54 protein-coding genes (1 of these 54 cut by a window edge) are annotated in these 56,533 nt (G+C 68.2%); 14 read left to right on the plus strand and 40 right to left on the minus strand.

All coding sequences use genetic code 11. From position 1 onward, the window contains the following. Positions 1-244: the 5' portion of a GuaB3 family IMP dehydrogenase-related protein gene (locus tag ACO0LV_RS16250; protein WP_424788965.1), read on the minus strand. The gene continues 881 nt to the left of window position 1, outside the view; only the first 244 of its 1,125 coding nucleotides appear in the window; it begins with the start codon at positions 242-244; the stop codon falls past the left edge of the window. Between the two features lie 3 nt (positions 245-247). Beyond that, positions 248-397, minus strand: coding sequence for a hypothetical protein (locus tag ACO0LV_RS16255; protein ID WP_424788966.1), 150 nt, complete (start codon positions 395-397; stop codon positions 248-250). Here ACO0LV_RS16255 and ACO0LV_RS16260 point away from each other — a divergent pair. Then, positions 396-1,154 carry an exonuclease domain-containing protein gene (locus ACO0LV_RS16260; RefSeq protein ID WP_424788967.1) on the plus strand — a complete coding sequence of 253 codons (759 nt, stop codon included), beginning with the start codon at positions 396-398 and terminating at the stop codon, positions 1,152-1,154. The two genes, ACO0LV_RS16255 and ACO0LV_RS16260, sit on opposite strands and share 2 nt — an antisense overlap. 48 nt (positions 1,155-1,202) lie before the next feature. On the opposite strand, the gene guaB is transcribed toward ACO0LV_RS16260, so the two are convergent. Continuing rightward, on the minus strand, positions 1,203-2,729 hold the full coding sequence (guaB, locus tag ACO0LV_RS16265) for an IMP dehydrogenase (RefSeq protein ID WP_424788968.1): 1,527 nt from the start codon (positions 2,727-2,729) through the stop codon (positions 1,203-1,205). Positions 2,730-2,756: 27 nt separating this feature from the next. Then, the gene (locus tag ACO0LV_RS16270) at positions 2,757-3,869 is read right to left on the minus strand and encodes a MerR family transcriptional regulator (RefSeq protein WP_424788969.1); all 1,113 of its coding nucleotides are present in this window, start codon (positions 3,867-3,869) and stop codon (positions 2,757-2,759) included. 301 nt (positions 3,870-4,170) lie between these two features. Here ACO0LV_RS16270 and ACO0LV_RS16275 point away from each other — a divergent pair, with 301 nt between their 5' ends. Then, the gene (locus ACO0LV_RS16275; RefSeq protein ID WP_424789016.1) at positions 4,171-4,461 is read left to right on the plus strand and encodes a WhiB family transcriptional regulator; all 291 of its coding nucleotides are present in this window, start codon (positions 4,171-4,173) and stop codon (positions 4,459-4,461) included. 97 nt (positions 4,462-4,558) lie between these two features. Here the strand turns inward: ACO0LV_RS16275 and groES are convergent, their stop codons facing one another. Continuing rightward, the gene (groES, locus tag ACO0LV_RS16280; protein ID WP_424788970.1) at positions 4,559-4,855 is read right to left on the minus strand and encodes a co-chaperone GroES; all 297 of its coding nucleotides are present in this window, start codon (positions 4,853-4,855) and stop codon (positions 4,559-4,561) included. Between the two features lie 229 nt (positions 4,856-5,084). Here groES and ACO0LV_RS16285 point away from each other — a divergent pair, with 229 nt between their 5' ends. From ACO0LV_RS16285 to ACO0LV_RS16300, 4 genes are all read left to right on the plus strand, one after another. Next, complete coding sequence (locus tag ACO0LV_RS16285) at positions 5,085-6,299, plus strand: class I SAM-dependent methyltransferase (protein ID WP_424788971.1); 1,215 nt, start codon at positions 5,085-5,087, stop codon at positions 6,297-6,299. A gap of 4 nt (positions 6,300-6,303) precedes the next feature. Continuing rightward, positions 6,304-7,446 carry a glutamate--cysteine ligase gene (locus ACO0LV_RS16290; RefSeq protein WP_424788972.1) on the plus strand — a complete coding sequence of 381 codons (1,143 nt, stop codon included), beginning with the start codon at positions 6,304-6,306 and terminating at the stop codon, positions 7,444-7,446. Positions 7,447-7,523: 77 nt separating this feature from the next. Continuing rightward, the gene (locus tag ACO0LV_RS16295; protein WP_424788973.1) at positions 7,524-7,919 is read left to right on the plus strand and encodes a PadR family transcriptional regulator; all 396 of its coding nucleotides are present in this window, start codon (positions 7,524-7,526) and stop codon (positions 7,917-7,919) included. Continuing rightward, the gene (locus tag ACO0LV_RS16300) at positions 7,916-8,473 is read left to right on the plus strand and encodes a hypothetical protein (RefSeq protein WP_424788974.1); all 558 of its coding nucleotides are present in this window, start codon (positions 7,916-7,918) and stop codon (positions 8,471-8,473) included. The genes ACO0LV_RS16295 and ACO0LV_RS16300 overlap by 4 nt, the downstream gene beginning before the upstream one ends. A 123-nt stretch (positions 8,474-8,596) precedes the next feature. On the opposite strand, the gene ACO0LV_RS16305 is transcribed toward ACO0LV_RS16300, so the two are convergent. Continuing rightward, on the minus strand, positions 8,597-10,288 hold the full coding sequence (locus ACO0LV_RS16305) for a glycoside hydrolase family 3 N-terminal domain-containing protein (RefSeq protein ID WP_424788975.1): 1,692 nt from the start codon (positions 10,286-10,288) through the stop codon (positions 8,597-8,599). 153 nt (positions 10,289-10,441) lie between these two features. Between ACO0LV_RS16305 and ACO0LV_RS16310 the strand changes: the two genes are divergently transcribed. Next, positions 10,442-11,926: a glucosamine inositolphosphorylceramide transferase family protein gene (locus ACO0LV_RS16310; protein WP_424788976.1), complete on the plus strand. Its 1,485-nt coding sequence runs from the start codon at positions 10,442-10,444 to the stop codon at positions 11,924-11,926. 64 nt (positions 11,927-11,990) lie between these two features. Here ACO0LV_RS16310 and tsaD read toward each other — a convergent pair whose 3' ends face one another. The 4 genes from tsaD to ACO0LV_RS16330 all read right to left on the minus strand — a co-directional run bounded on the left by tsaD (position 11,991) and on the right by ACO0LV_RS16330 (position 15,221). Next, the gene (tsaD, locus tag ACO0LV_RS16315) at positions 11,991-13,040 is read right to left on the minus strand and encodes a tRNA (adenosine(37)-N6)-threonylcarbamoyltransferase complex transferase subunit TsaD (protein WP_424788977.1); all 1,050 of its coding nucleotides are present in this window, start codon (positions 13,038-13,040) and stop codon (positions 11,991-11,993) included. Positions 13,041-13,135: 95 nt separating this feature from the next. Further along, positions 13,136-14,005, minus strand: coding sequence for a sulfurtransferase (locus tag ACO0LV_RS16320; RefSeq protein WP_424788978.1), 870 nt, complete (start codon positions 14,003-14,005; stop codon positions 13,136-13,138). Next, positions 14,002-14,481, minus strand: a complete 480-nt coding sequence (rimI, locus tag ACO0LV_RS16325; protein WP_424788979.1) for a ribosomal protein S18-alanine N-acetyltransferase — start codon at positions 14,479-14,481, stop codon at positions 14,002-14,004. Before rimI ends, ACO0LV_RS16320 begins: the two co-directional genes overlap by 4 nt. A 26-nt stretch (positions 14,482-14,507) precedes the next feature. Further along, positions 14,508-15,221 (minus strand): SgcJ/EcaC family oxidoreductase, encoded by a 714-nt coding sequence (locus tag ACO0LV_RS16330; protein WP_424788980.1) that lies wholly within the window; start codon positions 15,219-15,221, stop codon positions 14,508-14,510. A 35-nt stretch (positions 15,222-15,256) separates the two neighbouring features. Here ACO0LV_RS16330 and ACO0LV_RS16335 point away from each other — a divergent pair, with 35 nt between their 5' ends. Beyond that, positions 15,257-15,697 (plus strand): MarR family winged helix-turn-helix transcriptional regulator, encoded by a 441-nt coding sequence (locus ACO0LV_RS16335; RefSeq protein WP_424788981.1) that lies wholly within the window; start codon positions 15,257-15,259, stop codon positions 15,695-15,697. 8 nt (positions 15,698-15,705) lie between these two features. Here ACO0LV_RS16335 and tsaB read toward each other — a convergent pair whose 3' ends face one another. Genes tsaB through glmS form a run of 6 tightly spaced genes read right to left on the minus strand, consistent with a single transcriptional unit; the run spans position 15,706 to position 22,135 of the window. After that, on the minus strand, positions 15,706-16,545 hold the full coding sequence (gene tsaB, locus ACO0LV_RS16340) for a tRNA (adenosine(37)-N6)-threonylcarbamoyltransferase complex dimerization subunit type 1 TsaB (protein ID WP_424788982.1): 840 nt from the start codon (positions 16,543-16,545) through the stop codon (positions 15,706-15,708). After that, the gene (gene tsaE, locus ACO0LV_RS16345) at positions 16,520-17,083 is read right to left on the minus strand and encodes a tRNA (adenosine(37)-N6)-threonylcarbamoyltransferase complex ATPase subunit type 1 TsaE (protein ID WP_424788983.1); all 564 of its coding nucleotides are present in this window, start codon (positions 17,081-17,083) and stop codon (positions 16,520-16,522) included. Before tsaE ends, tsaB begins: the two co-directional genes overlap by 26 nt. Continuing rightward, positions 17,076-18,284: an alanine racemase gene (alr, locus tag ACO0LV_RS16350; protein WP_424788984.1), complete on the minus strand. Its 1,209-nt coding sequence runs from the start codon at positions 18,282-18,284 to the stop codon at positions 17,076-17,078. Before alr ends, tsaE begins: the two co-directional genes overlap by 8 nt. Then, a complete protein-coding gene (locus ACO0LV_RS16355) occupies positions 18,281-19,894 on the minus strand; it encodes a bifunctional ADP-dependent NAD(P)H-hydrate dehydratase/NAD(P)H-hydrate epimerase (protein ID WP_424788985.1) in 1,614 nt (537 codons plus the stop codon). Before ACO0LV_RS16355 ends, alr begins: the two co-directional genes overlap by 4 nt. After that, positions 19,891-20,241, minus strand: a complete 351-nt coding sequence (locus ACO0LV_RS16360) for a holo-ACP synthase (protein ID WP_424788986.1) — start codon at positions 20,239-20,241, stop codon at positions 19,891-19,893. The genes ACO0LV_RS16355 and ACO0LV_RS16360 overlap by 4 nt, the downstream gene beginning before the upstream one ends. Positions 20,242-20,275: 34 nt before the next feature. Beyond that, on the minus strand, positions 20,276-22,135 hold the full coding sequence (gene glmS / locus ACO0LV_RS16365; RefSeq protein ID WP_424788987.1) for a glutamine--fructose-6-phosphate transaminase (isomerizing): 1,860 nt from the start codon (positions 22,133-22,135) through the stop codon (positions 20,276-20,278). 130 nt (positions 22,136-22,265) lie between these two features. Here glmS and coaA point away from each other — a divergent pair, with 130 nt between their 5' ends. Both coaA and ACO0LV_RS16375 read left to right on the plus strand, forming a co-directional pair. Then, the gene (gene coaA, locus ACO0LV_RS16370) at positions 22,266-23,237 is read left to right on the plus strand and encodes a type I pantothenate kinase (RefSeq protein WP_424788988.1); all 972 of its coding nucleotides are present in this window, start codon (positions 22,266-22,268) and stop codon (positions 23,235-23,237) included. Positions 23,238-23,244: 7 nt separating this feature from the next. Next, positions 23,245-24,777 carry a carboxylesterase/lipase family protein gene (locus ACO0LV_RS16375; RefSeq protein ID WP_424788989.1) on the plus strand — a complete coding sequence of 511 codons (1,533 nt, stop codon included), beginning with the start codon at positions 23,245-23,247 and terminating at the stop codon, positions 24,775-24,777. A 54-nt stretch (positions 24,778-24,831) separates the two neighbouring features. Here ACO0LV_RS16375 and ACO0LV_RS16380 read toward each other — a convergent pair whose 3' ends face one another. From ACO0LV_RS16380 to ACO0LV_RS16400, 5 genes are all read right to left on the minus strand, one after another. Beyond that, positions 24,832-25,479, minus strand: coding sequence for a DedA family protein (locus ACO0LV_RS16380; RefSeq protein WP_424788990.1), 648 nt, complete (start codon positions 25,477-25,479; stop codon positions 24,832-24,834). A gap of 168 nt (positions 25,480-25,647) precedes the next feature. Then, positions 25,648-27,000 carry a phosphoglucosamine mutase gene (glmM, locus tag ACO0LV_RS16385; protein ID WP_424788991.1) on the minus strand — a complete coding sequence of 451 codons (1,353 nt, stop codon included), beginning with the start codon at positions 26,998-27,000 and terminating at the stop codon, positions 25,648-25,650. A gap of 145 nt (positions 27,001-27,145) precedes the next feature. Then, a complete protein-coding gene (rpsI, locus tag ACO0LV_RS16390; RefSeq protein ID WP_424788992.1) occupies positions 27,146-27,628 on the minus strand; it encodes a 30S ribosomal protein S9 in 483 nt (160 codons plus the stop codon). Between the two features lie 39 nt (positions 27,629-27,667). Beyond that, positions 27,668-28,111, minus strand: a complete 444-nt coding sequence (gene rplM, locus ACO0LV_RS16395) for a 50S ribosomal protein L13 (protein ID WP_424788993.1) — start codon at positions 28,109-28,111, stop codon at positions 27,668-27,670. 261 nt (positions 28,112-28,372) lie between these two features. Further along, on the minus strand, positions 28,373-30,181 hold the full coding sequence (locus ACO0LV_RS16400) for an ATP-binding cassette domain-containing protein (RefSeq protein ID WP_424788994.1): 1,809 nt from the start codon (positions 30,179-30,181) through the stop codon (positions 28,373-28,375). Positions 30,182-30,289: 108 nt separating this feature from the next. On the opposite strand from ACO0LV_RS16400, the gene ACO0LV_RS16405 reads away from it, so the two are divergent. Further along, positions 30,290-30,691, plus strand: coding sequence for a hypothetical protein (locus tag ACO0LV_RS16405; protein ID WP_424788995.1), 402 nt, complete (start codon positions 30,290-30,292; stop codon positions 30,689-30,691). Positions 30,692-30,749: 58 nt separating this feature from the next. Here the strand turns inward: ACO0LV_RS16405 and truA are convergent, their stop codons facing one another. Further along, positions 30,750-31,631, minus strand: coding sequence for a tRNA pseudouridine(38-40) synthase TruA (truA, locus tag ACO0LV_RS16410; protein WP_424788996.1), 882 nt, complete (start codon positions 31,629-31,631; stop codon positions 30,750-30,752). A gap of 78 nt (positions 31,632-31,709) precedes the next feature. Between truA and ACO0LV_RS16415 the strand changes: the two genes are divergently transcribed. Next, the gene (locus ACO0LV_RS16415) at positions 31,710-32,468 is read left to right on the plus strand and encodes an ROK family protein (protein ID WP_424788997.1); all 759 of its coding nucleotides are present in this window, start codon (positions 31,710-31,712) and stop codon (positions 32,466-32,468) included. On the opposite strand, the gene ACO0LV_RS16420 is transcribed toward ACO0LV_RS16415, so the two are convergent. From ACO0LV_RS16420 to ACO0LV_RS16465, 10 genes are all read right to left on the minus strand, one after another. Then, positions 32,454-33,323, minus strand: a complete 870-nt coding sequence (locus tag ACO0LV_RS16420; RefSeq protein WP_424788998.1) for an alpha/beta fold hydrolase — start codon at positions 33,321-33,323, stop codon at positions 32,454-32,456. The genes ACO0LV_RS16415 and ACO0LV_RS16420 overlap by 15 nt on opposite strands. A 142-nt stretch (positions 33,324-33,465) precedes the next feature. Then, the gene (gene rplQ / locus ACO0LV_RS16425) at positions 33,466-34,071 is read right to left on the minus strand and encodes a 50S ribosomal protein L17 (RefSeq protein ID WP_424788999.1); all 606 of its coding nucleotides are present in this window, start codon (positions 34,069-34,071) and stop codon (positions 33,466-33,468) included. A 27-nt stretch (positions 34,072-34,098) separates the two neighbouring features. Beyond that, positions 34,099-35,094, minus strand: a complete 996-nt coding sequence (locus tag ACO0LV_RS16430) for a DNA-directed RNA polymerase subunit alpha (protein ID WP_424789000.1) — start codon at positions 35,092-35,094, stop codon at positions 34,099-34,101. A 152-nt stretch (positions 35,095-35,246) separates the two neighbouring features. After that, on the minus strand, positions 35,247-35,654 hold the full coding sequence (gene rpsK, locus ACO0LV_RS16435; protein WP_424789001.1) for a 30S ribosomal protein S11: 408 nt from the start codon (positions 35,652-35,654) through the stop codon (positions 35,247-35,249). A gap of 63 nt (positions 35,655-35,717) precedes the next feature. After that, entirely contained in the window at positions 35,718-36,095 is a 378-nt protein-coding gene (gene rpsM / locus ACO0LV_RS16440; protein WP_424789002.1) for a 30S ribosomal protein S13, read from the minus strand. A 153-nt stretch (positions 36,096-36,248) separates the two neighbouring features. Next, positions 36,249-36,362, minus strand: coding sequence for a 50S ribosomal protein L36 (rpmJ, locus tag ACO0LV_RS16445; protein WP_424789003.1), 114 nt, complete (start codon positions 36,360-36,362; stop codon positions 36,249-36,251). A gap of 77 nt (positions 36,363-36,439) precedes the next feature. Continuing rightward, positions 36,440-36,661, minus strand: coding sequence for a translation initiation factor IF-1 (infA, locus tag ACO0LV_RS16450; protein ID WP_022917277.1), 222 nt, complete (start codon positions 36,659-36,661; stop codon positions 36,440-36,442). Positions 36,662-36,916: 255 nt separating this feature from the next. Next, positions 36,917-40,183: a hypothetical protein gene (locus ACO0LV_RS16455; RefSeq protein WP_424789004.1), complete on the minus strand. Its 3,267-nt coding sequence runs from the start codon at positions 40,181-40,183 to the stop codon at positions 36,917-36,919. 259 nt (positions 40,184-40,442) lie between these two features. Next, positions 40,443-43,064, minus strand: a complete 2,622-nt coding sequence (locus tag ACO0LV_RS16460) for a LuxR C-terminal-related transcriptional regulator (protein WP_424789005.1) — start codon at positions 43,062-43,064, stop codon at positions 40,443-40,445. Between the two features lie 6 nt (positions 43,065-43,070). Next, positions 43,071-45,551 carry a LuxR C-terminal-related transcriptional regulator gene (locus ACO0LV_RS16465; protein ID WP_424789006.1) on the minus strand — a complete coding sequence of 827 codons (2,481 nt, stop codon included), beginning with the start codon at positions 45,549-45,551 and terminating at the stop codon, positions 43,071-43,073. Between the two features lie 743 nt (positions 45,552-46,294). On the opposite strand from ACO0LV_RS16465, the gene rfbA reads away from it, so the two are divergent. Continuing rightward, complete coding sequence (rfbA, locus tag ACO0LV_RS16470) at positions 46,295-47,182, plus strand: glucose-1-phosphate thymidylyltransferase RfbA (RefSeq protein WP_424789007.1); 888 nt, start codon at positions 46,295-46,297, stop codon at positions 47,180-47,182. Further along, a complete protein-coding gene (locus ACO0LV_RS16475; RefSeq protein ID WP_424789008.1) occupies positions 47,175-47,987 on the plus strand; it encodes a CDP-alcohol phosphatidyltransferase family protein in 813 nt (270 codons plus the stop codon). The genes rfbA and ACO0LV_RS16475 overlap by 8 nt, the downstream gene beginning before the upstream one ends. Here the strand turns inward: ACO0LV_RS16475 and ACO0LV_RS16480 are convergent. From ACO0LV_RS16480 to ACO0LV_RS16515, 8 genes are all read right to left on the minus strand, one after another. Then, positions 47,961-49,040, minus strand: coding sequence for a glycosyltransferase (locus tag ACO0LV_RS16480; protein ID WP_424789009.1), 1,080 nt, complete (start codon positions 49,038-49,040; stop codon positions 47,961-47,963). The genes ACO0LV_RS16475 and ACO0LV_RS16480 overlap by 27 nt on opposite strands. A gap of 65 nt (positions 49,041-49,105) precedes the next feature. After that, entirely contained in the window at positions 49,106-49,972 is an 867-nt protein-coding gene (locus tag ACO0LV_RS16485) for a hypothetical protein (RefSeq protein WP_424789010.1), read from the minus strand. A gap of 11 nt (positions 49,973-49,983) precedes the next feature. Then, positions 49,984-51,087 carry a Gfo/Idh/MocA family protein gene (locus ACO0LV_RS16490; RefSeq protein ID WP_424789011.1) on the minus strand — a complete coding sequence of 368 codons (1,104 nt, stop codon included), beginning with the start codon at positions 51,085-51,087 and terminating at the stop codon, positions 49,984-49,986. An 11-nt stretch (positions 51,088-51,098) separates the two neighbouring features. After that, positions 51,099-52,268: a DUF1972 domain-containing protein gene (locus ACO0LV_RS16495; RefSeq protein WP_424789017.1), complete on the minus strand. Its 1,170-nt coding sequence runs from the start codon at positions 52,266-52,268 to the stop codon at positions 51,099-51,101. Between the two features lie 287 nt (positions 52,269-52,555). Next, positions 52,556-53,164 (minus strand): hypothetical protein, encoded by a 609-nt coding sequence (locus tag ACO0LV_RS16500; protein ID WP_424789012.1) that lies wholly within the window; start codon positions 53,162-53,164, stop codon positions 52,556-52,558. Positions 53,165-53,238: 74 nt separating this feature from the next. Beyond that, the gene (locus tag ACO0LV_RS16505) at positions 53,239-54,606 is read right to left on the minus strand and encodes a polysaccharide biosynthesis tyrosine autokinase (protein ID WP_424789013.1); all 1,368 of its coding nucleotides are present in this window, start codon (positions 54,604-54,606) and stop codon (positions 53,239-53,241) included. A gap of 217 nt (positions 54,607-54,823) precedes the next feature. Further along, positions 54,824-56,047 carry an O-antigen ligase family protein gene (locus ACO0LV_RS16510; RefSeq protein WP_424789014.1) on the minus strand — a complete coding sequence of 408 codons (1,224 nt, stop codon included), beginning with the start codon at positions 56,045-56,047 and terminating at the stop codon, positions 54,824-54,826. 107 nt (positions 56,048-56,154) lie between these two features. Then, a partial coding sequence (locus tag ACO0LV_RS16515; RefSeq protein ID WP_424787810.1) for an ISL3 family transposase occupies positions 56,155-56,533 on the minus strand: 379 nt, incomplete at its 5' end.

Raw genomic sequence — 56,533 nt, forward strand, 5'->3', positions numbered from 1 at the left:
ATCCCTCCAGATCCAGCACACCGATGCCACCGAGGTTGCCGAGCTGGATCGCGGTGGTCGGGCTCATCACCGAGTCCATCGGGGCGGCCAGCACCGGCAGGTCCACGTAGTAGGCGTCGATCTGCCAGCCCACCGAGACCTCCTCGGGGTCCCGGGTGCGCCGGGAGGGCACCACGGCCACGTCGTCGAAGGAGTAGGCCCGCCGGCCCCGTTTTCCGCGTCCGATCTCGATCTCGATACTCACGGGTCAAAGGCTACTCGGTCCCGGTGCGGGCGGGTGGGAGTGCGCAGGGGCGTGGGCGATCCGGGCACCCGCCGGGCGCGGCTCAGCGGCGATGTCGGTGCCCTGTGCCATGGTCGGGGCATACCGATCCACCGGCACCAGCGAGGTTGACATGACCGCCCTCACCCAAGGCCCCCTCCTCGGGTTCGACACCGAGACCACCGGCGTGAATCCGTTCCGGGACCGAATCGTCACCGCAGCGTTGGTGGGACGGGGTCCGCACGGCACCGAGCAGCGCACCTGGCTGATCAACCCCGGGGTGGAGATCCCCGAGCAGGCGGCCGCGATCCACGGGATCAGCACCGCACACGCACGCGCCAACGGGATGGACCCGAAGCGGGCCCTGGCCGAGATCTCCGCCGAACTGACCGCCGCCTTCTCCCGGGACGTGCCGGTGGTGGCCTTCAACGCCACCTTCGACCTGACCATCATCGAGGCCGAACTGGAACGCCACCGGCTGCCCACGATCGGTGAACGGCTGGGCCGCCCGCTGTCGCCGGTGATCGATCCGCTGGTGCTGGACCGGGCACTGGACCGCTACCGCCGGGGCAAGCGCAAACTGGTGGACCTGTGCCAGGAGTACGGGGTGGAGGACGCCGGCAACCTGCACACCGCCGACGTCGACGTCGCCGCCACCCTGGACGTCCTGGCCGCGCAGGCCGACCGCCACCCCGAACTACTCACCCAGGACCTGGACCAGCTCCACCAGTGGCAGGCCGGGCAGCACCGGGCCTGGGCGCAGAACTTCAACTCCTGGCGCGCCTCCAACGGGTTCGAGGGTCCCGGCGCCAGCCTGCACTGGCCCCTGGGCAGGGAGGACGACGACGCGCCGGCCGTGCCCATGGCCTCCCGCGACCGTTCGGTCGCCTGAGCAAGTCCGACGGGGCCGGCGCCGGGAGTACCGCTCGAGCAGTCTGCGTCAGCGACGCCCGCCGTAGTTGGGTGCCTCGGCGATCATCTGCACGTCGTGCGGGTGGGATTCCTTCAAGCCCGCCGGAGTGATCCGCACGAACGATCCGCGCTCCTTCAACTCCGGAACCGTGCGGGCCCCGACGTAGAACATCGACTGGCGCAACCCGCCGATCAACTGGTGCACCACCTGGCTCAGCGGTCCCCGGTAGGGCACCTGGCCCTCGATCCCCTCGGTGATGATGTCGTCATCGGAGACATCGCCCTGGAAGTAGCGGTCCTTGGAGTAGGAGCGGCGCTCCCCCCGGGTCTGCATCGCCCCCAGGGAGGCCATGCCCCGGTAGCGCTTGTACTGCTTACCGTTGACCAGCACCAGGTCACCGGGGGACTCGTCGGACCCGGCGAACAGACCACCGAGCATCACCGAGTCCGCACCCGCCACCAGTGCCTTGGCAATGTCACCGGAATACTGCAGTCCGCCGTCGGCGATCACCGGCACCCCGGCCGGACGGGCAGCCAGCGCCGCCTGATGGATCGCGGAGATCTGCGGCACCCCCACCCCGGCGACCACCCGGGTGGTGCAGATCGATCCGGGGCCCACCCCCACCTTGACCGCGTCGACGCCGGCGTCCACCAGCGCCTGGGCTCCCTCACGGGTGGCGATGTTGCCGCCGACCACCTGCACGTCCTTGGTGGCCGGATCCGACTTCAGCCTGCGCACCATGTCCAGCATCAGCCGGGCGTGGCCGTTGGCGGTATCGACCACCAGCACGTCCACACCGGCTTCGGCCAGCGCGGTGGCCCGCTCCCAGGCGTCACCGTAGAAGCCCACCGCCGCTCCCACGCGCAGACGGCCCTCCTCGTCCTTGGTGGACAACGGGTACTGCTGGGACTTCACGAAGTCCTTGACCGTGATCAGACCGCGCAGCACGTTGCGGGCATCGACCAGCGGGAGTTTCTCGACCTTGTGCTTACCCAGCAGCGCCGCGGCCTCGGCCCGGGTGATGCCCACTCCCCCGGTGACCAGCGGCATCGGCGTCATCGCCTCATGGACCTTCGTGGTCTCGAAACTCTCGCCGGGCACGAACCGCAGATCACGGTTGGTGATGATGCCCAGCAGCACGCCCTCGGGATCGACCACCGGCAGACCCGAGATCCGGAATTGCGCGCACAGCGCGTCCATCTCCGCCAGGGTGGCGTCGGGGCCGATCGTGAGCGGGTTGGTGACCATCCCGGATTCGGACCGCTTCACCAGGTCGACCTGGGCGGCCTGGTCCTCGATGGCCAGGTTGCGGTGCAGCACACCCAGCCCACCCTGCCGGGCCACCGCGATGGCCATTCGCGCCTCGGTGACGGTGTCCATCGCTGCCGAGATCAACGGCATCGACAGCGGGATCCGACGCGTCAGGATGGTGGAGGTGTCGGCCTCACTCGGGATGACGTCGGTCTCCCCGGGAAGCAGCAGCACATCGTCGTAGGTCAGTCCGACGAACGCGAAGGGATCAGGGGCGGTGGCGGCGGGCTGAGGTTCGGTCACACCCCAAGTCTACGTGGCCGTCGCGATCTAGGATCGAGCGGTCTGGGTGAGGAGGCTCATGATCTCATGCAGCGCCCCGCTGAGGGTGCGGGCGCGGTGCAGGCCGTCCCGGGGGGCGATGGTGTCGGTGAGGGCGATCAGGAAGACCTCATCGCCCCGCTCGCACAGCACCCGCACCAGGTTCTCTGCGATCTCGGACTCCCCCAGGATGACTGTCAACACTCCCTGCTGGCGGGCTACCAGGTCCAGCAGCGCCTGCCCGCCATCGGCCTCCAGACGCTGATGCGCCACCCGAACGTGCGCTCCACGCAGCGTCATCTCGGTGGCGAGCACGTGGGCGTCGGTGCTCATCGACGGCACGCACTGCACCAACGCCTGGATCCGATCCGGCTCCGGCTCGGAGGTGGCCTCGGCGAGCACGGTCAGCATCTGGGCACGCAACAGCCGTTCCGGGTCGCGCCCCGGGCGATCCGGCTGCGGGCGCTGGGCGACCATCTCGATCGCGGGGCGCACCGCCATCAGCCAACCGTCCAGCAGACCGTGCTCACGTCCGGCTCGCCTGATCAGTCGCGCCAGCCGCCGATGATCCCCGTCGACCGCAGCCGCGGCCACGGTGAGCGGGTCGGCCACCATGGGCTCCTCGTCCTCCGGCCCGGCCCCGTCCGGCGCATGACCCTTTCGGCCGTTCTGCGCAGGCGGACCAGCAGCGGGCGTGGTGTCTTCGGCCGAGCCAGGACCGCCGGCTGGTGCGGCACCGTTCCTCGCGTCCGGTTCCCCGGCTGGTGCGGCACCGTTCCCGGCGTCCGGTTCCCCGGCTGGTGCGGCACCGTTCCCGGCGTCCGGTTCGCCGGCCTTCGCCGCACCGTCGGACACATCGGTGCCCCGCAGCGCAATTTCGGCGGCATCTGCCGGTGCCACACCCTCCAAGGTGAGGCGACGCATCGTCTCCAGCCTGGCCAGGTCGGATGCCTCGTACCGGCGGTGACTGCCGGCCACGTGACCGGATGGTCCCAGTCCGTACCGCCGGGCCCAGGTACGCAGCGTGGGAGCGGCCACTCCCAGGCGGGCCGCGACCCCGGCAACCGTCAACCGGATGCCGTCGCCAAGATCCTCCGGGGGCCCCGGCGACGTTGATGACACCGCGCACCTCCCCTTCCTGTCAGGGCCCCCACGGGCGACTTGTCCGGACCCACCCCACACGGGCGTCCTGTCCGAGCCCACGCGGGCGACCTGTACGAGCCCGCACGGGCCATTCCTGCCCTAGAGACTAGGCGGCGGATCAGCTTTGAACAAGTTGGCTCGCACGCATGAACAAGCGTCGAGCGCAACTGAACAATCTACGAAATGCTTCGAATAGTTTGCGCATCACCCTTGAATAACTTCTGGCGCGGTTGTAGCGTGTGTCTCGTTGAACTCATCCACCACCGATGGAAGGACTGAGATGGCCGAACTATCTAGACTCCCCGGACCCGTCATGGAACGTTGGGAGTGGCAGTACGAAGGCGCGTGCCGGGCAACCGGCTCCGAGCAGTTCTTCCACCCCGAAGGCGAGCGCGGCGCATCGAGGCGTCGCCGCGACGCCAACGCCAAGGCGATCTGCGCCGAGTGCCCGGTGATCCAGCAGTGCCGTGAGCACGCCCTGAAGGTGCGCGAACCCTACGGCGTCTGGGGCGGACTCACCGAGGACGAGCGCACCGACATCCTGGCCGCCCGGATGCCCGCCGCCAGCTGAGTTCCTCCCGGACCCCCGAACGCGACCGAGCCCCGGTTCCCACTGAAGGGAACCGGGGCTCGGTGTTTGCTCAGCAGCCGTAGCCGCTAGCGGCGGGTCACTTCTCGACGATCGCCAGAACGTCGCGTGCCGAGAGGATCAGCAGATCCTCACCGCCGTACTTGACCTCGGTGCCGCCGTACTTGCTGTAGACGACCTTGTCGCCAACCGTGACGTCCAACGGGACGCGGTTGCCGTTGTCATCGATCCGGCCCGGGCCCACCGCCAGGACTTCGCCCTCCTGGGGCTTCTCCTTGGCGGTGTCCGGGATAACCAGACCGGACGCGGTGGTCTGCTCGGCCTCGAGCGTCTTGACGACGATCCGATCCTCGAGCGGCTTGATGGAGACCGACACTACGGACCTCCCCTTCGCATGTGATGGGAACCAGGACAATGGACCGCTACCAACTACGCACCTCCGCCGTCGCGGGGGTCGGACATGCACCGCTGGTGAACGGTCGGGACCCCGGGTGGGGCCCCTCGGGGTCCAATCTAGATCGCCGTTAGCACTCGGTCAAGGTGAGTGCTAATCATGTGGTCCACGTCGCTCCACCGAACCGCTGCACCCTGGCAGAATCGTGAGTATGGATCCTGCCGCGCTCGCGCGCCTGCTCACCCCGGAGGGTTGGGCGCTGCTCGGCCAACTCCCCCCGTACTCCGAGGACGCAGCCCTGCGCATCTCCGAGGGCTTGCGCGCCCGGGGCCTGGACCCGGACCTGGTGGCGGCCGCCCTGACCCAGTCCAGGCTACGCGCCAAGGCGGTCGAGAAGTTCGGCGAGTTCGCCTCCGGCATGCTACTCACCGCCGAAGGGCTGGAGCAGGCCACCCGGCTCGAGGTGGCCGCGCTGCATGCGCGCCGTTACGCCGGGGCCGGGGCCAGCCTCGTGGCCGATCTGGGCTGCGGTCTGGGCGCGGACTCCCTGGCGATGGCGGGCCTGGGCCTGCGGGTGCTGGCGATCGAGAAGGATGAGGCCACCGCCGCCTGCGCCCAGATGAATCTGCGGGCCTTCCCCGAGGCTCAGGTGCGCCACGCCGATGGCCTGGAACTGGACCTGGTGGCCGAAGGCGTGGACGCGATCTTCGCCGACCCTGCCCGGCGCACCCGGCGCGGCAACCGCGTGTTCGATCCCAAGTCCTACTCCCCCGACCTGGACACGGTGCTCGCCCTGGCCGACACGACTCCCGACCTGGGCATCAAGGTCGCGCCCGGGATCCCCTACACCGCGCTGCCCAGCCTCACCCACGCCCAATGGGTCTCGGTGAACGGAGCGGTGGTGGAGGCCGGCCTGTGGTTCGGTCGCCTCGCCACCGAGGGTGCCGGCCGCAGCGCGATCCTGCTCACCGACGCCGGTACGCACCACCTCGGGTGGTCCGGAGATGCCGATGCCCGCGCGACCCAGGCGCCCGACGGCCGGCTCGCCGCCTACCTGCACGAACCCGACGGGGCGATCATCCGCGCCGGACTGGTCGCCGACGTCGCCGACCAGCTGGGCGGCCACCTGGTGGATCCCTCGATCGCTTACATCACGACCGCCCAGCCGGTAACCACTCCCTTCGCCCGCAGTTACCGCGTGCTGGACTATTTCGGCTTCGGCTTGAAACGCCTCCGGGCCTACCTGCGCGACCGGAACGTGGGGCGGGTGACCATCAAGAAGCGCGGCACCGCCGTCGTCCCCGAGCAGTTGCGTCAGCAACTGCAACTCTCCGGGGACGCCTCCGCCACGATCGTGCTGACCCGTCTACAGGGTGAGCAATCGGTGCTCGTGGTGGACCCGCTCGAGCCGGCGGGACGAGAATGAGGGCGTGACGCTTGAGTTCGCCCCCTCGTCCCGGTCCAGCCTGGGGGTTGAGTGGGAACTGGCGATGGTCGACGCCGACTCCGGAGACCTGCGCCAAGTGGCCCAGACGGTGCTCGACGCGGTCGCCCCGGACGACGGCTCCCAGCACCCGACCATCCGTCAGGAACTACTCCTGAACACGGTCGAGGTGGTCACCGGGGTGTGCCGGACCACCCCGGAGGCGATGGCCGATCTGTCCGGCTCGGTGGACCTGGTGCGTTCGATCACCGATCCGCTGCGGGTGGACCTGATGTGCGCGGGCACCCACCCGTTCGCCGACTGGGGCGGCCAGAAGGTCACCGACAAGGAGCGCTACGCCACCCTGATCGATCGCACCCAGTGGTGGGGCCGCCAGATGCTCATCTACGGGGTGCACGTGCACGTCGGCATCGAGGACCGGGACAAGGTGCTGCCGATCCTGGGGGCACTGCTCACCTTCTACCCGCATCTGCTGGCGCTGTCGGCCTCCTCGCCGTACTGGTCCGGCCGCGACACCGGATACGCCTCGAACCGGTCTCTCCTGTTCCAACAGTTGCCGACGGCGGGGCTCCCGTTCACCGAGATCCGCACCTGGGCGCAACTGGAGCGGTACGTGGCCGACATGCTGCACACCGGCGTGATCGAGGACTTCACCGAGGTGCGCTGGGACCTGCGGCCGGCGCCGCAGTTCGGCACCATCGAGATGCGCATCTGCGACGGGCTGTCCAACGCCACCGAACTGGCCGCGATCACAGCGCTGACGCACTGCCTGGTGGAGTACTTCTCCCGGATGATCGATGCCGGTGAGGCACTGCCGGCGATCACCCCATGGTTCCTGGCCGAGAATAAGTGGCGTGCGGCTCGCTACGGCCTGGAGGCGATCATCATCCTGGACGCCGACGGCCGCGAGGAACTGGTGACCGATCACCTGCAGCACGTGCTGGAGGTGCTGGATCCGATCGCGGCGGACCTGGGTTGCGCGAGCGAACTGGCCAGAGTGCGCCGGATCATCGACACAGGTGGCGGCGCGGCCCGCCAGCGCCGGGTGGCTCGGCGCAATGGCGGACGACTCGACGCGGTTGTGGCCCACCTGGTGGCGGAGTTCAAGGCTGGCCACCCGATCGACTGAGACACTCTGGACGCAGGCGGGCTAATCGGACCTCTTAGTAGTTGACATTACCTACTAGTGGCTTTAGCCTCCTAGCCATGCAGGAGGACGTCACCCGCGACCCGCAGTTACTCAAAGGCGTGCTGCCGATGCTGGTGCTGGCCCTGTTGCACCGGCAGGAGTCCTACGGCTACGAACTGGTGACCCGGCTGCGCGCGGCCGGTCTGGAATCCATCGCCCCCGGCACGGTCTATCCAGTGCTCACCCGGTTGGAACGCGAGGGCAGGTTGGCCTCCCGCCTGGAAGCCTCCAGTTCGGGGCCCGCGAGGAAGTACTACCTGCCCTCCGACGCCGGTAGCCAGGCATTGGCTGCCGGCCGGGCATCTTGGGGCTATCTCTGCGACGTGGTGACGAGGATCCTGTCCGAGACCCCTTCGCCAGGTCGGACCGACCGCCCAACCACAGCCATCCCCCATCTGGAGCGTGAGGTATGAACACCGAACCAGACGACCCGGCGGCACTGTCCCTGACCGACCGTTGGCAACGCTTCTGGTACCTGCAGACCGTGGCGCTGTGGCTGGACCCGATACCGCGTAGGCGGCGCAAGGACGTGCTGCGCGAACTCAAGGCCAACCTGGGGGTGGCTGCTGGTCGCGGCGGGATGTCCGCGGCGATCAGCGACCACGGCAGACCCCGCGCGCTTGCTCGCCAGTACCTGGACGCCGAGCCTCACGGCCGGCCCACCTGGCACCACGGGGCCGCGGCCGTATCCGTGGCCCTGGTGGCGTGGTTCTTCGCCTGCGCGATCTACGTGTTCGGGAGCCTGAACACCCTGCTCGGTGCCGGTCTGGCCGAGCCGGTGCGGATCTCCTTCCTCGGCCTCCAGATCACCACCGAGGCCCACGACGCCTACCTCGGGGCTACCTTCACCGGTATCTCCTGGGGCAGCCTGATCGCGTTCGCTCTCATCTTCGTCCTCGCTTCCCGCCTCTGGCGCCACCTCCCCCGCCACCAGCACCGCCGCACCACCGCACCAGTCTCCCGCTGAGACCGGTCAGGCGCGGTGAGAGGCGGCCTCGCGACCGACCGGTGTGGCGGGCGTTCGACCAGGCTGGCGCGGCCACCTCCCGCCCGGGGCGGAGGGGCGCCCAACCGGTCTCGCACGCTCATCTCACGCACAGGCACTGGCGGGTAGGCCCTCGACGGCGAACGCGAGCCGTCCCGGGGCATCGGCCGCACCGGTGAGGACCTCCACCAGCGCCTCCAAGCTTCCGGCGGTGCGCCCGTGGGTGGCGATCAAGGTGGGGGCGTCGGCGCCGGCCAACTGCCAGGGGCCGTCGAGGGCGATCGCCACGTCACCACCGGCCGCCGACGTACCCGCGCTGATCAACCTGATCGAGGTATCGGCGGGCTCCTCCAGCGGCACCACGTCCAGGCCGGCCCGCTCGGCGGCCTCGGCGAACGCGGTCCAGTCCGCACTCGTGCCGCCGCGTACGTGCAATCGTTGGCCCACCAGTTCCCCCGAGCACTCCCCCGCCGCCACGGTGATCGCCGCGGCGCTCAGATCCCGTGCCGCCTGCGCGGCCGAGCCCACGTCGCCGTCGTCGACCTCCCCGGCCTCCTCAGCAAGCCCGGCCTGCCAACGTTGCAGCGCGATCACCCGCCCCGCGGCCTCCCGCACCCGATCGCGGTCCAGCGAGCCGTCCTCGAGCGCGGCCATGATCGCCGCGTGGGCACCGGCGGTGTCGGCCGGGGTCAACAGCAGGTCCGCACCCGCGTCCAGTGCTTCCACCGCGATCTGCCCGGAGGTGCGAGTAGCGGTGAGGGCACCCATGTCCAGTCCGTCGGTGATCGCCACACCGGTGAAGCCCAGGTCCTCCCGCAGCACGTCATAGGCGCGCGGCGACAAGGTAGCCGGCACCCCCTCGTCCCAGGCCTGCGCCGCGATGTGACCGAGCATCACCATCGGCGCCCCCGCCTCGATCGCATCGGCGAACGGGACCAGGTCGCGCTCGGCCAGGTGTTGCTCGCCCGCATCCAGTACCGGTAGGTCGTAGTGGGAGTCCACGGTCAGGGCCCCATGGCCGGGAAAGTGCTTCACCGAGGTGAGCACGCCGCCGGCGGCGAACCCGGTCAGCGCCGCTCGCACAGTCTCGGAGACCCGTTCGGGGTCATCACCGGCGGCGCGCATGTTGATCGTCGGGTCCGCAGCACCGATGGAGACGTCAGCGACCGGGGCGAAGTTCATCGTCACCCCACTGGCACGCAGTTCGGTGGCCATCGCCGCCATCGCCGTGGAGACCGCATCGGGATCGGCGGCCCCGGCGGCGGCGAACGGCGGGAACGTCGTCCAGTCCCCGCTCTCAGCCGACATCCGCTGAACCGGCCCACCCTCGTTGTCCACCGAGATCACCGCCGGCCAGTCCCGGCTCATCTCGGCCTGCCCCTCCTGGACGGCAGCGGCGGTGTCCCGGACCTGGTCGGTGGAGGTGATGTTCTCGGCGAACAGGATCACCCCGGCCAGGTGGTAGGTCTGCACCAGCGCCGCGGCATCGCCCGGGTGTGTTCCGGAGTACCGGGCGATGATCACCTGACCGGCCAGCTCGTCGTCGTCCATCTGCTCGGCCACCTCGGTCGCCGACGCCAGGTCGGACTCCGCAGGCCCCCAGGCCAGCGTCGGTTCCGGGTCCGGCTCGGGCGACGGCGTGGGGGTGGGTGTGGGCTGTGCGGTTTGCTCGGGCGCGGGGTCGCTCGCGCCGGTGTCGGGTTGGTCGCCGGGCGCGGTGCACCCGGCGGCCAGGATGAGCGCGGCGAGGCCGAGGGCCACCGGGCTGCGCCGTGAACGGGATCGACCGTGGTGCATGCCCCTACTCTCGCACCTGGTGCGCAGACCCGGCTGGTGTGACGAACGACGTCGCCGCGCGCCCTTGTCCACCGACGCGCACCACCGCCTGCTAGCCTCCCTCTCAGCTGCCCCGGCCCCACTGCCGGCAGCCGGGCCGACCTGGGAGGGCGCATGCAACTCGAGGTCATCCTGGACGAGGGTGCCCAGCGACGCTGGCACCATGGGCTGCTACGCCGGCTGGATGACCTGCCCGGGGTCACGGTGACGGTGCGCCTGCGGCCCGTGACGCCCGCGCCCGACGCCCGGCGGTTGGGGCACCTGATGCGGTTGGAGACGCTGCTGCACCGCCTCGAACCTGGCGGCTTCGCGCTCGAGGCCGTCCATGAGGCCGGCTTCCCCGAACGCGTCCGCACCGACCCGGCCGCTGCCGTCCTGGACCTCACCGAGGAACCCGCGCAGAACTCCTGGACCGTCCGCTACGACGGCAAGCCCGGTGAGCAGGCCCTGGTCGACGCGGTGCGCTCCGGCCGGCTGCCGCAGGTCAGCGTGACCGACGGCGCGGGGGCTGTGCGCGCATCGGGCCGGCCCGGGAGTGAGCAACCGGGTCTGCTGACCACCGCCCTGGCCGATGTGACGACGGGCGTGGTCACCTTGGTTGAAGGGGCGGTGATCGGGAGGCCGTTCACCGCACCCACCTCGGACGGGACGGAGGCGACCTCACCCGCACCCTTCGGCACCCTTGCACGACGGCGCATCGCGGGTGCCGCGATCCGCCAGGCTTACCGGCGCCTCTACCGTGCCCCGCACTGGCGGGTCGGCTGGCGGCGCGTGCACGGACCGGGCGTCGTCGACCTCGGGGAACTGCCCAGCGGCTGGCGAGAGGTGCCCGACGACGGCTACCACTTCTACGCCGACCCGTTCCTGTTCGAGCACGAGGGCACCACCTTCATGTTCGTGGAGGACTTCGACCACCGGGTCGGCAAGGGTGTGATCTCGGTGTCCGAGTGGGGCGAGGACGGCCCGGTCGGAACCCCGCGCCCGGTGCTGCGCCACGAGGTACACCTGTCCTACCCGTTCGTGCTCGACCACGACGGGAAGGTCTGGATGATCCCGGAGACCTCGGGCGCCGGCACCGTCGAGCTTTACCGGGCGACTCGCTTCCCCGATGAGTGGGAACTGGAGAAGGTTCTCATCGAGGGCCTCGAGGTCAGCGATGCCACCCCGTTCCGTCGGGACGGCAGATGGTGGCTGGCGGGGACGGTACGCACCGGCGGCTCCTTCTCCGACAGCCTGCATCTGTGGTCCGCACCCGACCTGCTCGGCCCGTGGACCCCCCACCGAGCCAACCCCGTCCTGATCGACATCGCCAGCGCCCGTCCCGCCGGACGCGTCGTCGAACGGGATGGGCGGCTGCTGCGCCCGGTGCAGGACGGCCGGGACGGCTACGGGGCGGCATTGGCGATCGCCGAGGTGACCCGGCTCGACGACGACGGTTTCGACCAGCGCGTCATCGCCCATCTCACCCCGGGCACCGCTTGGCCCGGACGGTACCTGCACACGCTCAACTCCTGCGGTGACCTGGAGATCCTGGACGGCTCTCGGTTCTCCCCCCGGTTCGCCCTGCTGCGCAGGCTACCGGGCAGTCCGAAGGTCTGAGCGCTCCTGCGCGGTGGCAGGTTCGGCCCGGCGCCGGCCTCCCTCCGGCACCCACCGGCGGCGCTCAGGTGCTCGCCAGCACCTGGGTCAGTTCCATCGCCGAGTCGGTGGTGAAGTCCCACGGGGACGGCTCCAACCCCGAAGCCACCACCGCCGAGCCCAGGGCGGCGATCATGGCGCCGTTGTCGGTGCAGTAGCGCACCGGCGGCAGACGCAGGGTGATCCCGGCTTCGACGAACCGTTCGGCCGCCAGGGCGCGCAACCGGGAGTTGGCCGAGAAGCCGCCCCCGATCACCACGGTGTCGACCTCGTGCTCGCGGCAGGCGGCCACCGTCTTGGCGATCAGCACATCGGCGACAGCCTCGGAGAAGGAGGCGGCGATGTCGGCGGCGGGCACCTGCGCGCCGGCATCCTCGAAGGACTCCACCACCCGTGCTACCGCCGTCTTCAGGCCGGAGAAGGAGAAGTTGTAGGCGTGCACGGCCTGGTCCTTGGGCCGGCTCAGCCCGCGGGGGAAGGCGAACGCGGTGCGGTCACCGTCCTGAGCGAGCCGGTCCACGTGTGGGCCCCCGGGGTAGGGCAGCCCGAGCAGCCGGCCGACCTTGTCGAAGGCCTCCCCGGCGGCGTCGTCCAGGGTCTGGCCCAGTTCCACCACATCGGTGGCGACGTCACGCACCAACAGGAGGCTGGAGTGACCACCGGAGACCACCAGGCCGATGAAGGACTCCGGGAACCGGCCGTGCACCAATGCGTCCACCGCCACGTGGCCGAGCACATGGTTCACCCCGTACAACGGCACCCCCAGGCCGAAGGCCAACGACTTGGCCGCGGCCACTCCCACCGTCAAGGACCCCACCAGCCCGGGCCCGGAGGTCACGGCGATCGCGTCGACATCGCTCAGCGCCACCCCGGCCTGCTCGAGCGCGTGGTTCAGCGTCGGTTCGAATGCCTCCAGATGAGCCCGGGAGGCCACCTCCGGGACGATCCCGCCGAACCGCGCGTGATCGTCCATCGAGGAGGCGGTGACGTCGACAAGCAGATCGAGCCCGCGGACCAGCGCGATGCCGGTCTCATCGCAGGAGGTCTCGATGCCCAGGACCAGGGGAGTGTGCACCTGCCCAGGGTACGCATCCGGCGGTGCCACGGGGGCGAGCGTGACCGAGGCCACTGAGTCGCTGCTTCCCCACGACGAACGGAGCCGGTGCCCGCTCAGTTGCCGGACGGTTCCAACCCGGTGGCCACGGGCCGGTCGGAGTCGGCGCACCACTGCGACCATGAGCCGGGGTAGAGGGCGGCGCTGATACCGATCGAGTTCAACGCCGCCACCTCGTGCGCCGCGGTCACTCCGGACCCGCAGTAGACCGCCACCTGATCACTCTCGCGCACCCCGACGTGCTCGAAGTGCTCACGCATCTCGGCGTCGGTCAGGAACGTCTGGTCCTCGTGCAGGTTCTCCGTCGTGGGAGCGCTGCGGGCACCGGGAATATGCCCGGCTATGGGATCCACCGGCTCACGCGCCCCGGTGTAACGGTCCCGGTCGCGGGCATCGAGCAGTACACCGCGACGGGCGATGTCGGCAGCCCCCTCGGCATCGGTGAGCGGCATGTGCCCGGGCGAGAGGGTCACACCGCCTTCGGCCACCGCGACCGAGCCGTCCTCGAGAATGCCCCCGCTGCGACTCCAGGCTCGCAACCCGCCGTCCAGGATCCGCACGTCGGACAGCCCTCCCCAGCGCAGCAGCCACCACGCCCGGGCCGCGGCTGTGCCCCCGGAGTCGTCGTAGACGACCACGGCATCGCCGTTGTTGATGCCCCACCGCCGGGCCGCGGCCTGCAGGTCGTCAGCGTCGGGCAACGGGTGGCGCCCACCCGATCCCGGTGGGCCGGCCAGATCCCGTTCCAGATCCACGAAGTGCGCACCCGGGATGTGCCCGGCGATATAGGCGCGGTGACCGTCCGGCTCCGCCAGGGACCAGCGCACGTCCAGGACCACCAGGTCGGTGCGCGTCGGTGACATCATCTGCGCCAGTTCCTCGGCCGTGACGAGAACGCCTCGGCGCAAGGTGCTGTGGTCACTCACGTCTGCCTCCTCTCCGATCCCATCGGACCCGGCCCGCGCAGCCGCAGCCGCATGGTCAGGGCATCGGTGCCCTGATAGTAACCGCGCCGGCGCCCCACGGGCCCGAATCCCAAGGAAGCGTACAGGGCCTGGGCGCCCGGATCGTCCGCACGAACCTCCAGGTGCACCTCCGCGCACCCGGCCGCCTCGGCCTGGTCCAGCAGGGCCTGCATCAACGCCCGGCCGAGGCCTCGGCGCCGATGGGCCGGGGCGACTCCGACGGTCATGATGGTCGCCTGTTCGGCGAGGTCGATCCCGGCGTAGCCGCCGAGTTCCCCGGCACGCTCAACGACGACGTAACGTCGGCCGGGGATGGCAAGTTCCGTCTCGTAGGTGGCCCGGTTCCAGGCCCCGGTGCCGAACAGCACCGGCTCCAGATCGAGCACGTCGTCCAGGTCGGCGGGGACCATCGGGCGGATCAGGGGCGCGGCAGACATGTGCCCATGCTGCCGCGCCCGGTGGCTCAGCGCTCTGCGGCAGGGCGGGTGTGCGGCATCCAGATGAACTGGATGCGCTCCATCGCCTCGCTGCGAGCGGTGTTCTGGAAGGCCGCCACCCGCCAGACGGACTCCTGGTGCACCAGCGTGTAGGTCTGCACCTTCGTCAGGGCGCCGGGGTCATCGCTCTCGTACCGGTCTCCGCGGGTGGTCAGGATGGCCACGTCATCGGTGAGCACCTGCAGGCCCAGGTAGGCATCCGCGAGCCGGGTCCCCTCCAGCACCCCGTCGAACAGCGCGGCGTGGGAGTCGGTGATGTCATGGCGACCGGTGTAGTAGGTACCCGCGAAGGTGGTGTACGTGGCGTTCTCGGTGAACCCGGCCCCATAGGCGGTTGCGTCGTGCGCGGCCCACGCCCGAGTCAGTCCGGCGATGGTCGCACAGACACCGGCACGCACGTCCTCGGTTGCGTCCTGATCCAGGGCCGAGGTGGTCGGCACGTCTGCGCACTGCGCCGTGCCGGTCTGGGCGAGCGGGGCCGGGGAGGTCAGCCACAAGCCCAAGCCGAGCGCGACCGCGACCAGCGCCGCCACCGCCCCCAGGATCCACCGACGGCGGGTGCGGCGGGAGCGAACACCATCGGAGCGGGCCGGGGCGCGAGACTGCTCACCGGGAGAGTCTGCGCCCGGTTCGGCGGGCTGGGTGGTCGTGGTGAACGTCTCCCTCAGAATTGAATGCATGAGTGCAACTATTGCACATGTGCAAGAATGTACCCATGGTGCCTGACGATCTCACCGAAACCTACCGGCGCTACCTGGCTTCGGTGGTGCGGTTCCATCTGGCTGCCGCCGAGGCCGGTGGTCTGGGACCGACGGATTATCAGGCGAGCAGCCTGCTGGACCTGGATGGTCCGATGGCCGTACAGGACCTGGCCGAGGAGTTGGGGCTGTCCCCCAGCGCGACTACCCGGGTGGTGGACCGGCTGGTGCAGGCCGGCATCGCCTCGCGCACCACAGACAGCCAGGACCGCCGGCGCACCCTCATCGCGCACACCGGCCACCTGCCCGCCGAGTTGCACCAGGTCCTCGGCGGCGTCCGGGGGGCCATCGGAGCCGCGGTCGCGACGCTGGACGCCAAGCAGGTCGAGGGGCTGGCAACCTATTTCAGCGTAGCGACCCGGGCCTACCGGGACGCGGCTCCGGCACGAAGGGCCTGATCGGGTGGTCAGGAGGCGCGCTTGCGGCCGGCGCTGTGGTGCACATCGGGCCGGCGCAGGTACCTCGGCTCCAGCGACAGGTCCCCATCGTGGGAGCGCCGGTGCACCATGATCTGCGCGAGCAGCGCCGGGTCCACCGGCGCACCGGGTGCGAGCGCACCATCCGGAACCAGGCCGGCCTCGCCGCTTCCGGCCGCACCTGCTGGGGTGGAGCCGGCGGCGGGTGTGAACACATCGGCATACAAAACCGCGGCCGGTCCGAACACGGCACCGGCCTCGATCAGGTCGGCATGGTCGGCGGCCACCTGGGCCGGTGCGGCCACGGCCGGACCGGCCACCGCCGTCACATCCTCGGCGCCCACCCGGTACCGGGCGTAGTAGACCTCACGGCGCCTGGCATCGGTGACCACCAGTACCTCCGGTGTGCCCAGCCCGCCCGTACCACCGGCGCTGACAGCCGACCCGCCGGCACCGGCTGCGAGCGCCAGGGCGTCGAGCGAGCAGACCCCGTAGGCACTGATGCCGCGAGCACGAGCGAAGCCGCGCGCGGTGACCAGCCCGACCCGCAATCCGGTGAAGGGTGCCGGCCCGGTGCCCGCGACCACGGCACCGACCTGATCGGCATCGGCTCCCGCCCCGGTGAGGACCTGCTGGATCATCGGGACCAGGGTCTCGGCGTGGCGGCGGCCATCGCCGCTGCGGGACCGTGCGAGGACCTGCACCGGTTGCTCCCCCGGCCCGGTCCGGCACAACGCCACCGCGGCATCACTGGAGGTATCCAGGGCCAGCACCAGACCCTCGCCGGCGTCGGCCTCGGTGTGCTTACTCACCACTGTGTCCCTCGACATCGGTCCTCCCGGTCAGGTCCTCCGGTGCCACATCGGCCCACCGGGCCCCATGGGCGCTGATCGTGGCCCACCGGGGTTGCTCTCCCACATCACCGCCGGCGCCGCGCATCCGGTGGATGATGATCTCCAACCGGTCCTCGGCCAAGCCCTCCACCAGGCCCGCGCCCCATTCCACCACGGTGACCGCCTCGGCCAGGGTGGTGTCCAGGTCCAGGTCATCGACCTCGGCGAGGCTGCGCAGCCGGTAGGCGTCCACGTGCACCAGCGCGGGTCCGGGCCCGGCGGCGGCATGGGTGCGGGCGATGATGAACGTCGGTGAGGAGATCCGCCCGCGCACGCCCAGACCGGACCCGATCCCCTGCGTCAGCGTGGTCTTGCCGGCGCCCAGGTCCCCGGTCAGCACTACCAGGTCCCCGGCCCGCAGCATGCTGCCCAGGCGACGGCCGAGCTCGGTGGTGTGGGCGCTGGTGGGCAGGTCCAGGCGATGCACCCAGCGGGCGCTGTCGCCACCGTCCGAGGCGGTCTCTGACTCACTCATCATCGACGCCGAGGGCGTTGAGGTACGTGCGCGGAATCCGGGCACCCATCCGCGCCACGATCTCGTAACTGATCGTGCCCGCGGCATCTGCCCAGTCCTGGGCGGTAGGTTCGCCGTCGGCGCCGGTGCCGAACAGCACCGCCCGCTCCCCGGGTACCACCTCAAGGTGATCGGGCCGTGAGGGACCAAGGTCGATGGTGAACTGGTCCATGCACACCCGACCGGCGATCGGCACGGTACGCCCAGCCACGCGCACCGGCCCGGCGTTGGAGGCGTGCCGCGGGATCCCGTCGGCGTACCCCAACGGGATCACGGCCAGCCTGGTCTCCTCGGTGGTGGTGTAGAGGTGAGCGTAGGAGATGCCCTGGTGCGCCGGTGCGTCCTTGACCAGCATGACCTCGGACTCCATCCGCATCGCCGGGACCAGTCCGAACCCATCGGCGCTGCGGTACTGCGGCGCCGGCGTCAGCCCGTAACTGGCGATCCCCGGACGGACCAGATCGAAGTGGGTCTGCGGCGCGGTCAGGGTGCCGGCGGAATTGGCCAGATGGCGCACCAACAACCGGGCACCGGCGGCCTCGGCCAGGTGCACCGCGTCTGTGAACGCCTGCACCTGCGCCGCGATCGAGGGGTGACCGATCTCATCGGCTCGGGCCAGGTGGGACCAGACCCCCACCACCTGTACCGCCCCCTCGGCCTGGGCGCGCATGGCCGCGGCCACCAGATCCGGCCAGGCCTGGGCGAAGACCCCGCCACGGCCCATCCCGGTGTCGATCTTGAGGTGTATGCGCGCGGTGCGCCCGCTGCTGCGCGCAGCCCGGACCACCTCATCCAGGGCCCAGCCGGCCGAGACCGACAGGTCGATATCGGCCCGTACCGCCTGCTCCAGCGGTGCTCCCGGGGTGTACAACCAGACCAGCATCGGGGCGGTGATCCCGGCCTCGCGGATGGCCAGTGCCTCGCTGAACTGGGCCACGCCCAGCCAGGTTGCCCCCGCCTGCAGCGCCGTACGTGCCACCGGGAGCAGGCCGTGGCCGTAGGCGTCCGCTTTGACCACGGCCATCACCTCGGCGGTGGGTGCCGCGTCGGCCAGGATGGCGATATTGGCGCGGATGGCTGCCAGGTCCACGATGACCTCGGCCGGATGGTAGTGCGCTTCACTCGCGGTGCCGGCGCCCGGCGCCGGGGTTCGGGTGCTCATCGGTTCGGGTCCGTTCGGAGCAGATCGGCGATCGCGCGCGGGACGGCCGCGGCCAGGTCAACCGAACGCAGCGGACCGCCGGCCAGGTGGGCGGCCCGCCCGTGCACGACGACGGCGGCTGCGGCCACCGCGGCCACGTCACCGGGGTGGGCCTGAGCCAGCATCGCCCCGAGGATCCCGGCCAGCACGTCGCCCGAACCCGCCGTGGCCAGCCAGGGCGTGCCATCGGCCTGGCTGTATCCGGGACCGCCGTCGGGCGGGGCGATCACGGTGATGGCGCCCTTGAGCAGCACGGTGGTCCCGGTGCGCCGGGCCGCCCGGTGCGCCCAGGTCCATGGGTCGGCCTCGATCTGTTCGCGCCGGACCTCATCCCCGAAGCGCCGCAGCAGCGTCTCCAGTTCCCCCGCGTGCGGGGTCAGCACCACCGGCTTGCGGGTCAACCCGGCCGGGGCGTCCGGCAAGTGGTCCAAGGCGCCGGCGTCCAGCACCACCGCCACCGCGGCATCGCCATCCTCGGGGCTCTCCTCGCCCAGGCCCCATCCGCGCAGGGCCCGGCGCATCGCCGCGGCGAGGTCGTCGTCGTCGGCCATCCCCGGTCCGATCACCAGGGACTGCACGCGCCCGTCCTCCGGCACCACCTCCGGATGGGCGCCGATCACCGCATCGGCGACCTCGCGGCGGCCCAGATAGCGCACCATGCCCACGCCCCCTCCCAGGGCGGCCGCCGCGCACAGCAGTCCGGCGCCGGGGAATCGCGGTGATCCGGCGACGAGGCCCACCACGCCCCGGGTGTACTTGTGGTCGGCTGGTTCGGGGACGGGCCACAGGTCGGCCACGTCGGTGGGCGTGAGCCGGTGCACGGTCGCCTCCTGCGCGGCGAAGGACCCGCCAAGTCCCAGGTCCACCACCTCCACCCGGCCGGCGTGCTGGGCTCCTGGGGGGATCAGCAGGGACGTCTTCGGTGCACCCATCGTGACGGTGAGATCGGCCCGGAGCACGCCGTCGGCCGGCTCATCGTGGTCACCCGGCCCGCCCGGGCCGGTGTCGCTCTCGCCGGTCGCAGGAGGTGGAGGGGCGGCCCGGACCGGGTCGGCTCCGACACCGCTCGGCACGTCCACCGCCACCACGAGCGGGTCCACGGGGGAACCGCTGCGGATCGGCTGCAGAACCCGAACCACCTGCGCAGGTAGGCCGCGCAATGCGCCCTGCACGCCGATGCCGGCCAGGGCGTCCACCCACACATCGGCCCACTGCCCGAGCCGGGACAGACCCCCGGCGCCGACACCACCGGCGAGGTCCACCAGTTGCGCCCCCGCCCGCCGGGCCGCGGCCAGCCCCTCGGGGTGGGGCCGCTCGTGGGCCAGGACGCACCGCACCTGAACGCCACGGTCGATCAGGTCCGCGGCCGCGAACAACCCGTCGCCGCCGTTGTTCCCCCCGCCCACCAGCACCAGCGCCCGTGCTCCCGGGACCGCGATGTGGTGACGGCGCAACAGCGCGACCGTGCGCGTGGCCAGGGCGAAGGCAGCGTTGCGCATCAGCGGGCGGCCCTCGGCCAGGGCCGGGGCCTCGGCATCGCGAACCGCCTGGGCGCTGTAACCGCGGATCATCGCTGCGCCAGTGCCATCGCCGAGGCGATCCCGGCGTCGTGGGAGATGGACAGCAGCCAGTTGCGGATCCCCAGGTTCTGGGCGGCCGCGGCCACCGAGCCGGTCAGTTCCACCTGCGGTGGACCACCGGCGATCCGGAGCACGGTGGCGTCCTGCCAGCTCATCCCACCCGGGGCCCCCATCGCCTTGGCGATGGCTTCCTTCGCGGCGAACCTCGCCGCCAGGGACGCATCGGGCAGGTCCCGCTCGACGGGGGTGAACAGTCGCTCACGCAGTCCGGGTGCCCGGTGCAGGGTGGCCATGAACCGCTGCACGTCCACCACATCGATCCCCACGCCCACGATCACGTGTGTTCCTCTCCTCCGACGCTCGCCCCGGGGATCACTCCACCGTGACCGACTTGGCCAGGTTACGCGGCTGGTCCACGTCATACCCCTTGGCTGCGGCCAGCGCCGAGGCGAAGATCTGCAGCGGCACCACGGTCACCAGCGGCATCATCAGCGTGGGGGTGCGCGGCACCCTGAAGACGACGTCGGCGTAGGCGGTGACCTCCTCGTCCCCCTCCTCGGCGATCACGAGGGTGCGGGCGCCGCGGGCACGGATCTCGGAGATGTTGGACACCACCTTGGCGTGCAGGGTGGGGCGGCGCGGCGTGGGCACGATGACGAACACCGGCTGGCCCTGCTCGATCAGCGCGATCGGGCCGTGCTTGAGTTCCCCGGCAGCGAACCCCTCGGCGTGGATGTAGGCGAGTTCCTTGAGCTTCAGCGCCCCCTCCATGGCCACCGGGTAGCCCACGTGCCGGCCGAGGAAGAGCACCGAGTTCTCATCCTGCATCGAGCGGGCCACGTCACGGACCTCGTGCTCGCGGTCGATGACGGTCTGGATCTTGGCCGGGATCGCCGCGAGTTCCTCGAGGTAGCCGGCGACCTCGTCGATGTACTTGTACCCGCGCAACTGGGCCAGGTACAGCCCGAGCACGTAACAGCCGGTGATCTGGGCCAGGAAGGCCTTGGTGGAGGCCACCGCCACCTCCGGGCCGGCGTGGGTGTAGAGCACCGCATCGGCCTCGCGGGCGATCGTGGAGCCGTGGGTGTTGACGATCGCCAGCACCTTGGCGCCCTGCTCGCGGCCGTGCCGGATGGCCATGATGGTGTCCATGGTCTCCCCCGACTGGGAGATCGCCACGATGAGCGTCTTCTCGGAGACCACCGGGTCGCGGTAGCGGAACTCGTGGGCCAGTTCCACCTCCACCGGGATGCGACACCAGTGTTCGATGGCGTACTTTGCCACGTGCCCGGCGTAGGCGGCCGTGCCGCAGGCCACCACCACGATCTTGTCCACACTGCGCAGCACCGACTCACTGATGCGCATCTCATCGAGCATCAGGGTCCCGTCGGGGCCGATCCGGGCGCGCAGCGTGTCGGCGACCGCCTGGGGCTGATCGTGGATCTCCTTGTCCATGAAGGTGTCGAACCCGCCCTTGACCGCGGCGTCGGCGTCCCAGTCGACGGTGTAACGGTTGGCGTCGGTGACCGGTTCGCCGTCGGCGTCGATGATCTGCACCTGATCACCGGTGATGGTGACGATCTGGTCCTGACCCACCTCCATCGCCTCACGGGTGGAGGCGATGAAGGCGGCCACGTCGGAGCCGAGGTAGTTCGCCCCCTCCCCCAGGCCGACCACCAGGGGTGAGTTGCGGCGAGCCCCCACCACCGTGCCGGGCTGCTCGGCGTGCACCGCGAGCAGCGTGAAGGCACCTTCCAGCCGGGCGGCCACGGTACGCATCGCCTCGGTCAGGTCTCCGGTGTCGGTATAGGCCTGACCGAGCAGGTGGGCCACCACCTCGGTGTCGGTCTCGGAGGTGAAGGCCACACCCTCCTGCACCAGCGCGCTCTTGAGGGGGTGGAAGTTCTCGATGATCCCGTTGTGGATCACCGCGAGGCGTCCGTCCGCGGAGGTGTGCGGGTGGGCATTGGCGTCCGTGGGTGCCCCGTGGGTGGCCCACCGGGTGTGCCCGATGCCCGCACTGGCCGGCGGCAGCGGGTTCGCCTCGAGGTCACCGAGCAGGTTGGCGAGTTTGCCGGCCCGCCTGGCCGTGGCCAGTCCCTCCGGGTTCACCAGCGCGACGCCGGCGGAGTCGTAGCCGCGGTACTCCAGGCGCTTCAAGCCCTCCAGCACCACCTCCAGGGGACGGTCATCAGCGGTAGGTGGGCCTGCATATCCGACGATTCCGCACATGGGGCACACTGTATAACCCGCGTCCCGGCGTTGCCGTGAAGCCGGGTGCCACGATCGGCAACATCACACCGGAGGCGGTCCGGTCCGGTCCCCACCGGTCCGCCCGGGGTGGGAGAGTAGGTGCGTGGTGATGACCGACTTCGCTGACCTGGCCGACCTGCCCGGGGAATCGGCCGAGCCCTATGTGGAGTTCGACCGGGCCAACTGGAGCCGGCTCTCCGCCTCCACCCCACTGCCCCTGACCGCGGCCGACGTGGACAACCTGCGCGGGCTGGGCGACCCGATCGACCTGGATGAGGTCGACACGGCCTACCGGCCCCTGTCCCGGCTGCTCAACCTGTACGTGGCGGCCAGCCAGCGGCTGCGCGAGGCCACCACCACCTTCCTCGGGGAGAAGAACGGCCCCACCCCGTTCGTGATCGGGGTGGCCGGCTCGGTGGCGGTGGGCAAGTCCACCGCCTCCCGGGTGCTGCGCGAGATGTTGGCCCGCTGGCCGGAGACACCCCGGGTGCAGCTGATCACCACCGACGGGTTCCTGCACCCCAACGCCGAACTGGAGCGGCGTGGCCTGATGGAGCGCAAGGGGTTCCCGGAGTCCTACGACCGGCGCGCGCTGCTGAACTTCCTCGCCCGCGTCAAGGGCGGGGCGGACGCGGTGGCGGCGCCGGTGTATGACCACCTGACCTACGACATCGTTCCGGACAGGCAGATCGTGGTGCACCGCCCGGACGTGCTCATCGTGGAAGGCCTGAACGTGCTGGCACCGGCCCGGGTGAGCGCCGACGGCGAACCCTCCCTGGCGGTCAGCGACTTCTTCGACTTCTCCATCTACATCGACGCCAAAACCGCCCACGTGCGCGAGTGGTACGTGGAACGATTCGGGCGGCTGCGCCGGACCGCCTTCGCCCAGGAAGCCTCGTACTTCCACCGCTACGCGGACCTGGATGACGCCCAGGCCCGCGCCAAAGCCCTGGACATCTGGAGCCGGATCAACGAGCCGAACCTGATCGAGAACGTCCTGCCCACCCGCGGCCGGGCCACCCTGGTACTGCATAAGGACGCCGAGCACCGCCTTGCCCGGATCCGGTTGCGAAAGATCTGAGACGTCCGTGAGCAGCGTCGACCCCGCACCGGGACCGGAGCCGAAGGAGCGACGGCGCGGCGGGCAGGTGTCGGACACCGATCCGGTGACCACGGAGGCCGGTTCGGTGGCGGGCAGGTCCGGACCGGATGTGCTGACCTTCCGCGGCATCCCCTACGCTGCGGCCCCCGAGGGTGCGGCCGGCTTCGCCGCCCCGCGGCCGCATCCGGGATGGGAGGGCGTGCGGCCGGCGCTGGCGAACGGACCCACCCCCACCCTGGGTCCCACCCGGGCCAACCACACGGTCCCCGAGGTGCACGTACCGGGCTCGGAACGCCTCAACCTGAATGTCTTCACCCCCACCACCGACGCGGCAGCGAAGTTGCCCGTCTACGTCTGGATCCATGGCGGGGCCTACGTCGGCGGTGCGCCCGGGGGCGCCTGGTTCGACGGCACCGGGTTCGCCCGCCGGGGCATCGTCACGGTGACGATCACCTACCGGTTGGGCTTCGAGGGATTCGGCCACGTGCCCGGGGCTCCGGACAATCGAGGGCTGCTGGACCAGATCGCCGCCCTGGAGTGGGTGCAACGCAATATCGCCGCCTTCGGTGGGGACCCCGGGCGGGTGACCATCGGTGGGCAGAGCGCGGGAGGTGGCTCCGTGCTGGCCCTGCTGGCCAGCCCGGCCACCGCGGACCTGTTCGGCAGGGCCATCAGCCACTCGGCACCACTGCCCGACATCACCGCGGACACGGCCGCCGAAGTGGGGCAGCAGTTGGCCCGTGCCTGCGGGGTGGAGCACACCGTGGCCGGCTGGTCCGCCGTGACCCGGGAGCAGCTCGTGACCGCGGAGCGGGCGCTGATCGGCGGCGGGCTGTGGGAGGGGCTGCGGCACCTGGGACGGGTGTTGCGTGAACGGGAGAACGTCACCTGGTTCGGGCCGGTATTGGGAACAGAACCACTGGGTTCGGAACTGATGACCGACCTGGCCGCAGCGCAGCGACCGTTGCTCCTGGGTGCCACCAGCCACGAGTTCAACCATCTCGCGACGCTGGTCCAGACCGACCTCGGCCCGGGCCTGACCTCCCGGCTGCTGCGTGGCCTGGGGATGCCTGCCGCCCGGGCCAGGGCGTACCCGGCCGCGTTTCCGGATCTGACCGGCACCGAACTGATCGGCCAGGCCATCACCGACCGCCTGTTCCGGTACCCGGTGGTGCGCATCGGCGCCGCCCGCGCCGAGACCTCGGCCCCGACCTGGGCGTGGGACTTCCGGTGGCGCTCACCGCTGACGGGCCTGTCCTCGCACTGCCTCGACCTGCCCTTCGCCTGGCACAACCTCACCGCCGACCGGGTGGCCCGGGCCGCCGGTGCGGAACCCCCGGTGGGCCTTGCCGATGAGATGCACGGGGCGATCGGCGACTTCATCGTCGACGGTGATCCCGGGTGGGCCCCCTTCACCGCGACCGAACCGTTCGCGCGGGTGTTCGACACCGAGAGCTGGACCGGCCGGGATCCTTACCGCTTCGAGCGGATCGCGGTGCAGGTGGAGCGCGGCCGCTGAGGCCCTGTCGGCCTCGCCGGGGTGCCCGAACGGTCGGTGCGGCGCACGCCCTTCTCAGCCACCGTCGCTGACGGTGACCTCCTCGCGGGGGTTGGGCAGCACCGGCGGCGCCGGCACGGGCGGTGGGAAGAACCTGCGCATCCCCAGGTCGATCAGCGTTCCCAGGCCCACCCCGGCCACGACGCCGACCAGGACACCCAGCAGGGGCCGTCCGTACAGCAAGGCGCCGGCTCCCACGCCCAGCGCAACCGAGTACAGCGACCACATCACCGAGGCCACCGCGGCGAAGCCGATGAAGCGGCGCAGTGGGAAACCGAGGGCGCCGGCGCTCAGGTTCACCGCCACCCGGCCCACCGGGATGTACCGGGCCGCGAGGATGAACGCACCGCCGCGCTGGTGGATCGCCTTGGACGCCCAGGCCAGGGTTCGCCGGCCGCGAGGTCCGCGGAAGAGGCGCAGGCTGTGCACGTCGACCTTGGTGCCGATCAGGTAGGCGAGAAGGTCCCCGCAGAAAGCACCGAGTGCGGCGGCCGGGATCAGCAGCCAGAGGCTCAGTCCTTCGCCCTGGGCGTTCAACGAGGCCATCGCGATGACCAGGGACTCACTCGGGACGGGCGGGAAGATCCCGTCGATCAGACAGAACGCAAGAAGGACCACCAGGGACCACGGCGACGCGGCACCCTCGAGGATCAGGTCGATCACAGATGAACTCCTCGAGCGTGGTGTCGATGACCATGACGCCACCGCACCCGGTGGCGACGCCGCCAGCGTATGTCACGGAGAGGTCTCAGGCACCACCAGTTCGTGTGCGAGTCCCGCGCCGGCGAAATTCTTGGTCAGCGCGTACGCATCGGGGATATCCGATCCGCTTCAGGCCAGTGCCAGGCGCGCGCGGACCACATCGGCCAGTACCCGGGCCTCCTCCTCGGCCTGGTCCTGCTGGGCGGCCTCCACCATCACCCGTACCAGCGGCTCGGTGCCCGAGGGGCGCAGCAGCACCCGGCCGGTCTCGCCCAACCGGGCCTCGGCGGCCGCGACGGCCGTACGCACCTCCGCATCGGAGTCCACCCGCGTCTTGTCCACTCCGCTGACGTTGATGAGCACCTGGGGCAGGCGCGGGACCGCACCGGCCAGGTCGGCCAGGCTACGTCCGGTCTGCGCCACGCGTGCGGCCAGGTGCAAGGCGGTGAGGAGGCCGTCCCCGGTGGTGGCGTGATCGGCCAGCACCAGGTGTCCGGACTGCTCCCCGCCCAGGCTGAACCCGCCGGCGCGCATCCGCTCCAGCACATACCGGTCGCCGACCCCGGTCTGCACCGTGGTGATGCCGGCCTCACGCATGGCCAACAGCAAGCCGAGGTTGCTCATCACCGTCACCACCAGGGTGTCGTAGGCCAGGGTGCCGGCCTCCTTCATGGCCTGGGCCAGGATGCCCATGATCTGGTCGCCGTCGACCAGTGCGCCGGTGTGATCGACCGCGAGGCACCGATCGGCGTCACCGTCGAACGCCACCCCCAGGTGCGCCTCGGAGGCCACGGTGACCGCCTGGAGCTGCTCGGGATGGGTGGATCCACACATCTCGTTGATGTTGCGACCGTCGGGAGAGGCGTTGATGACCACCACATCGGCACCGGCATCCCGCAGCGCCTGCGGCCCGACCTCGCTGGCCGCGCCGTTTGCGCAGTCCACCGCGATGCGCAGGCCCCGAAGCGGGATGGAGGTGGTGCTCAGCAGGTGCTGGACGTAACGGTCCCCACCCACCCCACGGTCCAGCACGACGCGTCCGACGTCGTCCCCCACCGGGAGCTCGACCGGGGCATGGAGGGCAGCCTCGATCGCGTCCTCCACATCGTCATCGAGTTTGTGCCCGCCCCGGGCGAAGAACTTGATCCCGTTGTCCGCCATCGGGTTGTGCGAGGCGGAGATCATCACGGCCAGGTCCGCGTCCTCCACACTGGTCAGGTGCGCCACCGCGGGGGTGGGCAGCACGCCCAGGTCCTCCACATCCACACCGGCGCTGGAAAGCCCGGCGATGGTGGCCGCAGCCAGGAACTGGCCGGAGACACGGGGGTCACGCCCCACGATCGCTTTGGGCCTGCGGTCCTCGAACCGGCCGTGCGCGGTCAGCACCGAGGCGGCGGCCATGCCCAGGCGCAGCGCCAACTCGGCGGTGACCTCCCGGTTCGCCAACCCCCGCACTCCGTCGGTTCCGAAGAGTCGAGCCATCGTTCACTGTCCTTCCGCTACCACGCCGCCGGCGGCGCACGCGGGCCCCGCGCGACCACGCAGCGCATCGGCCCCGGCGGGTGGGTTCCCGCCGGGGCCGATGATGCCACGTCCTAGCCCGCGAGGGCCCGCGATCGGGCGCTGATCAGCGCTTGGAGTACTGGGGAGCCTTGCGGGCCTTCTTCAGCCCGGCCTTCTTCCGCTCGATCACGCGGGCGTCGCGGGTGAGGTAGCCGGCCTTCTTCAGCACGGGCCGGTTGGCCTCGGGGTCGATCTCGTTCAGCGCGCGGGCGATGGCCAGGCGCAGGGCGCCGGCCTGACCGGAAGTACCGCCGCCGTCGATCCGGGCGATCACGTCGAAGCGGCCGAGCATGTCGATGGCCACCAGCGGCGCGCTGACCGACTGCTGGTGGATCTTGTTCGGGAAGTAGGTCTCCAGGTCGCGCCCGTTGATGTTCCAGGTGCCCTCACCCGGGATCAGCCGGACCCGCGCCACGGCCTGCTTGCGCCGCCCCAGCGCTGCGCCCGGTGCGGTGCGCGACGTACCCTGCCCGGTGGGGGCCTCCGACTCGGAGGTGTACTCGGTGGGAACGTCCTCGACGTCCGCCACTGCGGTGTTCTCGGTCACTGGTTCTCCTCGCATCTACAGATCGCGCAACGCCGTGCGTTACTGCGCCACCTGGGTGATCTCGAAAGTCTGGGGCTGTTGGGCGGTGTGGGGGTGCTCGGCGCCGCGGTAGACCTTGAGCTTGCGCAGCTGCGCCCGGCCCAGGCTGGTCTTGGGGATCATGCCGCGAATGGCCTTCTCGACCGCTCGCTCGGGGTGCTTCTCCAGCAGCTCGGCGTAACTGGTGGCGCGCAGACCGCCGGGGTAGCCGGAGTGGCGGTAGGCCGTCTTCTGCTCCGCCTTGCTTCCGGTCAGGGCGACCTTGTCGGCGTTGATGATGACGACGAAGTCACCGCCGTCGACATGCGGGGCGAAAGTCGGCTTGTGCTTACCACGCAGCAACGTAGCGGCGTGGGTGGCGAGCCGACCGAGGACGACGTCGGTAGCGTCGATGACGTACCAGGCGCGCTCGGTCTCGCCTGCCTTGGGGGTGTACGTACGCACGGTGTTGGCCTTCGTTCTGGATCGGTGCTGCGGTCTGGTCGGTCCGGGCGTCACGGGCCCGTCTGGCTGGGCACACATCCGCCCCGCCGAACCGGTGGTCGGTCGTTAGCGTCGATGCCCGCGCGTGGTGGTGAGTGGGAGACACCGACCGGCAGCACGGACGCACAACAACACGTCACTGTACTGCCAGGCCGGCCCGGTGGTCAAAGCCGCAGGGCCGTCCAACCGGCCCGCACGAGCGATATTGCTCACGTTCTGCCCTCAGCGGCGGCGGGCTGCGCCGTCATCGTCCCATACCGGGGCGGTGGTCTCGCTCACCCTGCCATCGGCGCCGACGTGCCAGAAGCGGTCGAAGGAGCGGGTGAACCACCTGTCGTGGGTGATGGCCAGGACCGTTCCGGTGAACGCCTCCAGCCCCTGCTCCAGGGCCTGGGCCGAGTGCAGGTCGAGGTTGTCGGTGGCTTCATCAAGCAACAACAGCGTGGCGCCGGACAACTCCAGTAGCAGGATCTGGAACCGGGCCAGTTGGCCGCCGGAGAGGGTCTGGACCTGTTGCTCGGCCGCGGCGGCCAGTTCGTACCGGTCCAGTACCCGGCCGGCATCCTCACGGGCGATTCCGTTCCGGGTGCCATCACCGCGGTGCAGCACCTGCAGCAGGGTCCGTCCGACCAGGTGGGCGGGGGCGTCCTGCTGGGCGAACCAGCCCGGGCGTACCCGGGAACCCAGCCGCGCGGAGCCGCTGTGCGCGACGGCGGCGGGTAGGTGCTCGCTGGCCGGGGCGTTGCCGGTGTCGGGATCGGTACCACCGCCGGCCAGCAACCGGAGCAGGTGAGACTTACCGGTGCCATTGGCCCCGAGCACGGCGACTCGCTCGCCGAACCAGACCTCGGCGTCGAAGGGTTCGGTCAGGCCGTTCAGGGCGAGCCGGTCCAGCACCACAGCCCGCTTGGCGGTGCGTCCGCCCCGCAACCGCATCTGCACGTGCTGGTCACGAGTCACCGCCTGGGGTGGCCCCGCCTTCTCGAACGCCGTCAGGCGGGTGCGGGCCGCTTGCAACCGAGAGGCCATATCGGAGTTGTAGCTGGCCTTCTGCTTGTACATCTGCACCAACGTCCGCAACTGGGCGTGCTCGGAGTCCCAGCGCCGGCGCAGTTCGGCGAGCCGGCTCATCCGATCCGTGCGGGCCTGGGCATAGCCCGCGAAGCCACCGCCGTGGCGCCATGCGGTGGACCCGGCCGCCCCCGGTTCCAAGGTGAGTACGGCGGTGGCGACCGCCTCGAGCATCTCGCGGTCGTGGCTGATGAAGAAGACGGCCTTATCTGTTTCACCCAGCCGGGCCTCCAACCACCGCTTGGCGGGCACGTCAAGGGCATTGTCCGGCTCGTCCAGGATGAGGATCTGCGCGCTGGAGCGCAGCAGCGCGGAGAGCACCAACCGCTTGGACTCACCACCGGAGAGGGTGGACAGGCCTCGGGACGCGGCACGATCCCAGGACTGGGCGAGCACGTCGGAGCAGATCTCATCCCACTGCGCCTCGAGCTGGTACCCGCCCACGTCGGCCCAGTCTGCCAACGCCTGTGCGTAATCGAACTGGGCGGCCTGGTTCTCGGCCCCGGTCATCGCCGCCCCGGCTCGGGCCAGCCGCTGGGCGACCTCGCGCTGACGCGCCGGCGCATGGGCTGTCAGCAGGTCCTGCACGGTCGGTTCCCGCTCGGAACCGGGCGGCGGGGCGGCAGCGCTGCCCGGGACCTCGCCGCCGCCTGGGTGACCCGCACCCCGGGCGCCGGGCATGCACGCCCCGGGTGCCTCGTCGTCAGCCGTCGCGACCAGTGCCTCCGCGCGGCGACCCACCCACTGGGCCATCACCCCGATCTCGCCCGCGGTGGTCACCGCTCCCCCGTGCGGCGTTATCTGCTTGGTGGCGATCCGGATCAGGGTGCTCTTGCCCGCGCCGTTCGGACCGATCAGCGCCACCCGCTGGCCCTCGCCCACGTGCGCGTCGACCTCGTTCAGCAGCACCCTGCCGTCGGGGAGGTGGTAGGTGATCCCGGCCAGATCGAGGTGCGCCATGGCCCCAGGATGGCGGTCCGGTGGCGGTGGGCCAAGCCGTTTTACGGGAGCCGCTGTGCCGCAACGTCTGCGGATGCGCGGGTGTGCCGGCAGTGTCAGTGTGGGTGGATGGACGCGAGCACACCCATCCCCGAGGAACTCTCTCCGGACGAGCCCAGCCCGGAGGAACTGGCCAACGCCGATCAGGTATCGGACCTGCCCCCGTCGGACACCACCGCCTCCCCCGAAGAGGATGGTGAGCCCGAACCCGATGACACCGGTGAGGCCGATCCGGATGTCGGGGCCACCGGAACGATCCGGCAGTTGCCCGCCGAGGACACCCTGGAGGACACCGGCGGGCGGGACCTGGTGGATGAGGGCTTCAACGCCCCGGACGCACCGGGCCCCCTGTATGAGCAGACCGTGGCGGATGAGATGACTCCGGACGGCATCGATGAGCGCGTGGAGATCGAGGAGCCGGAGGTGTGGGAGACACCGGCATCCGACGACGAGGCCGACCCCGCGCTCTGACCCCCGGTCACCTACTGCGACACCGGGAACGCCGCCGCGCCACCTCCCGCTCGAGACCTCACGGGAGTTCGCGCACGGCACGGGCCTGGGTGGCGCGCGCACCCAGTTCATGCGTGGGCGGGTAGGTGATCTCCTCCAGGCACAGTCCGTGCGCGGGCATCACCATCACCGCCGGGTCCCGTCTGCGGGCAGCCAGCACCGCGGCGGCCCATCCCGGTTCCTGGCGGCCCTGCCCGATGGCGACCACCGCCCCGACCAGGGCACGCACCATCGAGTGGCAGAACGCGTCGGCCACCACGGTGCCCTCCAGCACGCCTTCGGTGGGACGTTGCCAGGAGAAGTCCTCCAGCGTACGGATCGTGGTGGCCCCTTCCCGTGGTCTGCAGAACGCGGCGAAGTCGTGTAGTCCACAGAGCATGTCGGCTGCGGTGTTCATCGCCTCGGAGTCCAGCGGTCTGGGCACGATCACCGTGTCCCTTCGACGTAGGGGATCGGCGAGGGCGGGACGGTCGCACAGCCGGTAGGAGTAGCGTCGTCGCAGGGCGGAGAACCGGGCATCGAAGTCGGTGCTGACCACGGTGGCACGGCGTACCACGATGTCCGGTGGCAGCACGCCCGCCAGCCGCGTGAGGGCCGCCTGAGCGGGGGCACGGTCGGATCGGCCGGGTAGGGACTCCCACGCAGCCGCGTCGACGTCGGTGTGGACCACCGAGCCCCTGGCGTGCACGCCGGCATCGGTGCGCCCACCCACCACCAGCCGCGGTGGTTCGGTGCGCAGGATGGTCCCCAGCCCGCGCCGCAGTTCCCCCTCGACGGTGCGCAACCCTGGTTGGGCGGCCCACCCGGAGAACTCGGTGCCGTCATAGGCCAGGTCCAGCCGGATGCGCACAGCCGGTTCATTCCCGGCCGGTGGCGCTGCGGGCCTGTCTGGTTCGGACACGGGAACAGTTCATCACATCGTGTCCGCTCCGCACGTTCACAGCGGGCCCGCTTCACGCTGCGCCAGTAGCATCAGGGTGTGACTTCCGACCCGGTGACCCTCTCGGTGGACTGCGGGGGCGGCGGCATCAAGGCCTCGGTGCTGGACGATGTCGGCACCATGCACGCCCAGCCGGTACGCACCGCCACACCCTACCCGCTGCCACCGGAGAGCCTGCTCGAGGTGATCGCCGACCTCGCCGAACGGTTGCCCCCCACCGACCGGATCACCGTAGGCATGCCGGGCATGATCCGCCACGGTGTGGTGGTGCACACCCCCCACTACATCACCCGGGCCGGCCCGCGCACGAAGGTACTGCCCGAGCTCAGAGCGGCGTGGACGGGCTTCGACATGCGCCGTGCGGTACAGGAGCGGCTCGACCAGCCCGCCCTGATCCTCAACGACGCCGAGGTGCACGGAGCCGGCGTGATCGCCGGCGCAGGCCTGGAACTGATGCTCACCTTCGGCACCGGGTTGGGCAATGCAGTGTTCGACGGCGGCCGGCTGGCCCCGCACACGGAACTGTCCCAGAGCCCGGTGCGCTGGGGCCTGAGTTACGACGAGTACGTCGGCGAGCACGAACGGTTGCGGTTGGGGGATGCGATGTGGTCGCGGCGCGTCCGCCGCGTGATCGACGCGTTGCGCCCGGTGTTCCTGTGGGACCGGCTCTACCTGGGCGGTGGCAACTCCCGCCGGATCACCCCGGTGGTGCTGGCGAAGGCGGGCGACGACGTGGTCGTGGTGCCCAACAGCGCCGGAATCGTGGGAGGCGTGCGGGCCTGGTCACTGCCGGGCTGAGACATCCGGACCGGCGCCCGGGGCGAGGTCCGGACCGGACTCGCGCACCTGGGCCACCAGCGCGGCCAGCACGGCGTTGAACAGGTCCGGGCGCTCCAGACTGACCAGGTGCCCGGTCCGGGGCAGGACGATCAGCCGACCTGTTCGAACTGCGGCCCAGAACCGGCCCTGTTCCACCCGGAAGTGGTCCCATGCCCCGTTCACCAGCCACACCGGGGCCTCGATACGGCGCAGGTCCGTGATCGGATCCACCTGCGCGATCGCCGTGAGCGCCGGCACCATCACGTCCAGCGCCACCCCGCCGGCAGCGACGTCCCGGGCGGCGTCCGGGCTGAGCATCCGGGTGGCGAGCGTGTCATTCAGCCAGCCACCCCGGTCGGGCAACCGATTGATCAGCCCGGCCAGGCGCCGGTAGGCCGCCAGCGGCGCCCCCCGCGGACGCACGCTGCACCCGGCCGCCAGCACCGCGTCGACCGGACTCGCTGTTCGAGCGGCCCAATCCAACGCCAGATAGCCGCCCAGCGACAGCCCGACCAGGATGCGTCTCCCGGCGGGCAGTTCCTGCCATGCCTGCTCGATCACCTCCCGGCACATCGCGAGCGAGAACGCACTACTGATCTGCGCGCCGTGGCCGGGAAGGTCGATCGCCCGCGCAGTCACCCCCAGCGCCTTGAGGTGCTCCACCTGCGCCCGCCACATGGTCCCCGAACTGCGAATGCCGTGCACGAACAGCACTGATGGCTGGGCGGGCTCGTCCTGCATGCCGGGCTCGCCGGGCCGGTCCCGCTCGGCGGGCTGGGCGACCCTCACCCTGAAGGCCGGTTCGCGCTCAGGGTCTTGATGATCCACGGGCATGGACACCACTGTGCCACGCCCTTCACGCCGCCACCCGAACCATCGCACGCGCTGAGCGGTCAGCGGGCCGGGCACAGAACACGCAGGCCCGCTGCCGGAGTGGTCCGGCAGCGGGCCTGCGAATGCGCTGACTAACGTCGGGTCAGGACTTGCCGGCCTCCCCGGCGTCGTCCTTGGCTTCGGTCTCGTCGGCCTCGGCGGGTGAGTCGGCCGACGGTGCCGAATCCGGGCTGTCCGGGCTCGCCGCCGACTCCGGGGAGTCGGGGCTGTCCGGGCTGTCCGTGGTCTCCTCGGCGGAGGGGGCCTCGGCGGCCTGCTGGGCGGCGGCTTCCTTCGCGCCACGCTTGGTGGCGCCTTCAGCCTCCTTCACGGTGGCCTGCTTCGGGCTGTAGGGCTCGGTGACGAGTTCGATCACTGCCATCGGCGCGTTGTCACCCTTGCGGGGGCCGACCTTGATGATCCGGGTGTAGCCACCGGGACGCTCGGAGAATCGCGGAGCGATCTCGGTGAACAACTCGTGCACCACGTCCTTGCGGGACAGCACGGCGAGCACCTGACGACGGGCGGCCAGGTCACCGCGCTTGGCCTTGGTGATCAGTCGCTCGGCGAACGGGCGCAACCGCTTGGCCTTGGTCTCGGTGGTGCGGATGCTGCCGTGCTCGAACAGCGACTGGGCCAGGTTCGCCAGCATCAGGCGCTGGTGTGCCGGGCTACCGCCGAGACGGGGCCCCTTCGTGGGCTTGGGCATGGGAATCTCCTAGGGTGCGAGCGACGCTCAGTTGTAGTCGTAGTCGTCGCCGTCGTACGAGGCCACGAGGGAGGGGTCGAAGTCGCTCGGGCTGTCCTTCAGGGACAGACCCAGACCGACCAGCTTCTCCTTCACCTCGGTGATCGACTTGGCGCCGAAGTTGCGGATGTCCAGCAGGTCGGCCTCGCTGCGAGCCACGAGCTCGCCAACGGTGTGGATGCCCTCCCGCTTGAGACAGTTGTAGGACCGGATGGTCAGATCCAACTGCTCGATCGGCATCGCCAGGTCCTCGGCCAATGCGGCGTCGGTCGGGGAGGGTCCGATCTCGATCCCCTCGGCCTCGGTGTTGAGTTCGCGGGCCAGCCCGAACAGTTCCACCAGGGTGGAACCGGCCGAGGCCAGGGCGTCACGCGGGGACATCGAGCGCTTGGTCTCCACGTCCACGATCAACTTGTCGAAGTCGGTCCGCTGCTCCACACGAGTGGCCTCGACCTTGTAGGTCACTTTGAGCACCGGGGAGTAGATCGAGTCCACCGGCACACGGCCGATCTCGGCGTCGGCCTGCTTGTTCTGCACCGCAGAGACGTACCCGCGGCCACGCTCGACGGTCAGTTCGATCTCGAGTTTGCCCTTGGCGTTGATGGTCGCCAGGTGCAAGTCCGGGTTGTGCACCTCCACACCGGCCGGGGGCGTGATGTCGGCAGCGGTGACGGTGCCGGGGCCCTGCTTGCGCAGGTACATCACCACAGGCTCGTCGTGCTCGGAGGAGACCACGATGTCCTTGATGTTCAGGATGATCTCGGTGACGTCCTCCTTCACACCGGAGATGGTGGAGAACTCGTGCAACACCCCGTCCACGCGGATGCTGGTCACGGCCGCACCCGGGATGGAGGAGAGCAGGGTACGACGCATGGAGTTACCGAGGGTGTAACCGAAGCCCGGCTCAAGAGGCTCGATGACGAAACGGGACCGGAATTCGTCGACGACTTCTTCGGTCAGTGTGGGGCGTTGTGCGATGAGCACTGGTGATTCCTTTCAGCAAACGTCCGCTATATGACGTCGTGCACGACCCCGGCCCATCTGTCCGAACCGGGGGTGAAGCTAACGGTGGTGGGTGGACCGCCCTGAGGGCGGCCACACCAACGGTGCAGGCTTCCGCCCGCACCACACCGGACTCAGACCCGGCGACGCTTCGGTGGGCGGCAACCGTTGTGCGCTTGCGGGGTCACATCCTGGATCGATCCGACCTCCAGGCCGGTGGCCTGCAGCGAGCGGATTGCGGTCTCCCGGCCCGAGCCGGGGCCCTTGACCAGCACGTCCACCTTCTTCATGCCGTGCTCCTGCGCCTTGCGGGCGGCAGCCTCGGCGGCGAGCTGGGCGGCGAAGGGCGTCGACTTACGCGATCCCTTGTAGCCCACCTGGCCGGAGGAGGCCCAGGAGATCACGGCACCGGTGGGGTCGGTGATGGTGACGATGGTGTTGTTGAAGGTCGACTTGATGTGGGCCTGACCGGCGGAGATGTTCTTCTTCTCCTTGCGGCGCGGCTTGCGCGCACCGGCGGCTTGGCGAGTCTTGGGGGGCATCTACAAATCTCTTCTCTTCGAGGTCGTCGATCCGCATCCGCACGGTGGCGGAGAGCGAACTGCTTAGCGAGCGGCCTTCTTCTTGCCGGCCACAGTGCGCTTGGGGCCCTTGCGGGTCCGCGCGTTGGTCTTGGTGCGCTGTCCGCGCACCGGAAGGCCACGGCGGTGCCGCAGGCCCTGGTAGGTCCCGATCTCCACCTTGCGGCGGATGTCTGCGGCCACCTCACGGCGCAGGTCACCTTCGAGCTTGTAGTTGCCCTCGAGGTAGTCGCGCAATGCGACCAGGTCCGCGTCGTTGAGGTCCTTGACGCGCAGGTCCGGACTCAGGCCGGTGGCCTCGAGCGTCTCGGCAGCGCGGGTGCGGCCCACGCCGAAGATGTAGGTGAGCGCCACCTCGAGCCGCTTGTCGCGGGGGAGGTCGGCGCCGACGAGTCGTGCCATATTGTTTTCTCACTCCTGTGAGTCATCGGAGGTCTTCCACATCGCCGTCCCGCGGGCTGCGGGCCCCGGCCTCCGAGCCGAGGGTTGCGATCGCAGGGCGATCGCTGGCGGTGTGCAGTTGTGGTGGGCCGCGGACGGCCCGAACGCAGGGCGTCAGCCCTGGCGCTGCTTGTGACGCAAGTTGGTGCAGATCACCCGCACGACACCGTTGCGACGGATCACCTTGCAGTTGTCACAGATCTTCTTGACGCTCGGCTTAACCTTCATGATGCTTCCTCTGCACCGCCGCGCACGCTCGGGAACTCCCATGGGGCTCCCCCTCGCGGCGGCGAGATCGTGGTCTGTTACTTGTAGCGGTAGACGATTCGACCGCGGGTGAGGTCGTAGGGGCTCAACTCGACCACCACACGGTCCTCGGGGAGGATCCGGATGTAGTGCTGCCGCATCTTGCCCGAGATGTGAGCGAGTACCTTGTGGCCGTTGCTCAACTCGACGCGAAACATCGCGTTGGGCAACGCCTCGACCACGTGGCCCTCGATCTCGATGACCCCGTCCTTCTTCGCCATATCCTCCGCTAACTGCAGTACTTGTCTGGATCCGATGAGGCGCGTGTGTACGACTGTGCTCCGTGTGCTTCCGGCCCGGTCACCCGGGGCGAGAGCATGGCGGAGCGCGCCCAACGGTCAATCCTACGGCATGATCCGCCCGGATGGAACCGGCCCCGATCGGTTCCGATGCGGTCTACCTCACACCCACCTCCGTCGTCGTCCCGGCGGAACGACGACGGAACACTCCCGGCCGGTCAACTCACCTCAACCCTGTCAGAACAACCAGATCAGGAAGCCCAGCACCCACTTGGCCAGTCCGAGCAGAACCGCCAGGACAGGGGGCAGGGACGGGGTCGGGGGAGTCACCGAGACCGACACGGTGTGTTCCACCTCCTGCTCAGCGTAGGTGATCCCGAAACTGTTCGCTCCGGCAGTGATGGACATCCCGAACTCGGCACCCTGTTCCGCGTCCTGATCAACGACCACGGTGAAGGACACCCGGGCACTCTCTCCGGGCCCCAAGTCCGGTACCGACCAGTTCAGCACGGTTCCGATGGTGAAGTTCACGCCATCAGGTAGCGGCTCGACCAGATCGGCGTGCGCGAGCACGTCACTCATCTGGGTACGGACATGCGCACCGGAGATCTGCGCCTGAGAGGTGTTCTGCACCTGCCAGGTATAGGTGACCTCATCCCCGGCCCGCACCTCCCCGGAGGCCGGGTCCGCGCTTACCGAGGCCTCGAAGGCGGTGACGTAGTGCACCAACTCACATCCACTCACGCACTCCCCGCCAGGGCCCTCGGCGATCACCGACAGTGGCAGGACCGCGCCGGGCGCATCGGCGAAGCGCAGGTTCGCCCGGAATGAGAAGGAGGCCGATTCCCATCCGGCCAACTCCGGCGCCCACCAGCGCACCAGGCCGTTCTCCGGGTCGAACTCGGCACCGGCAGTCAGCGCTTCGATGTCGGCGTAGGGAAGCAAGCCGGACACATCGGCGATGACGGCGCCCTCGGTCATCGTCAGCCCGGAGGTGTTCTCCGCGACGACGTGGTAGTTCACCTGACCGTTCGGACGGACGGTTCCTTCGTGCGGAATGGTCACCCCGTTCGCCTGTGCCCCCCGCACGCTGACCTCCCAGGAGAGTTGATCCACGGTGTGGGTGACCTCGCGGTCGCCGTAGGTGATGCCGAAACTGTTCGCCCCGGCGGTGATCGACGTGGCAAGTTCGGCGCCCACCTCGGCCTCCTCCTCGACGACCACGCTGAAGGACACCTCGGCGGTCTCGTGGGCGGCCAGGTCCGGCACGTCCCACCGCAAGATCGTCGCTCCGGTGATACCGACCAGACGCAACTCCTCAGCGAGCGGCTCCACCAGTTCGGCGTGCTCGAGGACCTCACGCAACTGGGCGGTGACGGTGGCACCGGAGATCTGCGCGTGGGAGGTGTTCTGCACCGTCCAGGTGTAGGCGATCTCATCGCCGGGTTCGACCGCACCAGCAGGCGGGTCAGTACTCATCGAGGCCTCGAAGCCGGTGGCGTAATGCACCAGTTCACACCCAGAGACACACTCCCCACCGACACCCTCAGCGCTCACCGACAACGGCAATACCGCATTCGGGGCATCCGCGAACCGCAGATTCGCCCGGAACCGCACCGACGCCGACTCCTCCGCAGCAAGCTCAGGCACCGACCACCGCACAACCCCGGCGTCGGCGTCGAACTCCGCACCCTCCCCGAGTGCCTCGATATCAGCAAACGGCACCAGGCCCGACACATCGGCAACCACCACCCCATCGGTGATCGACACCCCAGAGGTGTTCTGAGCGCTCAGGTAATAGTTCAACTGCCCATTCGGACGCACCGTGCCCTCACTCGGGATCGTGACCCCATTGGCCTGCGCCGCCCGAGCACTGACCTCCCACGCCGGCTCAACGACCGAGTGGGTGAGCGTGCAGTCGGTGCACAGCGCGCCAGCCCGTTGGGGTGTCGCCACGCTGGTCAGGGTGGCCCCGAGGGCGTCGTCGTCCACGGTCACGGCGAAGGAGACCGAGGCGGGGTGGTTGCGGTGTACCGGTTGGCGAACGGTCCAGGTCAGTACATCCCCGTCCAGGTTCAGCCCCGCTGGCAACGGCTCGACGAGCGTGGCACCACTCAGCACTTCCGAGAGGTCCACAGTCGCCGCGACCCTGGTCACAGGACGCACGTCGAGCGCAGCGGCGGTAAGGGTGTAGGTGATCTGCTCACCCGGTGCCACGGTGGATCCGGACGCCGGCTCGGCGCTGTGGGACAACTCCCAGGTGGGCTGGGCGACGGTGTGCACCAGGGTGGCGGGATCCACCAGCGACCCACCGTGGCGAGCCGTCCCGGCACTGATACCCATCCGCACCGCCTCGCCCGGGGTCGCGTCCGGGTGGACCTGCGCGACGAAGGAGATCTCCGCGCTCTCCCCCGGGCGCAGGTCGGGGATGTTCCAGTGCAGCACCGACCCGAACATCTCCAGTGCCTCATCCAACGGCTCCACCAGATCCGCGGCCTCCAGCAACGGACCGTCCTGGTGGCGCAGGTTCGCCCGCACGTGTGCCCCGGTGAGTTCGCCGCCGGAGATGTTCTGCGCTGTCCAGGTGTAGGTGATCTGCTGACCGGCGGTCACCTCACCGGCCGCCGGGTCGGCGGTGACCGAGGCGTCGAATCCGAACACGTGGTAGCCGAGTTCGCAGCCCGCCACGCAGTCCCCACCGGCACCCTGGGCGTTGAATCCGAGCGAGACCTCGCCCCCACGCGCGGGGGCACGGAGTCGCACCTGGAAGCGCTGGGTGACGGACTCACCCGGCTCTAGTTCGGGCACGTCCCAGGTCAGCCGGTTGGTGTCGGCGTCGTAACTCACGCCCTCCCGGAGGGTGCCCAGGTCCCAGTGCTGGCCCATCCCGGTCAGGTCCGACACTACCTGCGCACCGGAGACCGTGACATCAGAGGTGTTCGTGGCCGTCATCGACGGAACAATCGCCGCGTTCGTCAGCAGGGTCGACCCGGGCTCCTCATTCGGGGTCACGCTCAGGTCCCAGGAAGGTTCGCCGGGCACTGTGTGGCTGATGGTGCAGTCGGTGCAGGTCCCGCCATTGCTCTGCGGCGCGGCAACGGAGGTCAGCGTGACGCCGGAGGCATCGGGTTCGACCACCACGGAGAAGGACACCGAGGCGGGGCGATTCATGTGTACCGGATTGCGCACGTCCCAGATGAGGTCATCACCGGTCAGGCTCAGTTCGCGGTGCAAGGGCTCGACCAGGCTCGCGTGAGCCAGCACGCCGGACAGGTCCACCGTGGCCACCACCCCCGTCACAGGTCGGGCGTCGAGTGTGGCGGCGGTCAGGGTGTAGGTGACCTGCTCACCTGCTTCCACCGTGGCGCCGGACGGGGGCGCGGCCTGCTGGGACAATTGCCAGGCGCTATCCTGCGCCGGGGTCGTCTCGGCGTCGTCGATCGCATCCGCCGACGCCGTCGTGATCCCGACGCCGAGCAGGAGCAGCGACAACAGTGCTGCCATGAACGTGCGAACTCTGCCGCGTGCCGAAGGGGCCGACCGGTGTGACATCTGTGTCCTTTCCTCGCGCACCCGGCGGAATTGTCGGGCGCCGGTGACCGCCGGCCAGGGGTGAGGGCAACGGCGCACCACGGGTCGCACACAGACTAAAGGCCCGGGTCCCGCCCACGGTGCCGAATGAAGATCACAGGATGGTCACGGCCGCGGGGCGGCGATGCCCGGCAGGGTCGTCAACGAACAGCCGGCGACGGCGACAATCGCCTCAGATGACCTGCGCGCGCCGGGGTGGGTGGGCGTCTGCGGTGTCCGGACTTCCACCGGGGCGCCCGTAGTCGTCATCGGTGAGCAGTCCCAGCGACTTCGCGCGCTGGAGAGCATCTTCGCGGGCATGTACCCCGAGTTTGCGATAGATGTTGCGCACCTGGGACTTGACCGTGTTCTCCGAGACGAACAGACGCCGGGCCGCCTGGCTGAGCGGCACGCCGGTGGCGATCTGGCGCAGCACCTCCAGTTCTCGTTCGGAGAGCCGGACGGGTTCGCGCGGCTCGGGGAAGACCTCCGCGCCGGCGGTCACGGCCTGCAACACGCCCGGCGGGACCACGTGGGGAAACTCCTGGTCCAAGTTCACCAGGTCGGCCCTTGGCACCAGCGCGAAGAACCGCACGATGCCGGAAATCTCGGCCAGGCTGGCCGCCGCCTGGAGTTCGTCGCCAGCAACGTCCATCCGGTGCAGGCGACGCGCTGCGCAGGCTCGGATGAGGTGGAGTTGCAGACTGTGCCGGATGTCGGCGACCGACAGTCCATCCATGTGCTCGGTCATCGCCAGAACTGCGTCATAGCGCCCCTCGAACAAGGCGAGCCGGGCCCGGCATACGATCGCCCAGACCTGCTCGGCGTCGACGCCTTCCAGCGCCCGGTAGGCGCGCTCGAACTGGCTACGAGCAATGCACAGGTCCACGATGGCGTTGCGGGCCGCGGTTCCGGTGATCCGGGCTCCGTGGCGGTGAGGCGTCAACGTCGCGAGCGAGCGTTCCAGCATCGACAGGGTCTCTTCCTGCAGCCGCGCATCCCCCCGGTGCAGCGCGTATCCGGCGTGCAGATACTGCTGGATCGCATCCAGCCCGGGCAGCGCTGGGACGTCATCGACCGGTGCGGGCTCGGTGTCACCGGCCTCGAGTCGGTCCCCGGCGATGACCCCCCGGACGAGCACGCTCGCCAGGCGTTCCAGATCAGCCGGGGCGCCTCGGGACGGAAGCCCGGCCACCCGATCGAGCCACTTCTCGGCGGAGTTGAGATGTCCGAGCATGGCCAGGCACAACGCCAGTCCACTACCGGCTTCACGCTTGGCGCCGGTCATCCCCCGCTCCCGGGCCCACTGGTAGGCCTGCCTGAAGACATAGGCGGCGCTGGGCACATCCCTGGTCAGCAGCAGAGTGATGCTCCACTGCAGCAGCATTTCGGGCATCTGCTCCAGCACGCTGTCCGCCCACGCCGATCGCTCAACGCCCTGGCCGGATTGCTCCATCACCTGCCGGAACGCCTCGTACTCCCCGGAGACGCGCATCTGCAGGGTCTGGCTCAGGGTGAGCCGCTGGTTCTCATAGCGCGCGGCGAAGTCGACATCCATGTGGCCGGAGCGGAACGCTTGCCAGGCGCGCTGCCTCGTATCGACGTTCAGGATGTAGTCCCGCACGACCAGGAGTTTGGCACTGGCGCGCACGACCTCGTCGGGGAACTTGCGCAGGGTCCACCTGGCCTCATCGGGAGACCCGGTGACGAACTCCAGCCAGTAGTCCTCCACGAGGACGGCGGCTCGTTCCCAGTCCTCGGCTTCGACGAAGTGGACGATGGCGGGCTCGGCGACGTTCCGCCGGTCATACCAGTCTGCCAGGATGCGATGGGTGTGGCGGTAGTTCACCGGGTCATTGCGGCGGGTGACGGCCTGGACCGCGGCACGCAGTCGCGGGCGGATGCGATAGGCCTGCCCGTCATCGGATTGCACCTGGTCGATGATCCCCGCCTGGTGGATCACCGGGAAGACGGTCTGCCAGTTGTCCTGGCCGATCAGTTTCTGGCCGAGGTCAGGGCCGAACGTTTCCGCGCAACTGAGCGCCGCCAGCACCGGCCGGAAGCGCTGCATATCCGGATCCTCCAAGACGATCCGGCAGTACCGCTCGATGCCGTGCCAGTCCGGGACCAGCGCGCCATCGGCGTCGCGCGACCCATCACGCAGGAGTGCACGGATCACAGCGGGCCAGCCGACGACTCCCTCGGCGATTTCGCGGGCTTGGGTCCGGGTCATCGTGTATCCCGCCTCGGTGGCCATCGTGACGACACCACGAGCGTCCAGAGCGAGTTGGGGCATGCGCAGCACGGCGGACTCCGCGTGGGCATTGGCGATCGCCACGATGGCCCGCTCCATCCGCACCATGACCACCAGGCGCAGCCGTTCGAACTGGTTGAGCAACTCACCCAATGCGTCGTCCACACTCTCGTCGCTGACGTAGGTGAAGTTGTCCAGCACGAGCGTTGTGGGCTGCAGCGTACGGCCCAGGACCGCGTAGATGAGCGTCAACGGGTCGGTCCCGGCCGGCGGGCTCGTCCCGGTCAGGGCGCGGTGCACCTCGGACCAGAACTGCTGTGGGTCGGTGGCGTGCATCGGTAGGCCCACCCAGACATAGCGGGTGTGCGCCCCGGTCTGCCCGCGAACCCAGGAGGCGACTGCGCTGGTCTTACCGAAGCCCCGCGGGGCGCACAGGACCGCGATCGCGGGGGCCTTCTCCATCGTCTCGCGCACAGCGCGGCTGATGACGATGGTGGAGGCGACGCGCGGGAGGCGGGGTGGCTGGCGGGTTGCGGCTTCTTGCTGGAGCTTGCGTTTCAACCGCGATCAGCCTTCATATTCGGTGTGGACGCCACCCCGGCCCGCGACGTCCAGTGCCTCGTTTCGGCTCGCAACACCAAGTTTGCGGTAGATCGAGCGCAGATGCGTCTTGACGGTGTTGGCCGACAGGTCAAGGGATCGGCCGATCCCGACGGGCCCGGCGTGCCGCTCCAGCGCCCGCAGGATCTGTGCCTCCCGCATGGTCAGCGTCGGCAAGTCCGCCACGTCGGCGGCATCGGCTTTGACCGCGTTCGGGTTGGTGCCCGGCCACAACCCGTGGGCCCCGGGCATTCCGTCCGCGAGCATGTCGAACACGTACCTGTGCATCAGTTGGAAAGGACGGCGCTGCCCGGTCGCCCGCGCCAGACGAACGGCACTCTGGAAAGCCTGGCGCGCCTCGCTCTGGGCATTCATGGCATGCAGGGCGCTGGCCATGATCACCATGGACTCCAACTGCGATCGCAGAGAACTACCCGGGACCGAGAGTGAGCGCCTGGTCAGTTGGACGGCCTGACGGTAGTCCTGTCGGGCATTGTGCACTTTCGCCTGAGCGGCCCAGGCGATGGCATTGTCGCCGAGTTGGTCTGCCACCTCACCGGCTACCCCGACCATCCGGGCGATCAACAGCAGTTCGACCAGCACGCTCTGGAGCACCGTGTCGGCCAGAGAGTTTCTGGGGACGTGCCGCAGCGCCGCCCGCAACTTGTTGGCTTGGCGGAATACCTCCTCAGGGTCGTCGGCGAAGGCAGCGTAGTGGGCACGGGCGAACTCCCCCACCACCCATAACTCGGTGCGGTGACGTGGCTCGACGATTGCGGCCACTCGCATCGACGCGTCCGGTGCGCCGGCATCCACCGCGATCATCGCCTCGGCGAGGCGTACGGCGACGCCTGCCAGGTCATTGGGATCAACGACGTGACTATCGGCCAGGTGCGACTGCAGCGCGGCGTCCTGCAGGGCGGTGCGCGCAAGGTCCGGCTCGCCGGCCAGCGCATGCACAAGTGCGACTCCGGAAGCACCTAACGTGGTCGCCTTGGTGCCACCCTCCAGACCGAGTTCACGAGCCTGACCGAAGGCGTAGATCGCGGCGTCGTGGTGGCCGCTGAGCATCGCGGCGACGCCCCACTGGACCAGCACGATGGACTCCGCATCGGCGGTGTCGGCAGCGCCACCTGCCTCACTGATGGCGTCGGAACGGCTCAGCAGGGCCTCGGGCACCGCCCAGGTGTGTCCACTGGCCAGTCGCTCGTGCATCGCCGCAAGGTGCTGGCGGGCCACGCGGATCCAGGGGTCGTGCTGACCGTGTGGCATCGGGATGTGGTGAATCGCCTGGACGAGAGTCTGCGGCGCTTCGGTCAGCAAGTGGAACCACTGCCGGTCAATGAGGTCCAACGCGGTGGCCCACTCCTGGGCATTGACGGCGTGCATCAACGCCTCCCCGGGGTCCTGCTCAGCCCCAGGGGCGGCCAGTAGCGCCCGGTGCACCTGCCGGCCGATATCCGGCGCGGACTCGGTCATCACCTGCAGCAGTGCCCGGCGAATCGCGGCCGGATAACCATATCGGACGGCACCTGCGACCCGGTCCTCCCAGAGCAGGCCGGTGTTCCGGATGTGGGCAAGTATCGCGGCGGCATCCTGGTCCGAAGCACCGTCGTCAGTCTTGGGGGTGATCACCCGGAGCAGGTCGATGTCGAACCAAGCCGGAACCGCGGTACGCAGCAGGAAGGTGCGAATATCGCTGAATCGCAGGTCCAGCACCATCGCGCCGATGTACCCCTGAATCAACTGCTCGTCGATACCGCCCTCGTTCGTGGCGCCCCGCAGTCCCGCCCGAATTGCCGCGGGCCAGCCGCCGAAGTCGGTGCTGACCTGTTGCGCCCGTTCCCAGGAGAACTCCAGGCCGGCCATGGCAGCCAGTTGCTGCACCTGCTCAGGACGCATGCGTAGATCGGAGGGACCGACGATGCTGCCATCGACCGACAGGCTCCCCATCGTCTCGAGCGACCGGAGGGTACGCCCGGCGGCCACCAGGTAGAACTGGTCGTTGTTGCGCACCAGTTCGATCAGGTCGTCGTCGATCTGGGTAGCACCCTCGGTCAACCCGGCCTCGTGGAAGTTGTCCAGCACCAGGCGCAACGGCTGTCGCAGCGCGCCGATCCCATCGAGCACCCGGCTACGGGCGTCCTCCGCACCGGCCCCTTCGGGGAGCGTGCCGGCACCGCGCAGAGCCTTCTCGAGGACGACCCAGAACTCGACTTGGGTGTTGCTCCGGGCATCCAGGGGGCAGTACACCGCCGTGGCCGCGTCGGTGTAGTTGCGCAGCCAGTGCACCAGCACAGCCGTCTTTCCGAAGCCGCGCGCGGCTCGTAGCACCGTCAGCGGTTGGGCCTCCTGGAGTGTCTTAAGAGCGACGTCGCTGACCATCGCGGGCTCGGTCACCCGCGGCAACCGACCGAAGACGTTCGATGCCGTGCCAAGAGCGGACATTCAGCACACGCCTGATTGCAGTGGTGCCGGCGACTCCGAGCAGCACCGCACCCGCAGCCGGTCCGCCGTAGCGGACCGCCGATTCTGGGCCGTCGCTGCCATTGTGATTGTCCTACCCCCGATAATCATGTGTTCCTCACCTGCTCGCGACCCCGCAAGCGGGGTCACTCTCTGCTATAGTCCGCTGCCCTTGACCGCAAAGCAAGAGTCATTGCCCAACCTGAGGGAATTCTTTGCGTTTTCATTTGATGCTCAGTCGCTCTCCTGGACCACGGCGACGGGCTCAGATCGTGTACAGAGCGCGGTGCGCCATCCCGTGGGCCACGCGGACCTACTGCTCCCGCGACATCTGCCTTCGATCCGATGCTGCGCGACACGCTCCATTCGCATCAAATCGCCAGCAGACACTCCGCCAACGATCCTTGACTGATCCTATGGCCTCCGTTACCACTTCGGGCGCACGGGGTCACGTTTTGCGGGTGAATCCGGGCCCTGAGGGGGGTGATATCCCATGCGGCGGAGGGTGAGCAGGGGGTGAGGGGGCGGGTCACCCGCTACTACGGGCGGGCCGGCTTCGACCTGGTCGCAGGCGCGCCAAAGCGCGCTGATCGGCACTGCAGTGAGGAGCCCGCTTACGGGCCGACCTCGAGCCGCGCCTCCGGGCATGGGCGGCATCGGGGCTGAGTCCAACTTCGCTGCCGGTACTAAGGACACCGCTGATCCACATGCGGAACACTGAGCACATGCGCGGAATCATCCTGGCCGGCGGGTCCGGCACACGCCTGCATCCGATCACCCTGGGAGTCAGCAAACAACTTGTCCCGGTGTACGACAAGCCAATGGTTTACTACCCACTGAGCACGCTGATCCTGGCCGGGATCCAGGATGTCCTGGTGATCACCACCCCGCACGACGCCGAACAGTTCCACAGGCTGCTCGGGAATGGCTCGCAGTTCGGTATCAACATCTCCTACGCGGTTCAGCCCGAACCGAACGGGTTGGCGCAAGCGTTCGTCCTCGGTGCCGACTTCATCGGCGATCAGAACGTCTCCCTAGTCCTGGGCGACAACATCTTCTACGGCCCCGGACTCGGCTCCCAGTTGGCCCGGTTCGAACGAGTCGAGGGCGGCGCTGTCTTCGCCTATCGGGTTTCCGATCCCACGGCCTACGGGGTGGTGGAGTTCGACGAGGCCGGCCGGGCGCTCTCTCTGGAGGAAAAGCCTGCTCGTCCTAAATCGAACTATGCGGTGCCGGGCTTGTACTTCTATGACAACGACGTCATCGAGATCGCCCGGAACCTGCAGCCCTCCGCCAGGGGTGAGTACGAGATCACCGACGTCAACCGAACCTACCTCAGCCAGGGGTCACTCCAAGTCCATGTCCTGCCGCGGGGTACCGCCTGGCTGGACACCGGTACCTTTGACTCACTGCTCGCCGCTTCGGACTACGTCCGTACGATCGAGCACCGGCAAGGGTTGAAGATCGGGGCGCCGGAGGAAGTGGCGTGGCGGCGGGGCTTCCTGACCGATGAGGAACTCCGCGAACGCGCGGAGCCGCTACGCAAGTCCACCTACGGTGACTATCTCCTGGGATTGTTGGACTCCCCGATGACCTCACCGACCAGTGCGTGAACCCCAGACGAATGACGAGGCCGCTGCCATGACCGTCCGTGCACGTCCTTCGATCAAGGAGAACCACGCTCGACTCAAGTTGGCGCAGAAGCCGGCGAAGGGGGCCCCGCTCTACTCCTTGATGGTCAATCGTCCCGCAGGCCGCGCCCTCGCGGCAGCCGCCCATCGTGTGGGCCTGACCCCCAACCAGGTGACACTGGTGAGCGCCTTGTTCACCTTGAGCGGTATTGCGGCGGTCGCACTTCTCGAGCCCAGTTTTCCCGCCGCACTCATCGTCACCACTGCCCTCGTCATTGGCTATGCCCTCGACGCAGCTGACGGCCAACTGGCCCGCTTGCGTGGGGGCGGCAGCCTGACAGGCGAGTGGCTTGATCACGTCATCGATGCCTTCAAAGCCGCGACCATCCATCTCGCAGTGCTCATCATGTTGTACCGCATGGATGTCGCGGAGGAATGGCTCGTCGTACCTTTGGTGTTCGCCGCGGCCTACGTCGTCGAATTCTTCGGAATGCTGCTGACCGATCTACTGAGCCGCAACGCGCAACTCCGCCTCGGAAAGCCGGCACCAGGCCCCGCGAAGAGTTCAACCCTGATGTCAGTCATGAAACTGCCGACCGACTATGGTGTGCTCTGCCTGTCGTTCCTGCTCCTTGCCGTGCCGGTAGCGTTCCTCTGGTTCTATCTGTTGCTCGCAGTAGCCAACGTGGCATACACCGCGCTCGTCCTCATCGTCTGGTACCGAAAGCTTCGAGTACTCGACGGGGAAGTCTCGGCGCAGTCAAACCCTGGTGAGGCCGATCGCTGAGAGAAGGCCACGCGCGTACCTCTCCCGGGAGAAGGACTGCCTTGCCTGAGCGGCATCCATCGCAGCGAGTTCCCGGAATCGGACCCAGTCAGACTCGATCGTCATAACGGCGGACGCAATCGCTTCCGAGTTCCCGACCGGCACGGCGATCCGAGCCTGAGCCTCCTGTGTTGCCTCCTTGAGACCAGCGACGTCGCTGACGATCAGGGGCCTTCCGGCTAGGGATGCTTCAACGGCAGTATTTCCGAACGACTCGTCCACCAGCGATGGGATCACAACGAGGTCGCAGTCGGCGAAGTGCGGCCACACGTCGGACTTGAACCCTAGCCACGTCACGCGGTTCTCCAGGTCCAGGCGCCGGACCTGTTCATGCAGTCCTACCTCGAATGCCTCGTTTCCGGGGAACACCGCGCCCAAGAGAGTCAGGTGCACCTCCAGGCCGCGGTCGAGGAGCAGCCGGATCGCCTCGACCACCAGTTGCGGGCCCTTTCGCTCGGAGAGCCTGCCCACGTAGAGAATGCGAACCGGTGCCGACAGTACGTCCCGGGCCGCGGTCACCTCGTCCGGGCTCACCACCGCGTTGTAGACGGTCGATGCTCGACGGCGAAGCCATGGAGCCGATTTTGCGAGGACCCCGAGTGTGAATCTGCTGTTGACCACAACTCCGTGGCAGAAGACCAGCGGAAGATAGAGGGCTCTGCGCAGGAGCGCGGGCGCCGTGCTCTCCGCCTCATGTACATGGCACACCACGCGGCACCGACGCATCCGTGCCAGCGGGAGCCACAGTGGCGGTGTGATCGTGTTGACCAGGACCGTACCGGCCCCGGTGTCACGCAACAGACGCCAGGACGGCACCAGGCTGGTGAAGGCCTCGCGAGCAAGTTGAGCCAGGCCGCGGACCGACAGCAGGCCCCGTCGCATGATCGGGGTGGCCTGCTCCTTCACGGTTGCACCGGCGTCCTTCAACAGAGCGACTAGCGGTCCAGGTCCGGGAACCACGACGACGGCACGATAGCCGGCACCCACCAACGCTCTGACACTCTCCAGGACCATTCGGTCCGAGCCGTACAGGTCAGCACCCGGATTGACGATCAGAACCGTGTTCGGATCTCGAGCCACTAGTCGTGTACCCAGTACTTATCGACCAGTTCTCGGGTGCTGCGGATATTCCGACGCGAGGAAGCCCCGAACACGATGGCCTCGATATTGGGTTGCTCGCAGACCCATTGGATCGCCTCGTCGGCCGGGATTGCGCCCGAGGCGTAGACGGACATCGCGACCGCGCGGAAGTCGTGCGACTCCAGCGCTGTCCGGTAGGCGTCCATACCCCCGGACATCCGGAACCCGATCTTGTTGATATTCGCACAGATCAGCGGCGAGGAAATTCCTTGCTTCTCCAGGCGCTGCGCCAGGAGCGGCAGATTCATTGTGATGAAGCCTGGTTCGGCGTTGTACTTGTTGCGAACGTGGTCGGCAAAGATTCTGAATGCCTCATCGAAGCCGAGCCCTAGCAACAGGTCTGTGACGACGTTCTGCAACCAGATGACGGGGGTCGGAACACCTCCGAACATCTTCATCTCCGCATCGATCAACAGCGTGACCATGCCCTCGATGTCTCTCCCCACCAGCGAAGAGGTTCCACGCATCGCCGCATCTATCAGCCCGGTATCGGGGAGGAACTGCTTCAACGCGCCGACCATGCCATCAGTCGTGACGGCGTTTGCGTACTTGTGGGCGTAGGGCATGCCAGGAAAGAACGTGAATTCCGGAAAGTCCTCGCGCCTTTCCGCAAAGTATGAAGCCACCTCGCCTATCCGGTCGTGGGTGGTGCACATGAAGGTGCGCACTCCCTCTTCGTAGGCATCGACGAGCACGTCGATCACGGCGTCGGTCCGCTGGAAGCGCATCTGCTGTTGACGCGCCTTCTCCTCAGACATGTGGTTGACGCCGAAGAACTGGTTGTCGCCGAAAAGTAGCCTGTCCATGACTTGCTCCCTCACTTCTTTCCGGTCAAGAGCGCGCGCATTCGCCCGCCCCGTGAGCGTTCGGTGGGCGGATCTGCCGAGACCGCATCGCTGATCAGCACTGATGGTCCTGCTTTGCTGTCCGAGATCATCCGTTCGATCAGACGGTCCGTCTCCACGGCGGTAGCGAAGGTGTTAGTGCCGTCAACGAGTCCGTCGCGTACCCGACCCACGAAGTGCTCAAGTTGAGCGGTGTATTCCTCGCCACGCAGATAAAAACTCACCGGCTCGGTCAGTTCCGTCGTATAGCGCACGTTCCAGCCACTGGTATAGCCCTCGGGGATCGAGGTAGTGTCGCGCAAATAGACCTGAACCTCCTGTCGGTCGGCGAAGATCCGCCCACCGGTACCCCACAGCGTGATCCGGGTGGTCATCTTGCGCACGGACTCATCCGACCAGTTGACCGAGACCGAAACTGTCCGGCCCTGCGGGTAGTAGAGGGTGGAGGCCACCTCATCGTCGATCTCCGCGGAGAACACGCTGTTGAGGACGGTGCCACCAACCCCCACAGGCTCGCCCAGATACCAGTTGATGAGATTCAGCGGGTGTGCCGCATAGTCATACAGACACCCACCACCCTCGTTGCTCTTGCTTCTCCAGGTACTGCCTTCTTCCTTCAGGACAACCGGGCCGTATGCCTCGGCCAGACCATGGGTGACAGTGCCGATAGCGCCTGAATCCAGGAGTCGCTTCACCTCGGCAAAGGCCCCGACGAATCGGTTGTGATAGCCGACCTGTGTCACCAGGTTGCGTTCCTCGGCTAGAGCCACCAATGCCTCCCCATCGGCTGTGCTGAGGCAGAATGGTTTTTCACAGAAGACCGCGACGCCGGTCGTCAGGAGTTGACGGACCATCGGTGCATGCAGACGCGAAGGGGTCGCCACGATCGCCGCGTCCGGCGTCACCTCAGCGAGCATCTTGTCGACGCTCGTATAGGTAGACAGGCCGGTGTACTTCTTCAGCACACCGAGCAGGTATGACGAGGCGTCGACTATGCCGACCACCTCAACCCCGGGTAGCGCACGCACCATCGCCAAGTGGGACATCCCCATTTTTCCCAAGCCGATAACAGCCACTCTCACCACGGTCAACGCCTCTTTCGGTCGGTCTTCGCTCGTGCGGGCAGATGGTCTTCGAGCAGTTCCCGATACTGCTCGGCGACGGCGTGCCAGGTGAACTCAGCACGATAACGCGCTCTGCTCGCCCGGCTCATTTCGGCAAGGTCGTCCGTGGATTCCAGGAGGCGGTCAAGGAGTCGGGCGACGTCGTCCGAAGTGTTGAAATAGGCTTGCCCGTCTCCGGCCACCCAGCGGTTGTACGGATTATCCTGCGCTATCACGGGATTGCCTGCCCCCAACGCCTCCACCAGCGAGGGATTCGTACCCCCGACTGTGTGGCCGTGCAGGTACAGCGCGCTATGGAATCGCAGCGGCTGCACGATAGCCGGGTCGAAGATCGCACCCGCAAAGATGACGTCCTCCGAAGCTGCTGCGAGCACCGCAGCGTGGTAGTCGTCCTTCTGAGGTTCGTACGTACCGAGAATCACCAATTTGTGTTGACGGGGTCTCGCTGAGAACCCTCGCACAATCTCCAAGATCGAGTTCTCTGGGATCGGGCGACAGATCAGACTGAGGTAGCCACCGGGCTCAAGGCCAAGGTCACGGACAGGCGTCTCATCGGCTGAGTCCACCTCGTCGGCCCCATACGCAATCATCCTGATTTTGCGCTTCGGGGCGCGGGTCCAGAGGTATTTCTCAATCTCCGGGTGATCCGCGATGAGGTGGTTTCCCACGGCGGCCGAGAACCTCTCATTGATGTACAGGATGGCCTGCCTGAAGAAGCCCCAACGCGCACGGGACCACTCGATCCCGTCCATATTGATGACCATCGGTATGCGTTTCAGCCGCTGCCAAGTATTGAAGATGCCGGTGTTGTAACCGAAGATCAGGCAAAGGTCCGGGTGCGCGCTGGAGTGTTTCACGCTGCGAAAGTCAAATAGGGACGTTCCGCGCCATCCCGGGAGATTCACCGGGATGTTGACCCGCTCCATCCCTTCCCACTCGTCATAGGTGATGTCACCCTTGCCGTCCAACTGACAATAGACGATCACCCGCCAGCCTTGGGCGCGCAGATGCAGGCCGACCTTCTCGGCCGCCGTCTCGAAACCCCCATAGCCTGCGGGAACCCCGTGAGTGCCGAGAATCCTTACCGTCGGGCGCTCATCCAAAGAAGCGCTGACTCTCCCCCGCTGCTCCATCGACAAAGGCCAGACTCCTTCACACGCGCAGATCTCGGAACAACCCCCAGACGGAGTTGCGGTGCAGGACTCAGGGTGACGGTGCCCAGACTGACCTCGTGGCTCGCTTGACTCCACTCCGCCACGTATACCCTCCGTTGAACTGCGCGACGGCGACTAGTCACCGACGAATCTGTCCCACCGACATTTGAGTCATTCACGCCATTAGGGCGTGGTGGCCATAGTATCTGGTCGCTTCGGCCATTCGCTACGAAATGCCTGACGTATCTGATGTCAGCACCGACTCGTCAGACGCGGTTTGGCAACGCCAGAATCTGTCCGGCGAGTTCGCGGGCGTCTTGTTGCGCTGCTCTCAGGCCGGATACATGAGCGCGAGGCTTCAAGAGATGCACATCGGGAATGTCAAATGGGTCCACCGGCACTCGGCGCGTCCTCCGCGTGCGCGGGGGTGTGAGCACGATTAAGCCCCGGCGAGCGTTGAGTAGCGCGGCGTAGCGACGGGCAACGCCATCGCATGGTCCGGGTTCGGGCATCCAGGGTGGCTGTTCTTCCAGTCGGCCGAGCAGTATCGCCTCACGGACAGTGAACGTCCACGCCCGCGCTGCCGGCGCCATCTGGGCGAGGATGCCGCGCTCCAGGGTCGTGGCCGTGAGAATCAAATCAGAGTTGTGAATGCTGCCCGGCTTTACGGGACTTGCAGTGTGCTTGTGATCCCGGGGCTCGACCAAAGCAGTTGCCACCGCACACATTTCCGCACCGTCGACCGCCTGGGTGCCAAAACTCTCGACGGACCAGCTCGCACGTGTCCGCGGTGGCAGCGTCTCATCGAAAGTCGCAGCGAGGAGAGGGGATCGGCAGACATTCATCGCGCAGACGAACGTGACTCGGTCCTGCACAGACCACCTCCTACCTCCATCGTCGCCTCACTAGCCTAGCCGTGGCGGTGACGGGCAAAAAGCGGCCCAAGCACTCAGCGCGACTTCGCATCGTCCAGAGAGTACGTAGCCATGGGTACGGCGTTCGGACCACTCTGGGGGACTCTATTGAGCACAATTCCGAGTACCCGAGCGTCAACAGTGTTCAGCATCTCCAGAGCCCGCGCGACGTCACCCCGTGAGGTGCCCTTGCGACCGGAGTTCACCACGACGATCGCCCCCGCAGCCCTCTTCGACAAAACAGCCGCGTCTGTGACGGGCAGCAGCGGTGGCGTGTCGACGATCACAACGTCGTACGCTTCTTCCAACGCCTGCAGCAGGACTTCCATGTTCTCACTGGAGGCGAGTTCGGACGGGTTCGGCGGAATCGTACCCGCTAGGATCACGTCCAAACGCGGTCGGTAGTCCTGCTTAACAGACCGCCAACCGAAGTTTCCAATCAGTACGTCTGTCAGACCCACAGCATCTTCAAGTCCGAGGTACTCGCCAATGCGCGGTCTGCGCATGTCGGCCTCTACTAGGCAGACTCTCTGACCACCCTCAGCAATGACGGCCGCCAGGTTGATTGAAGTCAGGGTCTTTCCCTCGCCCATAGTCGCTGAAGTTACGACGTAGGAGCGATGGTCCGTGGGAATTTCGATGAACTGCAGGTTAGTCCTGAGGCGTCTGATCGCCTCGGCGCGTACTGAATTGGCGTTCAAGGCTGAAACCACAGGAGCCTGGTCTGCTCTCAGGTCCACGGGAATCGCGCCGACCAGAGGTGTGGTAGTCAACAACTTGATGTCACGCTCACCCTTAACCCGACGATCCAGTGAGTCGCGCACAATGGCGCCCGCGAATCCAGCCGCCAATCCGAGGAGGAGTCCGAAGGGGAGATTCAACTGCGGCTGGGGCGTGACGGCTGAGGTGGGGGCGCGGGCCGGGTCAATGACGGTGATCCGTACGACCGCTGTCTCGTCGGCTCGCACCGGCTCCAGGAGGAGTGCTTGCGTGATGAACTCCTCGGCGATGGCATTCGCTGTATCAGCGGCATCCTCTGCGGAGTCATCCTGCACGGTGATCCGGACGACGACAGTCTCGGGGACCACCGACGCATCCACGCGTAGGGACAACTCCGCGACGGTCTCGGTCAGACCCAGATCATCGATCACGGGGGCAAGAACCACCGCTTTATCAACGATCTCCACGTAGGACTTCACTCGGTCGAGGAGGAAGTTCGATCCCTGCATGAGTTCAGAACTGGTGCTTCCCACCTCGGGTGCAACGAATAGTTCGGCTCGCGCCTCATACCGTGATGGTGTCAAGTACGTGATCGCACTAGCAGCCAGGAGCCCGAGTAGCACGCCGGCCGCCACGATGCGCCAGCGGTGACGTACCACACGCCAGTAATCCCTCAGTTCCACACAGTCTCCTGACCGACCGGGATCCGTCGCGCGCAGCCCCCGATCTCGTGTCTCTCTTGGAGAACATTACATTGGCCGGACTTACCCTCAGCGCACGGCCGCCCGGCAGACATCCAGCAGGAAGCCGGGTGTAGCCCGATCCGCTCAGTGGCCGCAGCATCTGGAAACGACAAGACCTTCGGGCTCCGGGCGTCTATCAGACCGGCGACCCATCACTTCATTCGACCACATGACTTTCCGAAGATGTTCGGCTGGGTAACTGCTGTGCGCTGCCCGTCAGAGATATCAACATAAAGACCAGGAAGGACGGGGTGCTATCGAACATGCCGCTTTCGAGGAGGCTACGTACCGTCAGCAATGCCAGTGCCGCCACGAGAAAGAGGCGCGCAGGACGGGAGGCCCGGAGGGAAGTCACAGCAACGACGACGAGCCACAGCAACAGAATGACGACGCCGATGAGCCCAACCTGGACCAGCGCGGAGACCCAGGTGCTGTCCAGTAACTGCACGTCCCACCATTGATCCTGGACCGGGATTAACTTCTGTGCCAATCCCATGCCGGTCCAGCGCGCCCAGAAGGTCTCGGGAAAAGACCAGGCGGCTGACCAGGCGATCGTCCGGGACGACAAGGTCGTCACTTGGTCCGCGCCACCCCGCAGGAAGTATCCATCCAGCAATTCGCTCGCGAAGACTAGATAGAACCCCAACGGAATAGTCGCGACAACTGCGGTTGCTACCAACCGGTTGAGCCGACGCGCTTGCAACAGCATGACGGCTAATGCCAGGAGCGCGGCAGCCAGGCCCGTTCGCGATCCAGTGAGCCAAAGGGCACCGAATCCGAAGAACAACAGCACCACATGATGCCCTTTCATTCCCTCGTTGAGCGCAAGCCATGTAAGACCAATCAGCGAAACGGCAAGGAGGAAAGCGAGTTCATTCGCGTGCAACGGTGGGACCCCACCAAAGAGCCTGCCATTCATCCCGAACGACGGAAGACCCGTCAAAGCACTGATGGCCGCAACGAGAAGCATTGCTCGCACGAGATTACGGACGAGCACCTCGCGCGGGAACACCCGTGCGAGGAAATACAGAGTCATTCCCACAAGCAGCACCCTCAGCGCGAGCACAGCTGACGGAACCAGTTGACCCGCTGCATGTGCACCCATGACGGAAACCACCAGATACGAGAGAAGGAAAGCAATAGAATGTCCCCGTACCGGAATCAAAATCGGGCTCGCCTGCCGGGCGAACCATGCCATGGTCAGGGCAATCAGACTAAGTGCGGCCTTTCCAGCCACCACCGGGTCCACTCCCCCTGAGTAATAGACACCGCGTCGCCAACTGACCGTCGCGATCACCAACAGCAGGACTGTGGTGAAGCACAGGCGTCGATTGGAGCCGCGTCGCACCCCAGGTGCTGAGGCGGCCAGAGTGCTACTCACGATCCTCCCAGGGCCGCTCTAACCAGCCCGTCGCAGACATCGTCAAGCCTATCCTTGTCGGTCCGTCAACGCTGTATCTCCGAAGGGGTTTCAGGGCTCTTCCGGTTTTAGAGTGCATTGATCCGGGTCGCCAGTTGGCCGGAGTGCAGTAGGCAGCGCAGGACGTAGTGGTCGAAGTTGCGGAACCCTAGGGCGATGCCGCGTAGGGCTTCGAGGCGTCCGTTGATCGCTTCGACGGGGCCGTTGGAGGCTCCGCCACGGTCGAAGAACGCCAGGATCTGGTCTCGTTTGCGCCAGAGCGTGCGGCCGAGTTGAGCGAGTTCCTCCAGCCCCTCGGGTAGCCCGCGCCGGAGCCTGGTGATGAGGGCCTGCATGCGCTTCTTGCCGGCGGCCGGATCTGGGTGTTGGTAGGCGCTGATGATGTCCTGGTAGATGTGCCAGGAGACCTCCAAGGCCGCGTGGTCCTCGTGTTCGGCGAACAGCCGC

Source organism: Pseudactinotalea sp. Z1739 (assembly GCF_049725055.1).
Classification (GTDB): Bacteria; Actinomycetota; Actinomycetes; order Actinomycetales; family Beutenbergiaceae; genus CALKWS01.

Coding starts and splice junctions, on each gene's coding strand:
- ACO0LV_RS16260 (WP_424788967.1), top strand. CDS start 396: ATGACCGCCCTCACCCAAGGCCCCCTCCTCGGGTTCGACACCGAGACC.
- ACO0LV_RS16255 (WP_424788966.1), bottom strand. CDS start 397: ATGTCAACCTCGCTGGTGCCGGTGGATCGGTATGCCCCGACCATGGCA.
- ACO0LV_RS16275 (WP_424789016.1), top strand. CDS start 4,171: ATGGCCGAACTATCTAGACTCCCCGGACCCGTCATGGAACGTTGGGAG.
- ACO0LV_RS16285 (WP_424788971.1), top strand. CDS start 5,085: ATGGATCCTGCCGCGCTCGCGCGCCTGCTCACCCCGGAGGGTTGGGCG.
- ACO0LV_RS16295 (WP_424788973.1), top strand. CDS start 7,524: ATGCAGGAGGACGTCACCCGCGACCCGCAGTTACTCAAAGGCGTGCTG.
- ACO0LV_RS16300 (WP_424788974.1), top strand. CDS start 7,916: ATGAACACCGAACCAGACGACCCGGCGGCACTGTCCCTGACCGACCGT.
- ACO0LV_RS16305 (WP_424788975.1), bottom strand. CDS start 10,288: ATGCACCACGGTCGATCCCGTTCACGGCGCAGCCCGGTGGCCCTCGGC.
- ACO0LV_RS16310 (WP_424788976.1), top strand. CDS start 10,442: ATGCAACTCGAGGTCATCCTGGACGAGGGTGCCCAGCGACGCTGGCAC.
- rimI (WP_424788979.1), bottom strand. CDS start 14,481: ATGTCTGCCGCGCCCCTGATCCGCCCGATGGTCCCCGCCGACCTGGAC.
- ACO0LV_RS16330 (WP_424788980.1), bottom strand. CDS start 15,221: ATGCATTCAATTCTGAGGGAGACGTTCACCACGACCACCCAGCCCGCC.
- ACO0LV_RS16335 (WP_424788981.1), top strand. CDS start 15,257: ATGGTGCCTGACGATCTCACCGAAACCTACCGGCGCTACCTGGCTTCG.
- tsaB (WP_424788982.1), bottom strand. CDS start 16,545: ATGTCGAGGGACACAGTGGTGAGTAAGCACACCGAGGCCGACGCCGGC.
- tsaE (WP_424788983.1), bottom strand. CDS start 17,083: ATGAGTGAGTCAGAGACCGCCTCGGACGGTGGCGACAGCGCCCGCTGG.
- alr (WP_424788984.1), bottom strand. CDS start 18,284: ATGAGCACCCGAACCCCGGCGCCGGGCGCCGGCACCGCGAGTGAAGCG.
- ACO0LV_RS16355 (WP_424788985.1), bottom strand. CDS start 19,894: ATGATCCGCGGTTACAGCGCCCAGGCGGTTCGCGATGCCGAGGCCCCG.
- glmS (WP_424788987.1), bottom strand. CDS start 22,135: ATGTGCGGAATCGTCGGATATGCAGGCCCACCTACCGCTGATGACCGT.
- coaA (WP_424788988.1), top strand. CDS start 22,266: ATGACCGACTTCGCTGACCTGGCCGACCTGCCCGGGGAATCGGCCGAG.
- glmM (WP_424788991.1), bottom strand. CDS start 27,000: ATGGCTCGACTCTTCGGAACCGACGGAGTGCGGGGGTTGGCGAACCGG.
- ACO0LV_RS16400 (WP_424788994.1), bottom strand. CDS start 30,181: ATGGCGCACCTCGATCTGGCCGGGATCACCTACCACCTCCCCGACGGC.
- ACO0LV_RS16405 (WP_424788995.1), top strand. CDS start 30,290: ATGGACGCGAGCACACCCATCCCCGAGGAACTCTCTCCGGACGAGCCC.
- ACO0LV_RS16420 (WP_424788998.1), bottom strand. CDS start 33,323: ATGCCCGTGGATCATCAAGACCCTGAGCGCGAACCGGCCTTCAGGGTG.
- rplQ (WP_424788999.1), bottom strand. CDS start 34,071: ATGCCCAAGCCCACGAAGGGGCCCCGTCTCGGCGGTAGCCCGGCACAC.
- rpsK (WP_424789001.1), bottom strand. CDS start 35,654: ATGCCCCCCAAGACTCGCCAAGCCGCCGGTGCGCGCAAGCCGCGCCGC.
- rpsM (WP_424789002.1), bottom strand. CDS start 36,095: ATGGCACGACTCGTCGGCGCCGACCTCCCCCGCGACAAGCGGCTCGAG.
- rpmJ (WP_424789003.1), bottom strand. CDS start 36,362: ATGAAGGTTAAGCCGAGCGTCAAGAAGATCTGTGACAACTGCAAGGTG.
- infA (WP_022917277.1), bottom strand. CDS start 36,661: ATGGCGAAGAAGGACGGGGTCATCGAGATCGAGGGCCACGTGGTCGAG.
- ACO0LV_RS16455 (WP_424789004.1), bottom strand. CDS start 40,183: ATGGCAGCACTGTTGTCGCTGCTCCTGCTCGGCGTCGGGATCACGACG.
- ACO0LV_RS16465 (WP_424789006.1), bottom strand. CDS start 45,551: ATGTCCGCTCTTGGCACGGCATCGAACGTCTTCGGTCGGTTGCCGCGG.
- rfbA (WP_424789007.1), top strand. CDS start 46,295: ATGCGCGGAATCATCCTGGCCGGCGGGTCCGGCACACGCCTGCATCCG.
- ACO0LV_RS16480 (WP_424789009.1), bottom strand. CDS start 49,040: ATGGTCCTGGAGAGTGTCAGAGCGTTGGTGGGTGCCGGCTATCGTGCC.
- ACO0LV_RS16485 (WP_424789010.1), bottom strand. CDS start 49,972: ATGGACAGGCTACTTTTCGGCGACAACCAGTTCTTCGGCGTCAACCAC.
- ACO0LV_RS16495 (WP_424789017.1), bottom strand. CDS start 52,268: ATGGAGCAGCGGGGGAGAGTCAGCGCTTCTTTGGATGAGCGCCCGACG.